At 67.4% G+C, this 50,811-nt stretch carries 49 protein-coding genes, 1 tRNA gene and 1 pseudogene (1 of these 51 running past the window's edge); 25 read left to right on the top strand and 26 right to left on the bottom strand.

Annotated elements, in window-relative coordinates:
- Positions 1–836, bottom strand: an 836-nt coding sequence (locus ACWDRB_RS51995) for an arabinofuranosidase catalytic domain-containing protein (protein ID WP_449907716.1), incomplete at its 3' end; no start/stop codon positions are given.
- 604 nt (positions 837–1,440) lie between these two features.
- Between ACWDRB_RS51995 and ACWDRB_RS51990 the strand changes: the two genes are divergently transcribed.
- Together ACWDRB_RS51990 and ACWDRB_RS51985 are read left to right on the top strand one after the other, a co-directional pair.
- Positions 1,441–1,689 (top strand): hypothetical protein, encoded by a 249-nt coding sequence (locus tag ACWDRB_RS51990; protein WP_449907714.1) that lies wholly within the window; start codon positions 1,441–1,443, stop codon positions 1,687–1,689.
- A 147-nt stretch (positions 1,690–1,836) separates the two neighbouring features.
- Positions 1,837–2,826 (top strand): S66 family peptidase, encoded by a 990-nt coding sequence (locus tag ACWDRB_RS51985; RefSeq protein ID WP_449907712.1) that lies wholly within the window; start codon positions 1,837–1,839, stop codon positions 2,824–2,826.
- A gap of 9 nt (positions 2,827–2,835) precedes the next feature.
- On the opposite strand, the gene ACWDRB_RS51980 is transcribed toward ACWDRB_RS51985, so the two are convergent.
- Positions 2,836–4,221: an MFS transporter gene (locus ACWDRB_RS51980; RefSeq protein ID WP_449907710.1), complete on the bottom strand. Its 1,386-nt coding sequence runs from the start codon at positions 4,219–4,221 to the stop codon at positions 2,836–2,838.
- Between the two features lie 64 nt (positions 4,222–4,285).
- Between ACWDRB_RS51980 and ACWDRB_RS51975 the strand changes: the two genes are divergently transcribed.
- Positions 4,286–5,008 (top strand): ArsR/SmtB family transcription factor, encoded by a 723-nt coding sequence (locus ACWDRB_RS51975; protein ID WP_449907708.1) that lies wholly within the window; start codon positions 4,286–4,288, stop codon positions 5,006–5,008.
- Between the two features lie 71 nt (positions 5,009–5,079).
- Positions 5,080–5,721 carry a class I SAM-dependent methyltransferase gene (locus ACWDRB_RS51970; protein WP_449907707.1) on the top strand — a complete coding sequence of 214 codons (642 nt, stop codon included), beginning with the start codon at positions 5,080–5,082 and terminating at the stop codon, positions 5,719–5,721.
- Positions 5,722–5,826: 105 nt separating this feature from the next.
- On the opposite strand, the gene ACWDRB_RS51965 is transcribed toward ACWDRB_RS51970, so the two are convergent.
- The 3 genes from ACWDRB_RS51965 to ACWDRB_RS51955 form a co-directional block, all read right to left on the bottom strand.
- A complete protein-coding gene (locus tag ACWDRB_RS51965) occupies positions 5,827–6,228 on the bottom strand; it encodes a hypothetical protein (RefSeq protein ID WP_449907705.1) in 402 nt (133 codons plus the stop codon).
- Between the two features lie 136 nt (positions 6,229–6,364).
- Positions 6,365–7,159: a carbon-nitrogen hydrolase family protein gene (locus ACWDRB_RS51960; RefSeq protein ID WP_449907703.1), complete on the bottom strand. Its 795-nt coding sequence runs from the start codon at positions 7,157–7,159 to the stop codon at positions 6,365–6,367.
- Between the two features lie 10 nt (positions 7,160–7,169).
- Complete coding sequence (locus ACWDRB_RS51955) at positions 7,170–7,901, bottom strand: HpcH/HpaI aldolase family protein (RefSeq protein WP_350742205.1); 732 nt, start codon at positions 7,899–7,901, stop codon at positions 7,170–7,172.
- 58 nt (positions 7,902–7,959) lie between these two features.
- Between ACWDRB_RS51955 and ACWDRB_RS51950 the strand changes: the two genes are divergently transcribed.
- Positions 7,960–8,640 carry a GntR family transcriptional regulator gene (locus ACWDRB_RS51950; RefSeq protein WP_364749200.1) on the top strand — a complete coding sequence of 227 codons (681 nt, stop codon included), beginning with the start codon at positions 7,960–7,962 and terminating at the stop codon, positions 8,638–8,640.
- On the opposite strand, the gene ACWDRB_RS51945 is transcribed toward ACWDRB_RS51950, so the two are convergent.
- Genes ACWDRB_RS51945 through ACWDRB_RS51925 form a run of 5 tightly spaced genes read right to left on the bottom strand, consistent with a single transcriptional unit; the run spans position 8,641 to position 14,371 of the window.
- Positions 8,641–10,302, bottom strand: a complete 1,662-nt coding sequence (locus ACWDRB_RS51945; RefSeq protein WP_449907701.1) for an ABC transporter ATP-binding protein — start codon at positions 10,300–10,302, stop codon at positions 8,641–8,643. It lies immediately after the preceding gene.
- A complete protein-coding gene (locus ACWDRB_RS51940; RefSeq protein WP_449907699.1) occupies positions 10,299–11,099 on the bottom strand; it encodes a creatininase family protein in 801 nt (266 codons plus the stop codon). The genes ACWDRB_RS51945 and ACWDRB_RS51940 overlap by 4 nt, the downstream gene beginning before the upstream one ends.
- A gap of 13 nt (positions 11,100–11,112) precedes the next feature.
- Entirely contained in the window at positions 11,113–11,982 is an 870-nt protein-coding gene (locus tag ACWDRB_RS51935; RefSeq protein WP_350742199.1) for an ABC transporter permease, read from the bottom strand.
- Positions 11,983–11,984: 2 nt separating this feature from the next.
- The gene (locus ACWDRB_RS51930; protein ID WP_350742198.1) at positions 11,985–12,929 is read right to left on the bottom strand and encodes an ABC transporter permease; all 945 of its coding nucleotides are present in this window, start codon (positions 12,927–12,929) and stop codon (positions 11,985–11,987) included.
- Positions 12,926–14,371 (bottom strand): ABC transporter substrate-binding protein, encoded by a 1,446-nt coding sequence (locus ACWDRB_RS51925; protein WP_449907696.1) that lies wholly within the window; start codon positions 14,369–14,371, stop codon positions 12,926–12,928. Before ACWDRB_RS51925 ends, ACWDRB_RS51930 begins: the two co-directional genes overlap by 4 nt.
- A gap of 376 nt (positions 14,372–14,747) precedes the next feature.
- On the opposite strand from ACWDRB_RS51925, the gene ACWDRB_RS51920 reads away from it, so the two are divergent.
- Entirely contained in the window at positions 14,748–15,392 is a 645-nt protein-coding gene (locus tag ACWDRB_RS51920; RefSeq protein ID WP_449907720.1) for a DNA alkylation repair protein, read from the top strand.
- On the opposite strand, the gene ACWDRB_RS51915 is transcribed toward ACWDRB_RS51920, so the two are convergent.
- Entirely contained in the window at positions 15,386–16,885 is a 1,500-nt protein-coding gene (locus tag ACWDRB_RS51915) for a serine/threonine-protein kinase (protein WP_449907694.1), read from the bottom strand. The two genes, ACWDRB_RS51920 and ACWDRB_RS51915, sit on opposite strands and share 7 nt — an antisense overlap.
- Before the next feature lie 164 nt (positions 16,886–17,049).
- Here ACWDRB_RS51915 and ACWDRB_RS51910 point away from each other — a divergent pair, with 164 nt between their 5' ends.
- Together ACWDRB_RS51910 and ACWDRB_RS51905 are read left to right on the top strand one after the other, a co-directional pair.
- Positions 17,050–17,811, top strand: a complete 762-nt coding sequence (locus tag ACWDRB_RS51910; protein ID WP_449907693.1) for a class I SAM-dependent methyltransferase — start codon at positions 17,050–17,052, stop codon at positions 17,809–17,811.
- Positions 17,812–17,981: 170 nt separating this feature from the next.
- Entirely contained in the window at positions 17,982–18,725 is a 744-nt protein-coding gene (locus ACWDRB_RS51905; protein WP_449907692.1) for a hypothetical protein, read from the top strand.
- A gap of 123 nt (positions 18,726–18,848) precedes the next feature.
- On the opposite strand, the gene ACWDRB_RS51900 is transcribed toward ACWDRB_RS51905, so the two are convergent.
- Positions 18,849–19,187, bottom strand: coding sequence for a MiAMP1 family antimicrobial peptide (locus tag ACWDRB_RS51900; protein ID WP_449907690.1), 339 nt, complete (start codon positions 19,185–19,187; stop codon positions 18,849–18,851).
- Positions 19,188–19,412: 225 nt separating this feature from the next.
- Between ACWDRB_RS51900 and ACWDRB_RS51895 the strand changes: the two genes are divergently transcribed.
- Together ACWDRB_RS51895 and ACWDRB_RS51890 are read left to right on the top strand one after the other, a co-directional pair.
- Positions 19,413–20,438: an ATP-binding cassette domain-containing protein gene (locus tag ACWDRB_RS51895; protein WP_449907688.1), complete on the top strand. Its 1,026-nt coding sequence runs from the start codon at positions 19,413–19,415 to the stop codon at positions 20,436–20,438.
- Positions 20,435–21,271 carry an ABC transporter permease gene (locus ACWDRB_RS51890; RefSeq protein ID WP_449907686.1) on the top strand — a complete coding sequence of 279 codons (837 nt, stop codon included), beginning with the start codon at positions 20,435–20,437 and terminating at the stop codon, positions 21,269–21,271. The genes ACWDRB_RS51895 and ACWDRB_RS51890 overlap by 4 nt, the downstream gene beginning before the upstream one ends.
- A gap of 1,686 nt (positions 21,272–22,957) precedes the next feature.
- On the opposite strand, the pseudogene ACWDRB_RS51885 reads toward ACWDRB_RS51890, so the two are convergent.
- From ACWDRB_RS51885 to ACWDRB_RS51865, 5 genes and pseudogenes are all read right to left on the bottom strand, one after another.
- Positions 22,958–24,151, bottom strand: a pseudogene (locus ACWDRB_RS51885) (ATP-binding protein); the annotation flags it as partial.
- A gap of 316 nt (positions 24,152–24,467) precedes the next feature.
- Positions 24,468–25,091, bottom strand: a complete 624-nt coding sequence (locus tag ACWDRB_RS51880) for a hypothetical protein (protein ID WP_449907684.1) — start codon at positions 25,089–25,091, stop codon at positions 24,468–24,470.
- 105 nt (positions 25,092–25,196) lie between these two features.
- Positions 25,197–26,300, bottom strand: a complete 1,104-nt coding sequence (locus tag ACWDRB_RS51875; protein ID WP_449907682.1) for a CU044_5270 family protein — start codon at positions 26,298–26,300, stop codon at positions 25,197–25,199.
- A complete protein-coding gene (locus tag ACWDRB_RS51870) occupies positions 26,300–26,887 on the bottom strand; it encodes an RNA polymerase sigma factor (RefSeq protein WP_449907680.1) in 588 nt (195 codons plus the stop codon). The genes ACWDRB_RS51875 and ACWDRB_RS51870 overlap by 1 nt, the downstream gene beginning before the upstream one ends.
- 139 nt (positions 26,888–27,026) lie before the next feature.
- The gene (locus tag ACWDRB_RS51865) at positions 27,027–27,452 is read right to left on the bottom strand and encodes a hypothetical protein (protein WP_449907678.1); all 426 of its coding nucleotides are present in this window, start codon (positions 27,450–27,452) and stop codon (positions 27,027–27,029) included.
- A gap of 72 nt (positions 27,453–27,524) precedes the next feature.
- On the opposite strand from ACWDRB_RS51865, the gene ACWDRB_RS51860 reads away from it, so the two are divergent.
- The 3 genes from ACWDRB_RS51860 to ACWDRB_RS51850 are packed head-to-tail and all read left to right on the top strand — an operon-like array spanning position 27,525 to position 29,464.
- On the top strand, positions 27,525–27,983 hold the full coding sequence (locus ACWDRB_RS51860; protein WP_397375247.1) for a hypothetical protein: 459 nt from the start codon (positions 27,525–27,527) through the stop codon (positions 27,981–27,983).
- A complete protein-coding gene (locus tag ACWDRB_RS51855; RefSeq protein ID WP_449907675.1) occupies positions 27,980–28,462 on the top strand; it encodes an RNA polymerase sigma factor in 483 nt (160 codons plus the stop codon). Before ACWDRB_RS51860 ends, ACWDRB_RS51855 begins: the two co-directional genes overlap by 4 nt.
- A gap of 60 nt (positions 28,463–28,522) precedes the next feature.
- Entirely contained in the window at positions 28,523–29,464 is a 942-nt protein-coding gene (locus ACWDRB_RS51850; RefSeq protein ID WP_449907673.1) for an alpha/beta fold hydrolase, read from the top strand.
- A gap of 488 nt (positions 29,465–29,952) precedes the next feature.
- On the opposite strand, the gene ACWDRB_RS51845 is transcribed toward ACWDRB_RS51850, so the two are convergent.
- Complete coding sequence (locus tag ACWDRB_RS51845; RefSeq protein ID WP_449907671.1) at positions 29,953–30,303, bottom strand: hypothetical protein; 351 nt, start codon at positions 30,301–30,303, stop codon at positions 29,953–29,955.
- A 246-nt stretch (positions 30,304–30,549) separates the two neighbouring features.
- Here ACWDRB_RS51845 and ACWDRB_RS51840 point away from each other — a divergent pair, with 246 nt between their 5' ends.
- A complete protein-coding gene (locus ACWDRB_RS51840; RefSeq protein ID WP_449907669.1) occupies positions 30,550–30,870 on the top strand; it encodes a hypothetical protein in 321 nt (106 codons plus the stop codon).
- A 110-nt stretch (positions 30,871–30,980) separates the two neighbouring features.
- Here ACWDRB_RS51840 and ACWDRB_RS51835 read toward each other — a convergent pair whose 3' ends face one another.
- The gene (locus ACWDRB_RS51835; protein WP_449907667.1) at positions 30,981–31,166 is read right to left on the bottom strand and encodes a hypothetical protein; all 186 of its coding nucleotides are present in this window, start codon (positions 31,164–31,166) and stop codon (positions 30,981–30,983) included.
- 640 nt (positions 31,167–31,806) lie between these two features.
- Here ACWDRB_RS51835 and ACWDRB_RS51830 point away from each other — a divergent pair.
- The gene (locus tag ACWDRB_RS51830; RefSeq protein ID WP_449907665.1) at positions 31,807–33,780 is read left to right on the top strand and encodes a WD40 repeat domain-containing protein; all 1,974 of its coding nucleotides are present in this window, start codon (positions 31,807–31,809) and stop codon (positions 33,778–33,780) included.
- Between the two features lie 272 nt (positions 33,781–34,052).
- Here the strand turns inward: ACWDRB_RS51830 and ACWDRB_RS51825 are convergent, their stop codons facing one another.
- On the bottom strand, positions 34,053–34,556 hold the full coding sequence (locus tag ACWDRB_RS51825; RefSeq protein ID WP_449907663.1) for a hypothetical protein: 504 nt from the start codon (positions 34,554–34,556) through the stop codon (positions 34,053–34,055).
- Positions 34,557–34,782: 226 nt separating this feature from the next.
- Between ACWDRB_RS51825 and ACWDRB_RS51820 the strand changes: the two genes are divergently transcribed.
- The 3 genes from ACWDRB_RS51820 to ACWDRB_RS51810 all read left to right on the top strand — a co-directional run bounded on the left by ACWDRB_RS51820 (position 34,783) and on the right by ACWDRB_RS51810 (position 37,125).
- On the top strand, positions 34,783–35,103 hold the full coding sequence (locus ACWDRB_RS51820; RefSeq protein WP_449907661.1) for a hypothetical protein: 321 nt from the start codon (positions 34,783–34,785) through the stop codon (positions 35,101–35,103).
- 357 nt (positions 35,104–35,460) lie between these two features.
- Positions 35,461–36,075 (top strand): site-specific integrase, encoded by a 615-nt coding sequence (locus tag ACWDRB_RS51815; RefSeq protein ID WP_449907660.1) that lies wholly within the window; start codon positions 35,461–35,463, stop codon positions 36,073–36,075.
- Between the two features lie 159 nt (positions 36,076–36,234).
- On the top strand, positions 36,235–37,125 hold the full coding sequence (locus ACWDRB_RS51810; protein ID WP_449907719.1) for an aminoglycoside phosphotransferase family protein: 891 nt from the start codon (positions 36,235–36,237) through the stop codon (positions 37,123–37,125).
- Positions 37,126–38,409: 1,284 nt separating this feature from the next.
- On the opposite strand, the gene ACWDRB_RS51805 is transcribed toward ACWDRB_RS51810, so the two are convergent.
- Positions 38,410–38,844 (bottom strand): nitroreductase/quinone reductase family protein, encoded by a 435-nt coding sequence (locus ACWDRB_RS51805; protein WP_350742227.1) that lies wholly within the window; start codon positions 38,842–38,844, stop codon positions 38,410–38,412.
- A gap of 1,499 nt (positions 38,845–40,343) precedes the next feature.
- On the opposite strand from ACWDRB_RS51805, the gene ACWDRB_RS51800 reads away from it, so the two are divergent.
- Complete coding sequence (locus ACWDRB_RS51800; RefSeq protein ID WP_449907658.1) at positions 40,344–41,318, top strand: DUF4360 domain-containing protein; 975 nt, start codon at positions 40,344–40,346, stop codon at positions 41,316–41,318.
- 991 nt (positions 41,319–42,309) lie between these two features.
- Here the strand turns inward: ACWDRB_RS51800 and ACWDRB_RS51795 are convergent.
- Positions 42,310–43,197: a hypothetical protein gene (locus tag ACWDRB_RS51795; RefSeq protein ID WP_449907656.1), complete on the bottom strand. Its 888-nt coding sequence runs from the start codon at positions 43,195–43,197 to the stop codon at positions 42,310–42,312.
- A gap of 434 nt (positions 43,198–43,631) precedes the next feature.
- Complete coding sequence (locus ACWDRB_RS51790) at positions 43,632–44,105, bottom strand: NUDIX hydrolase (RefSeq protein ID WP_449907654.1); 474 nt, start codon at positions 44,103–44,105, stop codon at positions 43,632–43,634.
- Here ACWDRB_RS51790 and ACWDRB_RS51785 point away from each other — a divergent pair.
- Entirely contained in the window at positions 44,098–44,403 is a 306-nt protein-coding gene (locus ACWDRB_RS51785) for a tyrosine-type recombinase/integrase (RefSeq protein WP_449907652.1), read from the top strand. The two genes, ACWDRB_RS51790 and ACWDRB_RS51785, sit on opposite strands and share 8 nt — an antisense overlap.
- Before the next feature lie 98 nt (positions 44,404–44,501).
- Complete coding sequence (locus ACWDRB_RS51780; RefSeq protein ID WP_449907650.1) at positions 44,502–44,942, top strand: hypothetical protein; 441 nt, start codon at positions 44,502–44,504, stop codon at positions 44,940–44,942.
- 93 nt (positions 44,943–45,035) lie between these two features.
- On the opposite strand, the gene ACWDRB_RS51775 is transcribed toward ACWDRB_RS51780, so the two are convergent.
- From ACWDRB_RS51775 to ACWDRB_RS51765, 3 genes are all read right to left on the bottom strand, one after another.
- Positions 45,036–45,108, bottom strand: a tRNA-Ala gene (locus ACWDRB_RS51775).
- 15 nt (positions 45,109–45,123) lie between these two features.
- A complete protein-coding gene (locus ACWDRB_RS51770) occupies positions 45,124–45,852 on the bottom strand; it encodes an HAD-IA family hydrolase (protein ID WP_357752501.1) in 729 nt (242 codons plus the stop codon).
- Positions 45,853–45,867: 15 nt separating this feature from the next.
- Positions 45,868–45,987: a DLW-39 family protein gene (locus ACWDRB_RS51765; RefSeq protein ID WP_020542320.1), complete on the bottom strand. Its 120-nt coding sequence runs from the start codon at positions 45,985–45,987 to the stop codon at positions 45,868–45,870.
- A gap of 368 nt (positions 45,988–46,355) precedes the next feature.
- On the opposite strand from ACWDRB_RS51765, the gene ACWDRB_RS51760 reads away from it, so the two are divergent.
- The 4 genes from ACWDRB_RS51760 to ACWDRB_RS51745 form a co-directional block, all read left to right on the top strand.
- Positions 46,356–47,690, top strand: coding sequence for an MFS transporter (locus ACWDRB_RS51760; protein WP_449907648.1), 1,335 nt, complete (start codon positions 46,356–46,358; stop codon positions 47,688–47,690).
- Positions 47,691–47,755: 65 nt separating this feature from the next.
- Positions 47,756–47,968: a heavy-metal-associated domain-containing protein gene (locus ACWDRB_RS51755; protein WP_363985829.1), complete on the top strand. Its 213-nt coding sequence runs from the start codon at positions 47,756–47,758 to the stop codon at positions 47,966–47,968.
- Positions 47,965–48,891, top strand: a complete 927-nt coding sequence (locus ACWDRB_RS51750; RefSeq protein ID WP_449907645.1) for a hypothetical protein — start codon at positions 47,965–47,967, stop codon at positions 48,889–48,891. Before ACWDRB_RS51755 ends, ACWDRB_RS51750 begins: the two co-directional genes overlap by 4 nt.
- 19 nt (positions 48,892–48,910) lie before the next feature.
- Positions 48,911–50,811, top strand: the 5' portion of a protein-coding gene (locus ACWDRB_RS51745) for a heavy metal translocating P-type ATPase (RefSeq protein WP_449907643.1). Its footprint extends 292 nt past the window's final position; the window shows 1,901 of its 2,193 coding nt (coding positions 1–1,901); it begins with the start codon at positions 48,911–48,913; its stop codon lies beyond the right edge, outside the window.

Genomic DNA, 50,811 nt, shown 5'->3' with positions numbered 1-50,811 from the left:
TACATGCCTTCCGGCTGGTCTCCCCTGGCGACGCCGTTGGTGTTGTTGTTGCGGTAGCCGGTGCCGGGGGCCACGTAGACGCCGTACGCCTTGTGGCCGTTGACCGTGGTCGGTGCCGCGGTCGCGTTCGCGAGGTTGTCGTACCCGCCCGGAGCCGGGCCCGGGAACCCGCCGGGAGGCGCCTGGGTGAGGTGGTTACCGCGGCCGGACTGGTCGTAAATGACGGTGATGAGGCAGGTCGTGCCAGCGCAGAACGAATCCTGCGTGGCGGCGTTGGCGTACCCGCCCGCGCTGAGCAGGCCGATGTTCTGGGTGGCGTTGTCCGAGGAGCGCCGTACCTGGTAGAGCGAGCCGTTGTAGGCGGCGTACAGGGCGCGGGTCGTGCTGTGCGCCGCCACGCACGGCGTGCCGCCCGCGGCGTAGATGTCGCACGGCTGGTTCGACGACGGCGGGGGCGTGACGGTGGGGGTGGGAGTGGGGGTGGAGACGCCGCCGGTGCAGGTGACGCCATTGAGGGCGAAGCTCGTCGGCACCGGGTTGGAGCCGCTGTACGCCCCGTTGAACCCGAAGCCGGTGCTGCCGCCGCTGGGGATGCCGGCGTTGTAGCTGACGTTGGACACCGTGACCTGGGAGCCGGACTGGGTGTAGGTGCCGTTCCACAGCTGGGTGATGGTCTGTCCGGCGGGGAACGCCCAGGTGAGCTTCCAGCCGTTGATCGGGTCCCCCAGGTTGTTAACGCTAACATTTGCGCCGAAACCTCCGGGCCACTGGTTGGTCACCGTGTAGGTGACCTGGCAACCGGCTGCGACGGCCGACGCGACGTGCGTTCCGGCCAAACCAACACCGGCCGTCAACAGCGCGGCGACGGCCGCGGCCGACAGTTTCCACCGTCGGCGGAAAGAGCTGACATGTCGCACTGGTGTTTTCCCATTCTCCGAGATGTGGTCGAGCCGACGGTCCTCGGCGGGGAGCGATTAGTCAACTAGCCCGGCTCCCCTCAATTCCGGATCCCCGCTGACCTGGGGCTCGGTAACTCGGGGAACCCGTCGGAGGCGAAACTTTCATCCGTTTCTTCGGCAACGATCGGTAGATCTCTCGGGGCTGCTGTGGCGGATGAGCTCAAACACAAAAATCGTGATTACATACGACGCTTGGGCTTTGACGTGCTATTTGCGATTAACGAGGTAACTGAGAATATCTGTATGGGTATGTCCGGTTCCATCTGAGTGTCCGCTGAATCGGCGGATGCCAGGTTCCGGACCGATCTATCCATGAACGGAAACGAGACACGTGAACACCAACAGTCGGCGGACGCAAGGGCGGCTCGCAGCACTAGCTATCACCGGCGCGGTCGCCGGTGTCATGCTCCTTCCACTGGGTCAGGGGGTGGCCTCCGCGAGCGCGGCCGGCGGCCCGCCGGCACCGCGTAAGGTGACCCGCGTGGTGCAGCAGGCCGCGCCGAGAGTCGTCAGCCACGAGAAGCCCGTCTTCATTCCTCGGCCCATCCGGCAGGGGCGCGAGCGCGTCTTCGTCGACGTGGAGAACCGCAACCGCAACCTCAACAGGCACGAGCGCCGGCGCGAGCACCGCCACCACGAGCACCAGGACAATCACAAGAACGACGGCAGCTGGACCGACAACTCCGCCACCGAGACCCCGGAGTGGTCGGAAGACACCTCGGCGGAGTGAGGGTTCCTTCCGCTGACACCGCGGCCGGCGCCAGGTGAGAATCGCTCGCGCCTGCTCGGTGACGGTGGACGATATCGGCGTCGAGGAACAATGGAGTGGTTTATTCCATTGTTCCCGACGCCGAACTCGGCGTTAGGCTTCGGTCGTATGGATGTGATCTCTCCTCCCAAGCTGAACGCAGGCGACGTCGTACGAGTGGTGGCCCCGGCCATGTCCCGCGCGATGGTCATGGAGCACGATCACACCGACCTCATCAGGTCCCGGTTCGCCGAGCTCGGCCTGACGCTCTCCTACGGCGCCCATGTCGATGAGCGGGACGCGTTCGACTCGTCCAGCGTCGCCTCGCGGGTCGCCGATCTGCACGAGGCCTTCGCGGACCCGTCGGTGGCGGCGATCCTGACGGTCATCGGCGGCTTCAACTGCAACGAACTCCTGCCGTACCTGGACTGGGAGCTGATCCGCGCCAACCCGAAGATCTTGTGCGGCTACTCCGACATCACCGCCCTGCAGAACGCCATCCTCGCTCGCGCCGGGCTGGTCACCTACTCCGGTCCGCACTGGTCGACGTTCGGGATGCGGGATCACTTCGAGGAGACGCTGCGCTGGTTCACCTCGGTCATGTTCGACACCGCTCCGGTCGCCCTGACCCCGGCGGCGCGGTGGACCGACGATCTCTGGTTCCTCGACCAGGACAAGCGCGCACCGATCCCCAACGAGGGATGGTGGCCGCTGCGGCCCGGCACCGCCGAGGGACGCATCGTCGGCGGCAATCTGTGCACACTGAACCTGCTGGCGGGCACCCCGTACATGCCATCCCTCGACGGCGCGATCCTGATCGTCGAGGACGACTTCGAGTCGCACCCGGCGACGTTCGCCCGTGACCTGACCTCACTGCTGCAGCTTCCCGACGCCCCGAAGATCCGAGGACTGGCCGTCGGACGGTTCCAGCACGCCAGCCGCATGTCCCGCCCGCTGCTGGAACAGATCATCGCCACCCAACCGGCGCTGAGCCGCGTCCCCGTCCTGGCCAACATCGACGTCGGCCACACCAACCCCCTGGCCACCTTCCCGATCGGCGGCCAGGCCCGGCTCGCCGTCACCGACGCCGAGTCGAGCCTGACGCTGCTCCGCCACTGAACGCCCGGATCAATGTGCGGGGCGGAGGGCGAAGACGGCCAGCGCGGCGGCGATCAGGAAACCGAGGCCGCCGACGGCGACGTCGGCGTGCAGGCCCGCCACGAGACCGCCGCCCGCGACCAGCGTGCCGACCAGCGCCACCCCGATCGCGCTGCCGGTCTGACGGGCGGCGTTGAACACCGCGGAGGCCGCCCCGCCGAGCTCGGGCGGCGCCGCCTCCATGATCGCCGCGGTGGCGGCCGGCATCGTGAAACCGGTCCCGAAGCCGGTGAGCATCAGCGGGACGACCAGCGCCCAGTAGCTCGTGCCGGCGTCGGCTGGCAGCCAGCTCAGCAGGCCGATCCCGCCGATGACCAGCCCGTACGCCATCGGCGGGCGCGGCCCGGTGCGCGCGGCGACCCAGCCGCTCAGCGGCGAGGCGATCGGCGGCATCAGGGCCATCGGCAGCATCGCCAGCCCGGTCGCCATCGCGTCGAGGTGCCGTACCTGCTGGAAGTACAGCGGCACGACGAACAGCAGGCCGTAGAAGCCGAGGTTGAGCAGCACGCCGATGGCGGCCGAGGCGGAGAAGCGGCGGCTCGCGAACAGCTCCAGCGGCAGCATCGGCGCGCTCGCCCGGCGTTCGAGCAGCAGGAACGCCGGCAGCGCGAGCACGAACAGAGCCAGCCCGCCCAGCACCACCGGCGAGGTCCAGCCGCTGGCCCCGGCCTCGATCAACGCCGCGGTCAGCCCGGCCAGGCACAACGCCCCGGCCACCTGCGCCGGCACGTCCAGCCCCCTGCGCCCCGTACCCCGCCCTGCCCGGCCGGGGACGTGCCGGACGGTGAGCAGGACGCCGAGCAGGCCGAACGGGATGTTCACGAAGAACACCGCCCGCCAGCCGATCGCGGACACCAGCACGCCGCCGAGCACCGGCCCCGTGCAGGCGGCGATCCCCGCGACCATGCCCCACACGCCGAACGCCCGCGCCCGCGCCTCCCGCTCCGGGTACGCGTCACGCAGCAGCGCCAGCGAGGCCGGCACCATGGCCGCGGCACCGGCGCCCTGCACCAGCCGGGCCCCGATCAGCGCACCGGCCGACGTCGCCAGCCCGCACCAGGCCGAGGCCACGGTGAACACCGCCAGCCCGGCCAGGAAAACCGGCCTCCCGCCGAGCCGGTCGTTGAGCCCGCCACAGAACAGCAGCAGCCCGGCGAACGCCAGCGTGTAGCCGTCGACGACCCACTGCAGCTCGGTCAGCCCGGCGGGCAACCTGGCGCCGATCACCGGGATCGCCACGGTGACCACGGTGACGTCCAGGATGACCAGGAAATATCCGAGACAGAGCGCGATCAGCGGTGACCAGCCCGCGGTCCGCGAGAGGGACGCGGTCGGCTCTCTCGTTGTACGCGTCATGCCTTCAGTCTGGAACGGAACTACTACGGCGAACGCCGAACTGTCGTCGTCCTAGACTGGCCCCATGTGGAAGACCGCCACGGAGGCCGACATCGCGCACGTCGCGGCGGCCATCGGCGATCCGACCCGGACCAAGGTGCTGCGCGCCCTCGCCGACGGCGGCGTGCTGCCCGCCAGCGCGCTGGCCGCCGAGGCCGGGGTGAGCATGTCCACGATCAGCGGCCACCTGACCAAGCTGCGCGAGGCCAAGCTGCTCACCGTCGAGCACGACGGCCGGCACCGCTATTACCGCCTGGCCAGCACCGACGTGGCGCGGGCGCTGGAGGAGCTGGCCAGGATCGCCCGGCCGCTGCCGGTCACGTCGCTGCGGGAGGACGTCCGCAACCAGGCGCTGCTGCGCGCCCGGCTCTGCTACGACCACCTCGCCGGGCGGCTCGGGGTGGTGCTGCTGGCCGCGCTGGTGGACGGCCGCGTGCTCGCCACCGCCGCGAACGGCTACCGGATCACCCCGACGGGCCTCGGCAGGCTGGGGGAGTTCGGGATCGACGTCGAGGAGTTCTCCCGGCGGCGACCGGCGATCCGCTACTGCGTCGACTGGGGCGAGGGCCGCCACCATCTTGCGGGCGCGCTCGGCGCGGCCATCGCGACCCGGTTGTTCGCGCTGGACTGGCTGCGCCGCGGCCGGGCCCGCCGGGTCGTCCAGCTCACCGACGCGGGCCGCACCGGCCTGCACGAGACCTTCGGCGTCCCTCTCGACTGGGACACCCCGCAAGCCGCACCCCGCTGATCCGGGCCGGCCGGGGTGCCGAGGATCGGGTGCGTACGACGGCGCCGGTCAGGCGGCTAGAGTCGTCCACCGTGACCGAAACCCCCTCCTATCTGACCACGACGGCGGAGGCCTACGACGCCGTCGCCGTCCTCTACGCCGAGCTCGCCCGGGACGCACTCGACCGCCAGCCCCTGGACCGCGCAGCACTCGCCGCGTTCGCGGACTACGTGCGGACCGGCGAGGCCGGACCCTTGGTCGTCGAGGTGGGATGCGGCCCCGGCCAGACGACGGCGCACCTCCGGGATCTGGGGCTGGACGCCTTCGGCATCGACCTGTCCCCTGCGATGATCAAGCTTGCCCGCGAGGCCCAGCCCGACCTGCGCTTCGAGGTGGGTTCCATGGACGCCCTCGACCTGGCCGACGGTGAACTGGGCGGCATCCTGTCCTGGTACTCCGTCATCCACATTCCGCCGCAGGAGCTGCCGCCGTACTTCGCCGAGTTCCACCGGGTGCTGGCCACGGGCGGCCACCTGCTGCTCGGCTTCTTCGAATCCGAGGGCGGGCCGCTGGTGTCGTTCGATCACAAGGTCACGCTCGCCTACCGCTGGCCGATCGACGACCTCGCCGAATTGGCGCGCGCGGCAGGGTTCGTCGAAGTGGGACGAATGCTGCGTGAGCCCCAGGAGGACGAGCGATTCCGCCGAGGCTGTCTGCTGATGCAGAGACGGTAGATCCGGGTCGATTCTCCTGACCTGCCCCTGCGGCACAAGCCCGAAGGCCACTTCCTGACCTCAGGAAGTGGCCTTCGACGTGCAAGCGCTAGATGCGCCTCCGGCTCAGCTGCAGCGCGCGACCCGGCTCACGGAGTACGGCTTGTAGGCGGCGGCGTAGAACTTCTTCTTGCCCTTGGTGTGGGCGTTGACGGTCATGCAGCGGTACTTGGAGGCCTTGTCACCGACCGAGCCCTTCCTGACGAACATGATCTTGACACTGACCTTGTGGCTGCAGTGGTTGTTGAAGTAGATGGTCGCGGTCGTGTTGCCCTCACCCCAGGAGTAGTTGGCCCACTTGCCCCTGGGCTTGGAGCAACTGACGCTGTCGCGCTCGATCCCGGCTCGGGCCGACGCCGTACCAGCCTTGGTCGCGGTGGAGGCCGCGCTTGCCGGTGCCGAGGACAGCAGCAGAGCGGCCGTGGCGGCGGAGCCGAGGAGAACGGATACGAGCTTCTTGCGAGTCATGCTTCAACCTCATGAAGGTAAATAGATCTTGACAAATCCACCATACCGGTTGTCCGAATCATGGGTAAAGCCACTCCCTCACCATCCGTAGAACAGCCGGTTACGCAGCGAAGGGCTCAGGCCGTCTCGGCGGAGCTCAGGCGGGGAGCACCTTGAAGCGACGGTTGACCAGGCTCGGGTTCTTGGCGCGTACGGCGCGCAGCCGCTCCGCGCCGATGACGGCCGACGCGACCCCGGGGGCCTCGCCCGCCGACGCCACCACCGTGCCCATCGGGTCCACGACCGCGCTCTGCCCGGTGCAGACGGGGCCGGTCTGGCCGCTGGCCAGGACGTACGCGGTGTTCTCGATCGCGCGGGCGCGGACCAACGTGATCCAGTGGTCCTCCTTGGCGGGCCCGGCGACCCACGCGGCGGGTACGACGAAGGCCTCGGCCCCGGCGTCGACCAGGAACCGGGCCATCTCCGGGAAACGGAGGTCGTAGCAGGTCAGGACGCCGAAAGTGAGGTCGTCCAGGGTGAAGACGAGCGGTTCCGGCGCGTGCGCCTGCACCCGGTCGGACTCGCGGTAGCCGAAGGCGTCGTAGAGGTGCACCTTGCGGTAGACGCCGAGCAGGTCGCCGCCCGCGTCCACGGCGAGCACGGTGTTGCTGGGCTTGCCGCGCTCCCCGGCGGGCGCCTCGGTCATGCCGGCGACGACGGCGATGCCGTGCTTCTTCGCCAGCGCGCCGATGGCGGTCGCGAAGGGCCCGTCGAGGGGCTCCGAGTCGGGGACGATGTCGGCCGTCACGTCCGGGTTGGAGTACATGGCGTTCTCCGGCAGGACGACGAGCCGCGCCCCTTGGGCCGCCGCCTGCTCGATCAGCCCCGTGGCGGCGTCGAGGTTGGCGGACTTGTCGGTGGTGGCGGTGAACTGTCCGACGGTGACGAGCATGCAGGGTCTCCTAGTGGGTGAGTTCGTGGGTCTGGTCGAGCGCGGCCTTGAAACCGGCCATGATGGCGCCGTGCTCCATGGTCAGGACGAGCTGGTCGGCGCCGTTCTCCAGGGCGAACGCCTTCTCCTCCGGCGACCACGCGGGCAGCACCCAGGGTTTGCCCGCGGCGCGGGCCGCGTCCGCCACGATCTTGAGGTCGGCGAAGTCCCCCTCCGAGCGGGAGTAGGCGCCCCGGCCGCGGCGGATGGACAGGTCGCTGGGGCCGATGAAGACGCCGTCGACCGTGTCGAGCGCGAGGATGTCGTCGATCTGCTCGATGGCGCCCGCGTCCTCGATCATCGGGTAGACGCGGGTCTCGCGATCTTGGCGTACGATCCACTCGTCGTCGAACCCGCCGTACCGCGCCGTTCGTCCGCCCGCGAAGCTTCTGTCGCCCCGAGGGGGGAACTTCCCGAAGGCGCAGACGGCGGCCGCGTGCGCGGCGCCCTCGATGTGGGGGACGACGACGGCGGTGGCGCCGAAGTCGAGGGCCTGCTGGATCGGCCCTCGCTCGGGACCGAGCACCTTGGCCAGCACCTCCAGGCCGAGACCACGGAGGAACGGGATGAAGCGTTCGAGATCGGCCAGGTCGAAAGAGCCGTGTTCGATATCGAGGACCACCGCGCCGTAGCCCAGGTCGGCCACGATCTCGGCCGCGGCGAAACTCGGACCGGACAGCCAGGCGGCGTATCTCCGCTGCAACGGATACTCCTTCTCGCGTTTAATATACGCTGTGTATACACATGAGCGTGGGGGTGGCATGAACTGGGAACCGGACATCGCGCCGGCGGCTACCGCGGGCGAGCGCGCCTATCGATGGACGCGCGAGGCGATTCTCGGGGGCCGGTTTCCCGAGGGGTCCTTCCTGGAGGAGAAGCTGGTCTGCGACGAGGCCGGCGTGTCGCGCACTCCCGTCCGTGAGGCGTTCCACCGCCTGGCGGCCGAGAAGTACATCGACCTCCTGCCCAGGCGCGGCGCGCAGGTGCGCAGCGTGACGGCCGCCGAATTGTTCGAGACGTACGAGATGCGGCTGGTGCTCGAGATCCACGGCTTCCGGATCCTGTGCGACAAGAAGACCGACATCCCGCAGGAGCTGTCCGCGCACCTGGACCTGATGGAAGACCCGGACATGATGGCGCGGTGCAGAGCGGGCGAGCGCGACGCGATCGCCGAGCACGCCAAGATGGACTTCTTCTTCCACTTCGCGTTCGTCAGGGCGACGGGCAACACCGTGCTGACCGACCTGTTCAGCAGCCTCCAGCCACGGCACCAGCGGATCGGGGTCAGCGCCGTGGCGGCGCGCCCCGACCGGCTGGCGGTCATCAACCCCGAGCACCGCACCCTGCTCGCGGCCCTGACTATGCACGACTTCGACACCGCCGAACGCACCCTGCGCAACCACCTGCGGCCCGACGAGCGGGTGGTCTCCCACCTGAGGTGATCACCTGGCGATCGCTCGCCACAGCTCGCGGCGCTCGGCCTGCTCAGCGGGGTCGGGCACCGGCGCCGCCGCGACCAGCCTCCTGGTGTAATCCGTCTGGGGATCGTTCAGCACCTCGCGGGCCGGGCCGTGTTCGACCATCCGCCCCTGCTGCAGCACGGCGACGTCGTGCGAGAGCAGCTCGACCACGCCCAGGTCGTGGCTGATGAACAGGCAGGAGAAACCGAGCCTGTCCTGCAGCTCCTGGAACAACCGCAGCACCGTGGCCTGCACGGAGACGTCCAGCGCCGAGGTGGGCTCATCGGCGATGAGCAGCTCGGGCTCCAGCGCCAGCGCGCGGGCGATCCCGACGCGCTGCCGCTGGCCGCCCGACAGCTCGTGCGGGAACCTGCCGGCCCAGTTCCTGGGCAGCTCCACCTGGTCGAGCAGCTCCAGCACCCGCTCGTGGACGGCGGCGCGGCCCGCGTACCGGTTGATGATCATCGGGGCCGCGATGGAGTCGCCGATCGACCGGCGCGGGTCGAGCGAGGACCCCGGGTCCTGGAAGACCATCGAGTACTTCCTGCGGAACCCGCGCAGCTCCCTGGCGCCGAGCCCGGTCACGTCACGTCCGCAGATCTCGATCGTGCCGGACGTGGCGCGGACCAGCCCGACGATGGCCCGGCCGATCGTGGACTTGCCCGAGCCCGACTCGCCCACCAGGCCGAGGACCTTCCCCTTCCCGATCTCGAAGCTGATGTCGTGCACCGCTTTGAACCCTTTGCGGCCCAGCCGCCCCGGATACTCGACCTGGAGGCCGGCGACCCGCAGCGTGGCGCCCTCCGGCGTGTCGCCGCCGGACGGCGCCGGCTCGGCCTGGCCGCGCCGGGGCACCGCGGACAGCAGCTTGGTGGTGTACTCGTGCCGGGGTTCGGCGAACAACCGGGCGACCGGGGCCTCCTCCACGACCTCGCCCTGCTTCATCACCACCACCCGGTCGGCCAGGTCGGCGACCACGCCCATGTCATGGGTGATGACCACCACCGCCGAGCCGAGGTCCTTCTGCAGGCGGCGCAGCAGCTCCAGGATCTCCGCCTGCACCGTGACGTCGAGGGCCGTGGTCGGCTCGTCGGCGATGATGACCTCGGGTGACCAGGCGATCGCCATCGCGATCATCGCGCGCTGCCGCTGGCCGCCGGAGAGCTGGTGCGGATAGCTGTCGATCCGCGACTCCGGCTCCGGGATGCCGACCTTCCTCAGCAGCTCCAACGTACGTGAGCGGGCCTCGGCGGCCGGTACGCGCTCGTGGCACTGGATCGCCTCGATGATCTGCTCGCCGATGGTGTAGACCGGGTTCAGCGCGGTCATCGGCTCCTGGAAGATCATCGCGATCCGCTTGCCCCGGATGTCGCGCAGGGCCTCCTCGCCGAGGTCGAGCAGCTCGGTGTCGCCGTACCGGATGCTGCCGCGACGGCGCGCGTTCTTGGCCAGCAGCCCGAGCACCGACATCGAGCTGACGGACTTGCCCGAGCCGGACTCCCCGACGAGCGCCACCACCTCGCCCTTGGCGACCGTGAAGCTGACGTTCTTGACGGCGGGCACCCACGTGCCCGCGATCTGGAAGTCCACCGAGAGCCCCTCGACTGAGAGGATCGGCTCCGCGGGATTCGTGCCGGTTGTCATGCGTCCCTCGAGGTGTTCCGGTCGTATTCCTGTATGTAGGCGGAGCAGAAACCGATCACCCGCTCGATCCAGATCTCGCCCGTCTTCGCGTTGCCGAGACTCACGTCGCCGGTGCAGCCGGTCGCGCTCACCTCGGAGAAGTCCCACAGGACGGTCCCGCGCACGTCGTGCCCCGGGATCGCCGCCTCCGTGTAGCTCGTCGGGGTCCAGCCGCTGCCCGACGCCAGGCTGCCCGAGACGGCCAGCTCGCTCTGGACCTGGTCGGGGAACATCGCGAGCATCGCGGAGTGCTCGGGCTCCGCGCCGTGCCCGTACGCCGTGGCCGGGTCGTCGTAGACGTCCCGCATGAGCGCGTAGCCGAGCTGCCACGGGTACAGGTGGCCGATGAGAACGCCCAGGTCATGACGTGCCTGGAGGCCGGCGTCGATGACGGGCCCGACGTTGCCGCCGTTGTTGTTGATGATGATCACGCGACGGAAGCCGGACTGCACCAGAGCCTCGATGATCTCGTACGTGACGGCGCGCAGCGTCGCCGGGCTCAGCGAGAGGTTGCCGTTGAAACCGCGGAAGACCCCGGAGTGCCCGTAGTGGAGGGCGGGCGCGACATAGCACCCGTTCTCCTTCGCCAGCTTGTCGGCCACCCATTCCGCCACGATGGAGTCCTCGTGGATCGGCAGGTGCGGGCCGTGCTGCTCGACCGCGCCGATCGGCAGCAGGATGATCGGGTCCCGTTCCGCCAGCTCCTTGACCTGGGTCCAGGACAGCTCGCCGAGCCTGTGGGTGGAAGGGAGGGTCATGAATGCGTTCCTTTCAGTTGGTGCCACGGCGCCGCGGGTCGAGCAGGTCGCGGATGCCGTCCCCGAACACGTTGAGCGCGAGGACGACGAGGATGATGAGCACGGACGGATAGAGCAGCAGCGTCGGCTGGACCTCCAGGAAGTCGCGGCCCGAGCCGACCATGGTCCCGAGCGAGGGCAGCGGCGGCTGCGCGCCGAGGCCGAGGAAGCTCAGCCCGGCCTCCATCTGGATGGCGAAGCTCACCGACAGGCTCAGCTGGACGATGATGGGCGCCGCCACGTTCGGCAGGATCGTCCCGACGAGGATTCCCGCGGGCCGCGCGCCCATGATCTTCGAGGCTTCGACGTACTCCAGGTTCCGGATGGCCAGAACCTGGGTGTAGACGATCCTGGTGAACCTCGGGATGTACAGGACGCCGATCACCAGGACGACGTTCACCAGGGCCGGGCCCATGATCGCCACCACCGCGATGGCCAGCACGATCGGGGGGAAGCTCAGCAGGACGTCGATGCCGCGCATGATGATCGTCGAGGCCCAGCGGCCGACGTACCCGGCCACGAGCCCGAGCGCGACCCCGATGACCGCCGCCACCAGCACCGCCGACAGCGCCACCCCGAGCGACACCTGGAGCCCGACCAGCAGGCGCGACAGGACGTCGCGCCCGAAGTCGTCGATGCCGAGCACGGAGGCCGAGGTCAACGGCTTGCCGACGATGTCTCGGTAGTCGTACGGCGCGATCAGCCTGGCGAACAGCGTGACGATCGCGATCAGCAGCAGGAAAGCGCCCGCGACGGACGTCCTGCGGTTGGACAGCATGCGCCGGAGGAAGGTCCTCCTGCCGGCGCTCTCGATCGCAGGCGCGCCTGACAGCACGGTGGCCATGATCAGTTATCCTCCGCCCGGGGGTCGAGTGCCCTGGCGACCAGGTCTCCGACCAGGTTGACCAGGATGACGATGGTGGCCGCGGCGAGGACGACGGCCTGGATGACGGGATAGTCGCGCTGTCCCACGGCGTTCATGAGCAGGGAGCTCATCCCCGGCCACCCGAAGATGGTCTCGACCAGGACCGTGCTCCCGATCAGCGTCGTCAGCTCGACCGTCGTCGCGGAGACGACGGCGAGCAGCGCCGTACGCAGCGCGTGCCGGTTGATGACGTGCTTCTCGACCAGGCCCTTCGCCCGGGCCGTGCGGACGTAGTCGGCGTTGAGCGTCTCCAGCATCGACGCCCTGGTCATCCTCGTCACCACCGCGCACGAGGCCGCCGTCAACGTGGCCACGGGCAGGATGAGGATCTGCAGGTGGGCGAGCGGATCGTCGAACGGCGAGGCGAACCGGCGCGGCGGCAGGATCGGGATGAAGAACGCGAACACCAGCAGCAACAAGGTGCCGATCACGAACACGGGCAGCGAGATCCCGAAGATCGACCCGGCGACCAGCGCGTGGTCGGCCGGTTTGTCGGCGCGCGTGGCGGCGATCCGGCCCAGCGCGATGCCGACCACCAGCGAGATCGCCAGCGCGATGAGGACGAGCTCCAGCGAGTTGCCGATCCGGGACGGCAGGTCCTGCATCACCGGGCGGCCGCTGATCAGCGAGGTGCCGAGGTCGCCCTGGAACAACCGGGTCCAGAACCCGACGAACTGGCTGAAGAACGGCTCTTCGAGGTGCATCGCGGCCCGGGTGGCGGCGACCTGCTCGTCGGTGGCCGCGTCGCCGAGCACCGCCCGGGCCGGATCGCCGGGGATGAGCCGTACGAGGAAGAACACGATGGTTCCGACGAGGAGCAACTGCAGGATCGCCTGGGCGAACCGCTTGGCCAGGAAACGCCTCACGCCGTCTTCTCCATCCAGGTCCGGCGCAGGGCCGTGGCGGTCCAGGCGCCCTTCGGGGGGTGCTCGTAGCCCTTGACGTGGTTGTAGTGGGCCTCGCCCTGCTCGCGGCGGATCGTGTACGTCATCGGGACCAGCTCCAGGGCCCGTTTCTCGACGTCCAGGTAGATCTCGTTGCGCAGGCTCTGGTCGGAGCTCCTGCGTGCCTGGGTCAGCAGCTCGTCGATCTTGTCGTCGGCGAAGTCGAGGTACTTGGCGAAGGCGCCGGTGCTGCCGATGAAGTCGCCGAGCGAGGCGGGATCACCGAACTTCGGCGCCGTCCCCCAGGAATGGACGGGGAAGACCTTGGTCGACACGCTGGAGCGGAAGGTCAGCCACTCCTGCTGGGTGAGGTTCACGTTCAGTCCCGCGGCGCGCAGGCCGGGCAGCATCGCCTGCGCGGGCCTGGCGATGACCGAGTACGAACTGGTGGTCACCACCGGCAGCGTCAGGCCCTCCTGCCCGGCCTGTTTGAGCAGGAATCTGGCCTGTTCCGGGTCGTAGGGCATGGAGCCGGCGAGCTGGGGCGCGTACGGGGCGAAGGTCTCCGACATCAGGGCGCCGTCCATCGGCTTGCCGTGCCCCAGCAGCGCGGTGTCCAGGACGGACGGCCTGTTGATCGACATCGCGATGGCCTTGCGGACGCGTACGTCGTCGAAGGGACGCCGGCTGGTCACGAAGCCCACGAAGCCGAACCCGAAGGTCTTGTCCGAGACGAACCGCAGCCGCGGGTTCTCGGAGATGACGCCGACGTGGGTGGCGGGGACGTAGTCGATCATGTCCACGGTCGCCGTGCGCAGCGCCGTCACGCGGGCGTAGTCGTCGCCCATCGGCTGGAAGACGATCCCGTTGAGGTACGGCAGGCCGTCCTCGAAGTAGTTCTCGAACCGGACGTATGTGGTGCTCACCCCCGGGATGCGCTCCACGAACCGGAACGGTCCTGTGCCCATGACCTGTGTCTTGGTGTTCGCTCCCGACTCGATCCACTTCCTGGAGACGATGTTGGTCGTGGGCGCGGCCAGGGCGAACGGGAAGGCCACGTCGGGCTGCTTGAACCGGAACACCACGGTGGTGGCGTCGGGCGCCTCGACGGAGGCCACCTGGTCGAGCAGCGGGGCCGACGCCGCCGCGGTCGCCTTGTCCATCATGCGGCGGAAGGAGAAGACCACGTCGTCGGCGGTCATCGTGGACCCGTCGTGGAAGCCGACCCCGGGGCGCAGCCTGACCTTGTAGGTCAGCTCGTCGGCCCAGCCGAACTCGCTCGCGAGATCACCGACGATCTCTCCGGCCCCGTTGTACTGGACCAGCCCGTTGTAGGCGAGCTGGCGCAGGTAGTCGGAGGCGCTGCCGCTGGTGAGGTGGGGGTCGAGGTTGGCCGGGTCGGTGGAGAGACCGAAATACAGCACCCCGCCGCGGTTCGGTCCACCGCCACCCTGGCCCGGGCGGATTTCCTGCATCGATAGGGGCAAGGTCTCTGGGCTGCCGCAGGCCGTCAGGGCAGATGCCCCCAGCGTGGCTACGCTTCCGGCGAGAAATCCTCGCCTGCTGATCACTGCCATGACATCTCCGCCTCGTCAGGGCCTGGCGCTGAGTCGTTGGGTTGGGGATCCATCAGGTATTGCGTATGTATACATGGCGTTCACACCAGGGTCAACGGGTTGCAGCCTGGCGGAATTTGAGATACCGGCCAGGACAAAACGCTTGCCGATGACCCGTCGTAGGCTGAGTCCCGCACGTAACGGACAGGAGGCTGAGGTGACCGAGACGACGGTGGCCGAGGTGATGGCCGAGCTGGCCGAACTCGAGGACCCGAAGGCACGCGCGGTGAACGAGAGACACGGTGACGATCACGGTGTGAACCTCGGCAAGCTGCGCGCGCTCGCGAAGCGGCTGAAGACGCAGCAGGAACTCGCGGGCCGGCTCTGGAAGACGGATGACACGGCGGCGAGACTGTTGGCGATCCTGATCTGCCGGCCGAAGGCGTTCGAGCGGGACGAGTTGGACGTCATGGTGCGCGAGGCGCGCGCACCCAAGGTGCACGACTGGCTCGTGAACTACGTGGTGAAGAAGAATCCGCACGCCGAAGAGCTGCGCCTGGCCTGGTCCGCCGATCCGGATCCAGCGGTCGCGAGTGCCGGCTGGGCGCTGACCACCGAACGGGTGGCGAAGAAGCCCGAGGTCCTTGACCTCTCAGGGCTGCTCGACGTCATCGAGGTGGAGATGAAGGACGCCCCGGATCGCCTGCAGTGGGCGATGAACCACTGCCTGGCCCAGATCGGGATCGAGCACGCCGAGCACCGCGCCCGTGCGATCGACATCGGTGAGCGCCTGGAGGTGCTCAAGGACTACCCGACCTCCCCGGGCTGCACGTCTCCGTTCGCGCCCACCTGGATCGCCGAGATGGTGCGCCGGCAGGACGATCAGTAGTGGCCTGATGTGTTTCTGCTCTGTACGGCCCGCAGCACGAGCATGAAGCCCAGCAGCGCGCACCAGGCGCCGAGCGTGAACCTGGTGAGCAGGATGACCACGATCAGCAGGACCCTGAAGGTGTGCCCCGACGGCCCCGGCATCAGGTCCACGAAGTGACCGACGGCCTCCACCGACATCAGCAGGCCGCCGATCCCGCCGAGCACCGCGATGAGGGCGTTCAGCCGCCACAGCAGGAGTGCGGCCGCCGCGGTCACCACGCCCAGCAGGACGGCAGGGACGATCGCGAGCAGCACCTCGGGCAGGTCGTCCTCGGTCTTCAGGACGAGCCCCCAGAACAGGAAGACCAGGGCCAGCGGGATCACGAGCGCCATGCTGATCGCCGAGGCAACGCTGTGGCGCCACACCGCCACGCAGAAGGCGGGAACCACCAGGATCAGGCAGCCCATGCTGATCATGATCCAGGCCGGCATGCTCAAGATGTACCTGTGGTGTTCGAGGGCCCGCCCCGCGAGGAGGTCCAGACCCTGGGCGAACAGGGTCAGCGCGAGCAGGGCCATCAAGGCCAGCGTCACCGCGGAGGCGACCAACCGCGGGGCAGGGGAGCGAGGCCGGCTGCCTGGCGCCTGCGACCCCGGGTTGGGCAGGAACAACGTCCCGGACGGCGGAGGCGCCGGGCGGTCCGGCACGGGCGCAGTCTGCGGCAGCTGCCCCGTCAGCAGGCCCAGCAGCTCCTCGGCGCTGGGGCGTGCCTCCGGGTTCTTGGCCAGGCAGCGCGCGAGCAGCGGCCGCAACCCCTCCGGCACCTCGGACAGATCCGGCTCGGTGGTCAGGATGGCGTGCATCAGGGCGGGCATCGTGTCCCCTTTGAACGCCTGCTGCCCGGTAGCCGCGAACACCATCGTGCTGGCCCAGCTGAACAGGTCCACCGCCGGCCCGACCACCCCGCCCGCGAACTGCTCGGGTGCCATGAACGCGGGCGTCCCCATCACACTGCTGGTGGCGGTCTGATCCAGCGCCCGGGCGATCCCGAAGTCGATCACGACCGGCCCCTCGGGCCCCATGATCACGTTGCTCGGCTTGAAGTCCCGGTGCACGATCCCGGCCCGGTGGACGGCGGCCAGCGCGGTCAAGGTGGTCACCGCCAGCCGTTCCAGCCCGCTGCCGAACCGTACCCCCTCGCCTCTCACCAGCCGTTCCAGCGAGGGCCCGGTGATGAACTCGCTCACGATGTACGGCCGGCCGTCGGCGACCCCGACCTCCAGCACCCGAGCCGTGCAGAACGGCGCCACCCGCCGCGCCGCCTCCGCCTCCCGCAGGAACCGCCGGTGCGTCTCCGCATCCCCCATGTACGCGTGCAGCACCTTCACCGCCACCTTCGCCCCGGTGGCGTCCTCCCCTGAATACACCGACCCCTGCCCACCCCGGCCGAGTACGCCGCTCAGCCGGAAGGCGCTGATCTGGCCCGGATCCGCAGACGAGAGAGGCAGCACGAAATGACCTTAGTGCGCCCTCCATCTCCCCACCACCGCCGTGCAGGTATGCCCGACCCCCATGCCCTCTTGCGGCATGACGCGACACTACGTATCGTGCCGATGTATCAAGTCGATATATCGGGCTGACGGTTCGCCGTAGCCCGGCTGACGCGGGAGCTGCGATGAGGCGGATCGACTACGACACAGAGCAGTACCAGGACTACGCGCGTGGCCGTGCGCTCTCCGAGCAGCAGTTGCGGACATGGATCAGCGCCTTCGAAGCGGCGCTGCCCGAGCGGCGTCCGCTGGCGGGGCTGGACGTCGGCTCGGGGACCGGCAGGTACACCCCCGCGCTGGCGCGAACATTCGGGCCGGTGACAGGCGTCGAGCCGTCGGTCCGCATGCGGGAAGTGGCGCAGGCGCAGTCCCGGCATCCCGAGGCGCGGTATCTGGCAGGCTCCGCCGAGGACATACCAGTGCCGTCCGGCAGCGCCGACTACGCTCTCATGTTCCTGTCCTGGCACCACGTCCAGGACAAGCCGCAGGCGGTCCGAGAGCTGGCCAGGGTGCTCAAGCCCTCTGGGCGGCTACTGTTGCGCGCGAATTTCAGCGACCACCACCCCAGGCCGTGGTGGCTGGAGCACTTCCCCCGCGGCTTCGAGGCGGACGCCTCGCTGTTTCAGCCGCTGCACGAGGTCATCGCGATGTTCACGTCGGCCGGCTGGCGCGTTGCCGGCTTCGGCACGGTCACCGAGCCGTCCGTCGGCACCCGCGCTGACATGCTCGAACGGCTGCGCCTGCGCACCCTCTCGTTCTTCGCCCAGCTCAGTCCCGACGAGCTGGAGTCCGGCTTCCGCCGCCTGGAGCAGGCCGTCGCCGCAGATCCCGACGCACCGGCGCCCGTATTCTCCGAGCCGCTCCTCACGCTCGAACGGTGCCAGTAAGGCCCCGCCACGAGCCGGGCGCTCTACCACTGAGCTACGGCGAAAGACCTCAGGTGGCCTGTGGAGAAGCGGTTGGCCCGGGGGTGACACAACCCCGGCGCCTTTGCGATGCAGATCCAATATAGAGCTCGTGCTCCGGATGTGATCCGGCTGCGGCATGATCGCCTGCCATGAAGAAGATGATCACTGTTGTGTTGGTGTGCGGGGCCTTCCTGGTGGCTGCGGCGCCTGCTCAGGCAGCTCCCCAAGATCCCGTACGTGCGCTGAAGGCCAAGCTGGTTGCCGGGCACGGCGTGCGTTTCACCGAGAAGGCCGACTGGTCCGACGGCACCGACACGGAGCAGGCGTACATCAACAAGGGCGTCTTGCAGTTCGACACGAAGGGGCTGGCCGCCTACGACATCGCGAGCACCGCCTGGGACGAGGAGAAGGATCGCGTCATCTACCTCGACAAGACCACATACCTCTCCGGGGCCCTCGCGGGGAGGCTGCCCAAGGGCAAGGCCTGGTTCAAGTACAAGGGCGGCGGCGGGATGCCGTACCTGTACGGGCAGATCCTCAATCCCGCCGAGTCGGCGACGCTGTCCGCGCTGCTCAAGAAGGGCACGACGGCCGGGAACAAGGTCACCGGAAAGATCACCTTCAAGGAGCTGGCCAAGGTCTCGCCATGGTTCTCCCGCTCGGAGGTCAGCTCCTGGCCCGGCGGTACGCAGGTCGAATACACGCTGACGCTGACCTCGGCCGGCCTGGTCAGTAAGCTGTGGAGTTCGTTCACGGCCAAGGGCGTCCCGGACGACTACTCCGATTACGAGGGCAGTAGCTTCATCGTCGACACCCGCTACACCGGCTGGGGAAGCAAGGTGTCGGTCAAGGCGCCGAATCCCAAGACCGTGACCGACAAGCAGACCAGCTGAACGACACCAGGCCCGGCTCTTATCGCCTTGGTCCCCGCAGGTTGACCGCTGGATGGCGGGAACTCCGGCCGCTCTGGCTCGCTCCCGCCTCCTCCTCATAGCTGCTGTGTCAAGGGGCGGGCGTCAGCACTCCACGAAGATGCTCTTCCAACCGACGCCCGTCCCCTGCTTCGCGTTGCCCATGGCGGGCAGCGTGAAGTGCACCGGCCCTCTGGTGTTGATCTGGTTGTGCATCCGGCCGGCCTGGCCGGAGCCGTACCACTTGTACGACCCGCGGTAGCGGAGGTTGGTCACGCCGCACTTGTCGATGACCTGCGTCTGGCCGGTGAAGCCCGGCCCCTCGTAGGCCACGTACGTCGAGCCGGCGTCCTCGGACGTCGAGGCGTTGGCGGCACCGCCCATGATTGCGACCAGGGAGGCAGAGACGGCGCAGACAAGGGCGATTCTCTTGATGCTCTTCACGTCGATTCTCCAGGTGCGTCTTGGGTTGTAGGCGAAAGCATTTTTCCTGACGAAAGGAACATATGGATCAACCCTTGACCGTCACTTGCGCCTCACTTACACCACACGTGACAACGGCAACGATCAGGAGTGGACGTCCCCGATCGGCAGGGTCCGGTTCGCTCGCGGCGACCGGTGAAACCCGGTCGAGGGCGCCGTGAAACCGGCACCGCCGAAAGTGAAGCCATGAGCATCACAGAACTCGGACGTACCGAGGGCCGCTCCGTCCTCGGCGGGGGCGCCGATCTGGCCGTACGCGCGCAAGGGCTGGTGAAGACGTTCGGCGAGCACCGCGCCGTCGACGGGATCGACCTGGAGGTACGCCCCGGTGAGATCTTCGGAGTCCTCGGCCCGAACGGCGCCGGCAAGACCACCACGATACGGATGCTGGCCACCCTGCTGACGATCGACGCGGGCCGCGCCGAGATCTTCGGGGTCGACGTGGCCGGCAACCCGCACATGATCCGCCAGTTGGTCGGCGTCACCGGACAATACGCGTCGGTCGACGAGAACCTGACGGCCCGCGAGAACCTCTGGCTCTTCGGCCGCCTGCAGGGCATCGCCGCGCCGCGCGCCCGGCGCATCGCCGCCGAACTGCTGGGCCAGTTCGGCCTGGAAGAGGCCGCCGACAAGGCGATCGCGCATTTCTCCGGGGGCATGCGCCGGCGCCTCGACCTGGCGGCCAGCCTGATCACCAGGCCACCGCTGATCTTCCTCGACGAGCCGACCACCGGTCTCGATCCGCGCACCCGCGGCCAGATGTGGGACACCATCCGCGGTCTGGTCGCCGACGGCTGCACGGTGCTGCTGACCACGCAATATCTGGACGAGGCCGATCAGCTCGCCGATCGTGTCGCCGTCATCGACCATGGCCGCAAAGTCGCCGAGGGCACGCCCGACGAGCTGAAGACCGAGGTCGGCAACTCCACACTCCAGCTGCTGCTCGCCGACCCGGGCGAGGTACCCGCCGCTGTGGAGGTCGTACGGCGCGTCCTCGGCGACGACCCGGTACTCAGCCCGGAGCAGGGCCGCCTCAACGTCGCCCTCGACCAGGCCGACCTGGCCGCGGACGTACTGATCGCGCTGCGCACCGCCGGGGTGTCGATCTCCTCGGTGAGCGTGGCCAAGCCCAGCCTGGACGAGGTGTTCCTCGCCCTCACCGGTCACGAGACGAATGGGTCCGATGGGGCCGGCACGAAGGAGAACCGATGAGCACCGTGATCGCACCCGCCCGCGAGGCCGTACGGGCCGCCGACCGTGTGGAGGCCGCCCGGCGTCGCGTCTCCATGGGGGAGACGATCGGTCAGACCCTGACGATGGCATGGCGGGCGCTCAAGAAGATGCGCCGCAACCCGGAGCAGTTCTTCGACGTGACGCTGCAGCCCATCCTGTTCACCGCGATGTTCGCCTTCATCTTCGGCGGCGCCATCGCCGGTGACGTGGAGAGCTACCTCCCTCTGATGATCCCCGGCATCCTCGCCCAGACCGTGCTGACGACGTGCATGGCCACGGGCACGCAACTGCGCGAGGACATGGAGAAGGGCGTCTTCGACCGGTTCAAGTCGTTGCCGATCGCCCGGATCGCGCCGCTCGCCGGCCCTATGGTGGCCGACCTGGTGCGCTACACGATCGCGGCCACGCTGACCTTCGGCATGGGCCTGGTGATGGGCTACCGCCCGGGTGGTGGAGCGGGCGGCGTGCTCGCTGCGATCCTGCTGGCGATCTTCACGGGCTGGTCGCTGGCGTGGGTTTTCACCTGGGTCGGCACCATAGCCCGCAGTGCCCAGGCGGTGCAGGGCATCTCCATGATGATCCTGTTCCCGCTGACGTTCCTGTCGAACGCGTTCGTCCCCGTCGAGACCCTGCCCGGCTGGCTGGCCGCGTTCGTCCGCTTCAACCCGGTCTCACACCTGGTCACGGCCACCCGCGACCTCGCCAACAGCGGCCTCGTCAGCGGAGAGGTGGCCTGGACGCTGCTGGCGTGCCTGATCGTCATCGCGATCTTCGCGCCGCTGTCGGTACGCAGCTACAAGCGGCACATGTGACGTGCGCCCGTCACGGCCGGAGACCCGCTCGACGAGACTGCGCGCCTCGTCGAGCAGGTCGGAGCCGCGGCGATCGCCGTACTCGGCCCGCATGGCGGCGATCATCCCGGGCGCGGCCCGCTCCGCGTGCGGTTCGATCCGCTCGAAGGCCATGCTGGGCATGCTGGTGTTGTACGCGAACCGTTCGGCCAGCACCAGCAACCCGATCGCGTCGCGCGGGGCCATGGCTCCGCGCAGCACCCCCCACGCGCCGAGCGCGAAGAGCATCGAGCCGCACAGCGGATAGTCGAGGATCGGGCTGTCCGTGGCCAGCAGGTCGTAGCCCCGGACGATGGAGAACAGTTCCTCGCCGTACCGGGAGTCTTCCGGCGGCGCGTGGTACGCGTACGCCGTCAGAGTGACCGACTCCGCCATGATCGTCCACGGCGTGACCTCCGCGCGCAGCACCCCGGGCAGACGCAGGTTGTGGGCCCGCTGGACGGCCAGGCGGTATTCCGCGAGCGCGGCGGCCGTCCTGCCGCGGGCGAGGGCGAGCTCGGCCGCGCACAACGAGGCCATCGCCACCCCGCCGAGCACGGTCTCGTTGTCGTTGATCCGGATGATCCCGGCGAGTTCGGCCTCCGCGGCGTCGAGGTCGCCGTCGGCGAGAGCGGAGATCAGCAGCAGCGCGCGGAGCTGAACCTCGTCGTCGGCGGCGCCGATCCGGCTCAGCACCGGGATGGCGGTACGCGCGTGTCCGACCGCCCGCCGTCGGTCGCCGTGCTGCATGACCAGGTGGGCCAGCATGGCGTGCATGATCGCGGCGAACCACGGCCCCTCGTCCTCGCGGACCATCGTCAGGGTGAGCTCGGCGGCCTCGATCGCCCCGGTGACGTCTCCCGTGTTCTCCAGGACTTGGGCGCTCATCTGCGTCGCCGCCCAGACCACGTCACGGTCGGTGCTCCGGGACAGCTCCTCCAGCCGACGGCGCACGTCGGCGCCGTCGTCCGCGTCGCACGCGAGCAGCACCGTGGCCATCGCCGCCATTCGGTGATCCGTCGCGTCACCGGTGGGCAGCCTACGGAGGAGGTCGCGCATCGGACCGCTGCCGCGGTCGGTGAAGTTCAGGCTGTTCATGAGCGTGATCAGCATGGCGCCCCTGGTCACCTCGAAGAGCTGCGGCGGCGGCAGCCAGCCGCTGACCACCTGGGCGATCGCGTCCCGGTGAACGAGAATCCGGGAGTGGTCGCCGCGGATCGACCACAGCGCGCCGACACCGGCCAGCAACTGGACCATCGTGACGGGATCGGGCTCGCCCAGAGCCTGCCGGAGCAGATCGGCGAGGTTGCTCTCTTCCGCGTGCAACGCGTCGGCCGCCGCGAACTGCCCCGGGCCGAACAGCTTGGAGCCGTGTTCGAGGGTGTACGCCGTCGCCCAGGCCCGCTGCGCCGCCCGAGCGGACGCCTCTTCGCCGGCCTCCTTCAGCCGCATCCGCCCGAACTCCCTGACGGTCTCCAGCATCCGGTAGCGCAGGCCGTACGTCATCTCGCGGACGCTCAGCATCGACTGCTCGGTCAGCGCGTTCACCACGTGCAGGGCGTCCGAGCCCAGTACGTCCTCGGCCGCGGTCAGCGTGAAACCGTCGCCGAACAGCGACATCCACCGCAACGCCAGCCGTTCCGGCTCGTCCAGCAGATTCCACGACCACTCGATGACCGCGAGCAGCGTCTGGTGCCGATCGGGGGCCGTACGGTTCCCGCCGCGCAGCAGGGCGAACCGGTCCGCCAGGCGCCGGGCGATCTCCTCCACCGACATCGCCCGTACCTTGGCCGCCGCCAGCTCGATCGCGAGCGGCAGCCCGTCAAGGCGGGCGACGATCTCCTCGACCACTCCCTCGTCGATCCGCACACCCGGGCGAGCGGCCGTGGCGCGCTGGCGGAACAACTCCACCGCGTCGCCCGTGGGCAGCTCGCCGAGCGGGTAGACGCGTTCGGCGGGGATCGACAAGGGGGCGCGCGAGGTCGTGAGCACCCGCAGGTCGCGGGTCGTCACGGTCAGGAACGCCACCAGGTCGGCGACGGCCTCGATCACGTGCTCGCAGTTGTCCAGGATCAGCAGCGCCGGAGCCTGATCGAGATGCTGGGCGATCCGGGCGCGAACGTCCGAGCGCTGCTCGGCGGTCAGGCCCCGACGCCCGCTGACCGAATCCCGAACCCCGAGTGCCGAGCCCACCTCGCCCACCACGCCCTCGGGCGAGGACACGCCGACGAGCTCGACGAAGTGAGCGACGGGCTGCGCGACGTCTCTGCCGACGACATGCGCCAGCCGCGTCTTGCCCAGCCCGCCAGGGCCGATGACGGAGACCACCCGGTTGGTCCGCAACAGGGCGTGCACCGCGCGGATGTCGTCATCGCGGCCGAGCAACGAGGAGCCGTCGAACAGGATGCCCGCACGCACCGGCCGGTCCGCGACGAGGAGTTCGGCGTACACGCGGGCGAGCTCGGGCCCCGGTTCGGTGCCGAGCCGGGCCACCAGGCCCGCGCGATACCGTTCGTAGCGCTCCAGAGCGGCGGCGGCACCTCGTACGGCGGCCTCGCTCCGCAGCAGGCAGGCCAGCAGCTCCTCGTCGTGCGGCCCGTCGGCCGCGGCCTCCTCCAGCAGCGGCAGCGCGGCCTCGTGAGCGCCGCTCCGGCCCCGCGCGATCGCCGCCACCCGCCGGGCCTCGGCCACCCACTTCGCCGCCATGCCCCTCAGCTCGGCCAGCGCGCCCGTGGCACCGTCCGAGCCGCCGGCCACGAGACCCATGGCCTCTTCGGCGCGGCGACGCGCGAGCGCCACGTCGTCCTCGCCCAGTGCGGCCCGCGCCTCCTTCACCAGCGCGCCGACCAGCAGCGCGTCCACCTGATCGGCGGCCAGCCCGAGCCGGTAACCACGCGGGATCCGCACCACGACATCAGCACCGGTCGCCGCCCTGGTCCGCGAGACGACCACCTGCAGCGCCTTCGTCGGATTGGCCGGCGCCTCATCGGGCCACAGCTCCTCGACCAGGTGCTCGTCACTGACCCCTGCACGCCCGTGCAGGGCGAGCACGGACAGCAGGGTCTGCGCACGATCGCCGACCACGGGCACACCCTGCCAGCGGACGCCGTCGAGCAGGACCAGAGCGGGGGACACACCCTCAGCTTACGGACGAGTCAGACGAGAGCGGCGTGACCGCTCAGTTTGAAGCGGTCGAGTCGCGGAAGAGGAAGCTGTTGGAGAGATCCGTGTGCAGGTAGTGGTGGAACCGCGTGGCCTTCGCCTGGGCCGTCCTGTCGGCGGTGACGATCGTGAGAAGGACGTACCTCTTGGTCACGGCCACCCGCTGCTTGGCGTAGACGTACCTGTCGAGCATCTTGTCCCGGTGCCACTTCACCGCCCGGGAGGAGCCCGCCAGGTGGACGGCCGTGGCCTTGGCCGCCTTCACGGTGGGGAAGGACATGATGACCTGGACCGCCGTGAGATGCCCACGGTAGGCCTTGTAGGCCAGTTGAACGACGCGCTCGCACTTGTTCCTGGCCAGCACGCCGCTCCTGTCCACCGGCGCACAGGAGTCGTACGTCCAGCCGCCCACCTTCTCGGCCTTGAACGTGACGCCGCCCAGACGGAAGTTCCAGTCGCCGTACGCGTCGGCGTCGATCGGAGAGTCCGGGCGGCGCTCGTTCTCGCTGGGGCTCGGCTCCTTGGGCTCGGGTGTGGGATCCGTGGTCGGCGAGGCCACGGCGGTGCTCGGGTCGGGGGCGCTGAGGTACTTGTACACGCTGAACGTGAAGCCGCCCGGCAGAAGCACTGCCAGGATCACGACCAGAGCAGAAACAACACCGGGGTATTCCCGCGGACCGGGTTGCCGAGGGTGTCCCATGCGTCAATTGTGCTGTACTTCATCACCTTCTGCCCCAAAACACCGTCAGCAGAACATCGGCTTGCCGGCATCCTTCGGAACCTCCGGCATGGAGTCGACGACCTTCACGGTCATCACCGCCGTACTGGCGCCCGGAGTCTCCCTGACCTGTCCGCCCTCCTGCCGCCCGATCCAGCTCCGGTAGCCGAGGAACCGGTAGGTGGCCGGCTCGAAGATGAGCTCCCCGCGTTCCCAGCCGTAGGGGTTCTCAAGCTTGAGCGAGGCGCCAACCCCATGTCGTCCGGCGGGGTCGGTGAGGTCCGGGACGATGGTCACGGTCGGCAGCTTCGACAACGCGCCGAAGACCGTGGCCCTGGTCTGGGACGAGGTGAGCGGGTCCTGCGCCAGCCCGAGCAACGAGCTCGCGACGACCTTCTCGACCCGCATGCCGATCTCGTCCTGGCCGAGGTCCGTCTCCCCTCGTCTGCGCTGGTCCGACCGGACGAACGTCTCCGCGCCCTGGCGGATCTTCGCCAGAACCCGATCAGGATCGGCGGGAAGATCGGCGGCCTGGAACGGCAGGCTCAGGGAGTGCTCGGGGCACTGCCCCGCGCGCTGATACTCCACCGTTCCGGGGGATTGCACGTGCTCAGGGCGCCCGCTGGTGGCGTGTGTCTGACCGTACGTCGAGCGCGTCAGGGCCTTGCCGGGATCCCCGGCGGGCATCCATACCTCTCGGCGCACGTCCTGCGTGTACTCGCCCTCGGAACCGCTGGCGAATGTGACGTTCTTCTGGTCGACGTAGACGAACTGTCCCGGTCCGGGCCGTACGTCCTCCCGCGCCGCGACCGAGGCCGCATGCCGGAGCAACTCGGCGGCGCTGGCCGGAGGGGCCCCGAACGGAGCGGAGTCGTGACCGCCACGCACCACGACCAGTCCCGCGGTCACCGCCGCCGCGAGCCCCACGGCCACGCCGGCCCTCATCGCCCACCAGCCGGCCGGGAAACCGCGAAGAGACCGCCGACGTGGCCGCGCCGGCCGGCGGTGGCCGTTCCCGGTCCGCTCGGCCTCGATCTCTTCGGCCACCAGCACCCATGCGCGCGCGGTCACCTCGGGCGCGGGTCCGGGCAGGCTGTCACGGTGGGCCTTGATCGCTTCGAGTTCGTTCATCACAGTGCCTCCCCGGCGGGACCGATGATCTTGCGGAGCTTCTTGCGGGCGCGGTTGAGACGTGATCCCACCGTTCCCTGAGGTATGCCGAGAGCCTCGGCCACCTCCTCGTAGCTGAGTTGAGCGCAGGCGACCAGCAGCAGGACGTCCCTGTCCCCGGATGAGAGCCGGGCGAGACCGGCGGCCAGCCGCGGTTGCATGACCGCAGCGGAGACCCGCTGCACCACGCGCTCGTCGTGACTGGCGATCTCCGCGGCATCGGCGCTCCTGGCCAGCGCCCGATACCTGCGCGCCTCACCGCGACGGTGCTCGGCGACCAGGTTGGAGGCGATGCCGTACAGCCAGGGCCGGGCGCTGGTGCAGGTGAGGTCGAAACGGTCCCGGCTACGGAAGGCGCGCAGAAAGGTTTCCGCCGCGAGGTCATCCGCGGCCGCCTCACCCAGGCGCAGGTGAACATAGCGGTGGATGGATGCGAAATAGCGATCGAAGACGGCGCCGAAGCGATCAGGGTGACGCCACGACGCCTCTATCACTTGCGCGTCGGTGCCCTCGCTGGGAGGCGCCGAATCTTGGGGGGGAGCTGTCATGCATGCCGGCCTTTCAGGCGATTACCTCGGAACACCCCTAGTTCGGCGAACCCCCCATTCCTCTTCACGGTCCATCACGCCGGCTACGAAGTGCACCGCCGGTCATCGATCTCCGGCATACCGGCAACACTGTCCCGGCTCAAACCCCCGGGGAGAAGGCACGCATCAGCACGGCGCCGGTCGCGAACGCCAGCGCCACGCACAACGGGGTGTAGAGCAGCAGGTTGAGCCAGTAGAACGGGGTGCCGGTGTCCGTGCCCAGCCCGAAGGCCCAGGCGAGGCCTAGCTCCGCACGCGCGAGCAGCCCGCCGCCCAGAGCGAGAGCGACCGCCTTGGCGAGCCGACCGCCCCGCCCTCGGGAGACGGCGAGCACCGCGAGGGCGGTGACGGTGAGCACGACGATCAAGGGTACGAGGATGCGCGCCGTGAAGGGCGTGTCGAAGTTGAGCAACGCCAGGGAGAGCGCTCGCGGGTCCGCGGCCGGCCGTACCAGCCAGGAAAGGTGAAGGAACGCGTCGAGCAGCAGGACGGCGGCGACGAAGGCCGCTGGGAGTGAGATTCTCATGCCCGGCAGGAGGCGCGGAAATCGCCGGTGGTTCCATGGAACCTTCTCCACGGTCGACGCCTCTGGATGGATATGACTTGGCCTGTTGCTGATCTGGACCCGGTACGGAGGCTGCGGGTGCTCGCCTCCGCCATCCCCGGGGCGTACATGGCGGAACGCGTCATCCCCGCCCCGTTCGAGGACGTTTGGTCCGTGGTGAGTGCCCTGGAAGAGGAGTTCGGCACCTTCGAGCCGGACATGCGCCGCTTGACCATCGTGTCCGGGCACGGGAGCGAGCGCCTGGTGGCCAAGGCGCGAAGCAGGTACGGCATGCGTGCGAGGTTCGACGTCGAGCTGCGGCCCGGCTGGTGCTGGATGCAGAGCAGGTTCCTGATCATCGGCGTCGCGGCGGCGGCCGTACCGGGAGGAACCCTGGTCGCCCAGACGGGAGGAATCCGCGTCCCCGGCCGGGCGGCGCTGGTGCCCCTGGGTGTGCGGGTCGCGGGAGAGAAGGCGCTGGCCAGGCTCGAGGCGAGGGTCGTGCGTCGATGAGCGCCGACCTGGTGCGCGCCGCGCAGGGCGGCGACACGATGGCCATGAACGACCTGCTGAGCGAGCTGACGCCCTACCTCGGCCGGATCTGCGGGCCCATCGCGCTCGACAACGGGCCCGACGCCGTCCAGGAGTCGCTGATCGCGATCTTCCGGAACCTGGGGAGCCTGCGCGATCCGCAGGCGCTCCACGGCTGGGCCCGGGCGATAGCCGTACGGGAAGCAGTCAGGATCGCGAAACGGCGGCACCACGTGGTGGAGCTCGCCGAACTCCCGTCGAGGCAGGACGTCGAGAGCGCGGTGGACATCCGCGACGTGCTCGAGCGCCTGTCACCCGAACACCGGGCGGTGCTGGTCCTGCGTGACCTGGAGGGGTTGCCGGAGGATGAGGCCGCACGGCTCCTGCACGTACCGGAGGGGACGGTCAAATCACGCCTGCACCGCGCCCGCCGGAGCTTCCGCAAAGCATGGCAGTCGTGAGGAACCTCGTGAGGCTCGGACGCCTCCTTCTGGTGGAATCCCACAGATCGGAGAGCATCCATGAGACCTCGTACGCTCGCGGTCCTGAGCCTGATCCTCACCCTTGCCGTCGGCGCCGTTCTTTACGGCGCGTACGGCTACCGCCCAGCGGTGGCCGCCTACCGGCCGCCGGCGAACGCGCGGTTCCTCGACACGCCACTCGCTCGCTTCCACTACGTCAAGGAGGGCTCCGGCACCCCCGTCGTGCTGCTGTCGCCCGGGGCTTCATGGACGTACGGCTGGCGCCGTCAGGTGCCGGAGCTCGCCCGCGACCACACGGTCTACGTCGTGGACCTCCCCGGTCAGGGATTCACCCGGCTGAAGGACCGCGCCTTCACCTGGGACCTGAAGGGGATGACCACGGCGATCGGCGTGTTCCTGAACGCGGCGGGCATCGACCGTCCCGCGCTCGGCGGGCTGTCGTGGAGCGGAGGCTGGGCGCTGGCCTACGCCCAGCGCCACCCCGAACGCGTCAGCAGCCTGCTCCTGCTGTCCCCCTCCGGCGCCGCCACCCGCGATACCTGGGTGTATGAACTCATGAAGTACCCGGTCATCGGGGAGTTGTGGAACAACTGGTACTACGCCGACAGGTCCAGCTCCCGCGCCGCGCTCGACCGCATCCACGTCAACCGAAGCAGGATCCTCGAGCAGGACGTCGACGCCTTCTGGGCACCCGGCACCTTCCCCGACAACCTGGAGAGCCAGGTCCTGCTCGAACGCGGCCTGGACTGGCGTGAAACCCTGGCCGCCATGCCGTCCACCACCACTCCCACCTTGGTGATCTGGGGGCGCCAGGACACCGTCAACCGGGTGCGGCAGGCCCAGGAGTACGCTCGCCGGATGCCCGCCGTGCAGGTGCGCGAACTCGACGGCTGCGGCCACGCGCTGACCACCGACTGTCCAGAGGAGATCGGGCGGCTGATGGCGGACTACCTGGCTGCTTCAGGGCTCGCATCTCCATGATTACCGGCACATTGGGGACACGCTCGCGGCCCAGCCCGGCGGACCTCGAGGCCATGACAGCGACCGAACAGCATTGATCTACCAGCACGCCCCGCGCCGGCGAATTGTCGACGCCCCTGAGCGCTCGCGTGGAGAAGATCGAAGACTGGTGGCAGGAACGCCCCGCAGAGACGCATATCGATCTTGCTTTATCAGCGGAAAACGCGGTTCAGCGTGCTGATCGCTTTCGCTGTGACTCCCCGCTGTCCCCGTCGCTTCCTGCCCGGTCCGGGCACGCGACGGGCAGGGCGGTATCGTCGCTGGGACGGTCTTCGGCATTGCACCGCGCCCCTCCGCATGGGTACAGCTTGGCAAGCCAACCAGTAGGCGATCGGGCACGGCGCCGGGGACGCTGGACAGCACCGGAGGCTGTCACCCTGCACGCCGGGGAGCGAGTTGACGCAGGAACCTGCGGATTAAAGGCCCGGCCGGTCATGGTCTCAGGCAGTTCAATGTAGGTGAGAGGGTGTGCGCGATCCGTCCTGAACACCCTCGGACAGCTCTGTATTGCAACCCGAATGGCAACTCTGAGGCAAGTCATCTGCGGCGTCCGAGGAAGCCAGGACGATGGCGACGATCAGCCGTATCGCGGTGACGAGCGCGGCTGGAAGAACGAAGAAGAGCCAGAACCCCCATGCATCCCGCCCCGATGTCCAGGCGATCACGAGCACGAGGATCATGGCAGCGAGAGTGAAGACCAAATCGAGGATCTTGCGGCGCGGGCTACGGGACATCACAAAGAGCGATACCGCCACGATAACGACCGGTATTGCGTACACAAGGATCATGGCGAGTAACACGCCGGACTCCTCGGCTTCCACGAGCGTTCGCAGTGGTTCCCTGCTCGGATCGTCTCACAGAGCTTGAGGTCGGATTCACTTGGACTCCCGAGGCCCGGAACCGGAACTTACGGATTGAAAGTGGAAGATGTCTTCGGTCTTCTCGGACTGCTCACCCGGCCCTTCGTGCGTCTTGTCCTCCTGGCTGGGCGAGGATGATCCGTATCTTGATGGCGGCCCGGTAACCAGGCTGGGAGACTCGACGGTGTGAGCAAGAAGGAGCAGCCGCTCGTACGAGAGTTGTTTCCCGGCCTCGTGACGGAGCTGATCGCGTGCCTGAGAGAAGAGGGGGAGGAGTACCTCGCCATCTCTGCCTGGGACATCCGGTGGTACGAGGACTGCGGATGTGGTGACGACTTCTGCCAGAGCTTCTATACGGCTGAACGTCCACCTGGGGCATATGGTCCTGGGCACAGGAATGTGATGCTGGCTCCGGCAGAAGGTTATCTCATCCTTGATGTTGTCGAGGAGAGAATCGTGTTCGTAGAAGTGCTGTACTATCCCAGGCTGCAACGCTCGGCGCATTGAAGACCGTCAGCTTGGGAATTGCAGCCATCACGGCCCGCTGGGTGCTGAGCTGGGCAACGAACCGGTCCTGAGTGATGGTGATTGACCGCCCTTAATGGCACGGCTTCGTATCAGCTCGTCCAGAGAACGATCCTTCCCACAAGGATCGCGTCGAACCAGAAGGTAAACATCATGGCTACTATCGTGCGAGCCTGCTTGCGCTCCTGATCGTTCCGACCTGGTCGCCGTACTCTTGCGATCAGCGTGATGGCCACGGCTACAAGAGCAAGGGTCATCGAGATCTCGACAGAGGTCATGAGGTGAAGGTACTACGGCCATAATCCCCTCTGTATCCCAGAGCCGAGCCTCCGCCGGAGGCATCGAAGAACTCTCGCCAGTGAGCACCGAGGACGTGAGCCCGGACAAAGCTGAGACGTTCGTCAACTCCCGGACCCGGGGCCGCAGTACAAGATCGAAAAGGCTACTTCTCGATCACGGGGAGTGGCCTTCGACCTGTAGTAGAGCCTAGGAGATTCGAACTCCAGACTTCCTGCTTGCAAATCGGTTTGATCTTGAAGGATGTAGCCCTCGACGTGCTTGAACGGGCGCCCGCAAGTGAGCGTGATTGACCGCCGCTAATAGCACGTTAATGGCACGGCGATCACGCCAAAAATACGCCTCCTCCAATGGCCCTGGGCCCGACACCGCCCAGTGGGCGGAGGCTGAAGAGCAGAGCCATGGACCATCGATCGCCCCAGGCCAGGTACAGGCGACCGTGAGGGGCGTATCAATGCGGTGCATACCACTCACCAAACCGTATAAGCAGCTCAGGAAGGGCCATCCCACGTTGTCCATGTGGGCCCCGCCAGCTCCGGCCACGCGCCGCCACCCGGGTTGAGACGGCCGCTCCAGGTTTCTTGGAGACGCGTCCCGGTGTCGGCAACTAATATGCGCGGCATGTCGTCTCCGTCCCGCCATGAGGTACCGGCCATTCGTCCTGCTGCCTGGCGTGTGCAGCCAACTTGGACCAGTCTGCTGCCGAAGGGCGTGAGGTCATGCCCGCCGCTGGGCACCACCGGCGGCCACACCAATTGGGTGGCGGCGGTGACGACCGCGGTCTTCGACGGCCGTGCCGTAGCGGTCACCGGGGGCGGCGACGACACAATACGGGTTTGGGATCTGTCAACCGGCGAGCGGGTCGGCGCCCCGTGGACTGGTCACACGAACGCGGTGCGGGCGCTGGCGATGTCCGTTCTGGACGGTCGCCCCGTTGTGGTCAGCGGCGGTGACGACGACACCGTACGGGTGTGGGAACTCGCGTCCGGTAGGCCGGTGGGCGAGCCGTTCCACCTTCAGGCTGACAGCGTGCAGGCCCTCGCGATCGCGGAACGCCATGGCCGCCAGGTGGTGGTCACCGGTTGCTACGACACGACGGTACGGGTATGGGACCTGGAAACGCGCCAGGAGGTGATGGCACCGATCCGCGGCCACACCGGCCCGGTGTACGCCGTGGCGACCGCGATGCTGGACGGCCGCTGGGTGGCCGTCACGGGCGGCGACCGAACGGTCCGGGTATGGGACCTGGATACCGGTGATCCGGTGGGCAGCCCGTTCACCGGCCACAGTGGATACGTGAGCGCGGTTGCGGTCACGGAGCTGACTGGCGGCCATCTGGTGGTTGTTTCTGGTGGCTACCAGACGACCACACGCGTGTCGGACCTGGCCACCGGACTGCCGGTCGGTGACCTCCCCCGATCTGCGGACTTGGAGGCCGTGACGACCACGGTCGTACACGGCCGGCTGGTGACGATCACCTGCAACTCCAATGAGCCGACCATCCAGGTGTGGGACCTGAAAACGGCTGAGCTGGTCGGGGAGCTGTTCCCTCAGCATCGCCGCACGGTGCATGCGGTGGCGACGGCAGTGGTGAACGGTCGGCAGGTGGTGGTGTCGAGTTGCGACGGTGGGTCGGTCCGGGTGTCCGATCTGGTCGTCGGTCAACCGGCCGAGAAGCCAGTTCGCCACGACGCCGCGATCACGGCGGTGGCCACCACGTCAGTGGCCGGCCGACCGGTGGCGGTCACCGGCAGCGATGACGAAACCGTACGAGTATGGGATCTGGACACCGGCGATCAGGTGTGCCGGCCACTCACGGACCACACCGGCGCCGTCACTGCCGTGGCCGCGACCCAAGTGGACGGCCGCGCGGTGGCGATCACCGGAGGCAAGGACAGCAAAGTCCACCTCTGGGACCTCGCACTGGGGAAAGCGGCGAGAGCACCGTTGACCACCCACCGCCGCCCGATAACCGCGGTCGCGGCCGACAACACGGACGACCCACCCCGGGCCATCACCGCCAGCGACGACAAGACCATCCGGGTATGGGATCTCCGCACCGGCGAAGAGACCGGAAACCCCCGCAAGAGCGACCATCGATGGGTACAAGGCCTCACCACCACCACGCTCGACGACCAGCCCGTCGCCGTCCTCGGACGGTGGGGCGGCGGCTTCCGGGTCCGTGACCTCACCGTAAACCGCGACACCGGACTCCAGACCACCGGTAGCAACGGCAAACCGGTACGCCTCGTGGCCGCCACCATCGTGGACGGACGACCCATCGCCATCACCACGAACGACGACTGGCGCGACCCACCGATGAAGGTATGGGACGTCGCCACCGCTCAGCAGATCGGCCAGCTTTCCATGGGAACCGTGGTCGCACTCGCCGCCACCACGATCGACGGCCACCCCATCGCAGTCGCCGCCAGCCACAGAACGGTAGCGGCATGGAGCCTCACCACCTTTGACAGGATCAGCCCCGACATCGAATTCCTCGACTCGGTCAACGCCGTCGCTGCCACCCCACAAGGCCACATCATCGTCTGCTTCGACCGTGACATCGCCGTACTCACCGCAACCCGATCGAGCTGACCGTGGCATGGTTCGACAGGACCCCCTGCGCCAGGCCCTCGACCTCCTCGCCGAGCATGGCCCTCAAGCCTGATCACGCAGGTCCGTCCAGCCGAACACTCCGACCCCGAAGGCAGGCGCTGGCCGCGAGGCAAGGTGTATGCCGACGTCACAGCGGTTATATAGCGACGTCTCGTCCGCAGAGACGCGCCGAGCGCTCAAGAAGCTCGGTGATCAGTTGGAGTCGTAGCAGCGTCCAGCACCGGCGAAGGCCAACGAGGCCATTCCCTCGATCATGGGGAATGGCCTTCCGAGTGGGGCAGACGCCGACGTCTCGTCCTGCCGTATCTACGTGGACCCCGTTGACGCGCTGTGGTGGCTTGCGGTTCGTAGCCAGACCATCGAATCAAGACGATGGAGAGGCCGACGAGGATTGTGACCACACCAGAAGCGAAGGTCAGAAACGCTATGCCGGACTCGCCGTCTGGATCGCCGAGTCCGGACGGTCGTCCGTCGATCCAGGTCATCACGGGCCAGGCCTGGGTGGCGACGATCGCTCCGAACGCGGTCGTGATCGCACCCAGGACATGGCTAGGAGGACGCGTCCACAAGCCCATGGCGGCCAGCACGAACCCGACCGCCAACCCGACGGGAACCGTCAGGAATTGGCCCATGCCCAGGGCCGTGAGTACGGCGAACCGCGCGTGCTCGAAACCGTCGCCACGTGGCACGGACCAGAACGGCACCGCTACGACACCGCTGAGAAGGCCGATCGCCAGTAACCGGAGCATCGCCACGTACACATGATTGTGGACTGGTTGGTTGCTGTGCTACCTCACCAGAGCGTGTGGCTGTACGAGATCGAAAACGCCGCTTCCTGACCATAGGAAGTGGCTGCCCAGGATCTTCTTCTCAGACTGGGGATCCTGCCCCCAGGCGGCGACCGTCGGAACTTTCACCCGAGCTGTCTCGTTACCCAGCATGATGAAGTGAAGATCCAGAAGGGGTCGGATGGTGGAGAGGGTGCAGATCTGGTGGGACGCGCAAGGCGTGGCGCGGGGCATCAAGGTCACCAGTACGCTCGGGAGCTACCCCTACTCGATCCACTACGACCAGCGTGGCGCCCAGGTGCATATCAACGGCAAGAAGCTGGTTGCGACTGCCGGATATGTCGCTGAGCTGGGGTGTTATCGGTTCACAGCCGTGGGATTTCTGCCCGACCGCAAGCTGAGCGAAGCGCGGTGGCCAGCCCTGGCCGATGCGGCGGCCGGAGCCGCCCACGCGTACACGAAGTGGATCAACGAGCAGACGCCATTGGTATGTACCCCAATCGTTGTGATGTGACGCCATCCTCCCCTCTGCCCCCGCGGGCTGCCCACCTCCGGGACTGTCAGGCGGGTTCTGTCAAGGACGGCTTCGCGTGTTACCTCATCCGGTGACCTTCCGTGGTGAGCGGTTGTCCTACGTGCACAGCCATCCTTGACAGGTTCGGCCTGCCCCGGACCCATCATGGCCCTCTTGCCTCGTGAGAGCTTGCCTTCATTTGATGATCGGGGTCAGGCGGGGTTGCGCAGGCGGAGCCTGCGCCTGGATAGGGCGTCTTCGCGAAGCGAAGGCCTCCAGGGGTCGGGACCGGGCCCGACTGGAAGCAACGCCTGAGCCCCTTGCGCGAAGCGCGCTTAGGGAAGTCCTTCGACCCGGGTGGGCTCCAGTAGGCCCACTGTTCAGCAGGGCAACGGGTGGGTTGCCCGGGCCCACCTACACACACCGCGGAAGGAGTGGAGCCTAGGAGATTCGAACTCTGTACAGCAGTCGCCTCGTCAAGGCTCTCAAGCCTGGCCCTCATGCCGTCCTCGATCAACACGAGGCGGCGATAGCCGCCGTATTGGCCGGAAGCTGCTGCACCGCCAGACCAAAACGGACGCGTCCGACGCCTCTCTGTCCTTTCCCGAGATCGTCACGACGGCCCTCCGCACCCGTCAACGGGTACGTGACACCGTCCGCGAAGCGGCGGGAGACGACTGGCAGGAGGCCGGGCTCGTCTTCACCACCGCCAGTGGCCGGCCGATCGAACCGTCCAACTTCCGGCGCAGCTTCGCGAACGCCTGTGCCAAGGCCGGAGTGCGGAGAGTCCACGTCCACGCCACCCGCAAGACTTGCGCGTCCTTGCTCGTCGCCCTCGACGTCCACCCGCGGGTGGCCATGCGGATCCTTCGCCACTCACGGATCGCGGTGACCATGAACATCTACAGCGAAGTCTCCTCAGAGGAGACACGCAAGGCGCTCAAACGCTTGGGGCAGCACCTCGGTTTCTAAGCCCCACGCACCTCCAAGGCCACTTCCATGGAAAGCGGCCTTTGCGGCCAGCCAGTCCGGCCGGGGGAAATCCGGTCGACAGGCAAGCCATAGTGCACTGTGATAGTCCAGCCCCCGCCGCACGGAGCGGGCCGATCGCAGGAGGTGCTCTTGGCAACCGTGAGAACCGCGGACACCCGCCCCACGATCGATGCCTCACTGGTCAGGAGGCTGGTCGATACGCAGTTCCCGCAGTGGGCCGCGTTGCCTCTGGAGCTGCTCGATCCGGCCGGCTCCGACCATGTGATCTACCGGCTGGGCGAGCAGCTGTCCGTCCGGCTGCCCCGCCACGACGGCGCCATCGGACAGGCCGAGAAGGAACTTGAGTGGCTGCCTCGGCTCGCCCCGCGACTGCCCCTGGCCATCCCGGTACCGGTGGGAGTGGGTGAGCCCGACTTCGGCTATCCGTGGCGGTGGGCGGTGTCCCGCTGGCTGGAGGGCGAGGTGGCGACCGTCGAGGCGCTGGCCGACTCGTCCGCGGCCGCCGTCCAACTGGCGGAGTTCCTGGTCGCCCTGCAGCAGTTCAGGTCCGAGGACGTTCAGGCCATGGAGGCCCGCGAGGACCTCGCTGACCAGCCGTTGGCGGGCCGGGATCGCGCGACGCGGGCCGCCATCGCAAAGGCCGACGGCGTGTTCGACACCACCGCCATGACCGAACTGTGGAACGCGGCCCTGAGCGCCCCCGGATGGGATCGCCCTCCGATCTGGTTCCACGGCGACTTCCACACCGGCAACCTGCTGACCGTCGGCGGCCGTCTCAGCGCTGTCATCGACTTCGGCGGGCTCGGCATCGGCGATCCGGCCTGTGACCTGACCATCGCCTACACGCTGATGTCGGCCGACAGCCGTGCCGCCTTCCGCGCCGCGCTCGATGTAGACGACGCCACCTGGACCCGGGGTCGCGGCTGGGCCCTTGCCACCGGTCTGAACGCCTACACCGCCTATGCCGCCGTCAACCCGAGGGTCGCCGCGCAGACCACCCGTCAGATCACCGAGGCCCTCATCGGCTAGATCAGACTTCGGCGAAAAGCGGAGCCGTAGCTGTACTCTGCAGTTGTACAAGATCGAAAAGGCTACTTCCCGATCACGAGTAGTGGCCTTTGACCTCCTGTGGAGCCTAGGAGATTCGAACTCCTGACTTCCTGCTTGCAAATAGCTACGACGATCTTGAGTGATCTGCGTAGACACTGCTCAGGGGGCTGATCGTGTCCCCCGTGACTCCCCGTTGTTCCCTCTGGTTTCCCGTCCGATCGGGCACGCGACGGGCACGCCGTAGGCCCTCATTGTGGTCGTTTCGGGCGCTCAACTACTCTCATTCCACCTTGAAGCAGGGAGGCGGCAAGTGACCGTAAGGCGGGCGCGATTCGTTCTGATGTGGATCGGCTGCCTGGTTCTCGTTCCAAGCATCCTTCTCGAACGATACGCACAGGATGCCAGAGAGAGGGCCAGATCTAGCGAACTCTGGACGCTGATGCGAGAGAACCAGTATTTCGGAAGCACACCGCACGCTGATGCGTCCTATGAGTCCTTGATCATTAGTGGATGGATGGGCATCGGCCTTGGCGCTCTCTGGATTCTGGCCTCTATAACGTGTTTCGTCCTCGCTCGGCCCCCGTTGGACCTCACGCCATCTCCAAGGAAACCGAGGAAGTCCGGTACAGGCATACCTATCATTCGGCCCTTTCCCTGATCTTCCCATCGCCGTCGTCCCACCCGTCAGGGGAGCGGGCCAGAGGGCAGGGGTGAAGGTGGAGCCCCCCGCTGGAAGAACGACCTTCGCCCCTGCTCCCTGGTCTGCTCGGGCTTGTCCTGGGCGATGGTGACGGGAAGATCAGGCTTCCCCCTCAGCCACTGATGTACCTGGGCTCCCGGCGATCATCTCGGAGCCTGAGGCGGTCTTGTTAGGGGTGCTGTGCTCGTGGGACAGTTCGCGGCGTGGAGGCATATCGCCGATCTGTCTGGTATAGGGCTGGCCGAACGCTCATGCTGATCAGCTTGGGCTGGATTGCTGCGGGCGTCTTCTTCGTCTTCGCCGTGAATGGCGGGCAGGTGTGGCCGAATGCCTACCGGTTCCTATTCGTATACGCCGGGCTGCAACTGATTGGGGTGCTATGTGCAGTCATCGGCCGGACGCGGTACCGAGCGTGGTCGGAGCTTGCTGGTCGCCCATTGGGGAGCGGAGTGGCCGGCGCTGATCCGAAGGACGCCAAAGGCGCCGCGTAGCGGTGGTGCGGCGCTTCACCGCCAAGACCGGCCTGGACATCAACCCGCCCTGACCTCAGCCATCAAGTCTCTCTAGTTGATCCGGAAGACGGGAAAGCCCGGAGCGATCGCCTGCACCTGTTCCTCGGACGCGCTCGCGTTGACTCCCTCGAAGAACCTTCCGACCTCCCAGCCCCAGCGCTTCAGGTACGCCCGGAGAATGGCCGGCTTTTCGTCGTCGGACAGTTCGGTGGCGGTGAACGTTTCGATGCGGCGACCCACGTGCAGCTCGCCGTTTCCAGCGACACGCAAGTTGCGGACCCACTGGGTGATACCTCGGGGCGCGACCAGGTAGCGGGAGCCGTTCAGGGTCAGCATGTTCACCGGCGTGGTGCGCCATTCGCCACTGGACCGGCCGCGGACGTACAGGATCCGGGAGCCCCAGAGGCTGATCCCGAGCCGGGTCAGCCCTGCAACCATACGGTTGAACAGGTGATCCATGTGGGTCGGTTCGATGTAGCGGGACATCGCCAGCTCCTCAGCAGATGGTTCCGAGAGCATTGCTCTCGCTTGAGAACAAGCATGCTCCGGAGATACGCTCACGGTCAAGAGCGGCGCTCTCTGATTTGTGCGCCGATCTCGCCGGAAACGGACTCGGATGGCTCCCACGGACGCGGAAGAGACCGGACGATCCCCGAAAACCCAGGCCCGTGGTGGTGTTTCGCCTTCTCACGGGCCTTCGAGCATGTGCGCGGCCGAGAGGACTCGAACTCCAAGCCTTCCGACGCTGATCCGAAAATCGGAGGTTCAGTGGGCAGGCGGCAGCGAACGTCAGCTGGGTCGGGCGTGTCGAGGTGAGGTGTGGTCAGTTGGCGGGTTCGAGCCGCTTGGGTGGTCACGCAAACTCCTCAGGTTGCGTGAAGTCCCTGACGATCGGGCGGGTTGCTGCACTCTGATGCTGCACGTAGCAACGCGGCTTGCTCCAGGTCAGCTGGCCACTTCATCGCGTGTACCGACAGTTCTTGTCGTAGCCTCCTAGGGCGAGCAAGAAGTCTCGATGATTCCCCGCTTTACGAATTTATGGCACGCCTGATGGGGCACTTGCTCAATTCTGTCTTAGCACCAGAAAATATTGCGATTCACTATGGCTATGGAACTGCTATGAGCCTGCCTAAGACGCCTGGCGCGACCCTCATGCCTGACCCTAAGTTGCTGAGATCACTGGAGCAGTCTTGTGTCGGGCAAGATCGTACGACAGATTCTGCATATCACCGGCACTCGTGAAGACATCGGTCAGGCCAGCTTGCCAGAAAGACGCAGTGATCATCTCCTCGTCGGGCAGGCACAGCCATACCGGGCCGGACGCACCAGGGTAAGCCGCCGATCGCGTGTACTTATGTCCCGGTGGACTTCCTCGCGCGCTGATTGCCCTGCCTGAAGTCGGCGGCTCACAAGGTTCGGGGAGTGCCGCTTGCCGACACGCGCGCCGCCGCTGGGGGACCGGCCGGAGAGCTGCCCCATGCCACGCTGTTGCCTTTTCGTCCCGAAATCTCGGCAGCGAGATCGCTCTAGGTCGTTTGCGCTGCTCGCAGGGTCATTGACGGCCGCTCAAGGTCGCCCGAATATGGCGCGGTTGCTGCTGCGGTTGCTGCCCCCGGCCCACCGCCGCGCCAGGGGCCAGATTCTCGGAATCATGGCATATCTGCGCGAATCGGATCCTTCGGGAGCCACACGTCGGGATAATGTCCATTTTAATGCGGATATTCGGACATCAAGGACACTCCCTCTTTTCTCTCCTTGCTGATTATTTGCCCGCTTATAAACGTGCGTGCGTCTTTCATGATTGATGCTGGGGTATCTCACTTATCGCACTATCGCAGCGGTGCGGGCGTATACGAAAAAGGAACAACTCCGGCATCCGCGCTACCGCGACACCATTCACGAGCTCGATCTGACACAGGTCAACGAGCCTCGGGAAATTGCTTGACGTTCTCGCTGGGAATGCTCACCACGGAAAGGAATGCCCTATGCCATTCATCATGCGCAAAACACTCCCCATGCTGGCCGCACGTACACTCGCCGCCGCCGCCCTCACCGCAGCAGTCATGACGCCCGCGGTCGCGGCATCCTCTGCCCCCAACCCGGCCGAGGCATACATCTCGAGCGTCAGTGCGAACGGAAACGGGTGCCCGCCCGGGACATGGGAGGCGGCGATCAGCCCCGACGGGAAGTCGTTCACCGTTACATTCAGCTCATACGAGACGCTCATCGAATCTGGTGGTGATGCTTCGGATAAGGAATGCACGCTCTCGCTGAACGTGCATACGCCGCCGGGGACTTCGCTTTCCACCGCCAAGCTCTCCTACCAGGGCTACGCGCTCATGGACCAAGCAGGGATGAGCGCGACGCAGAGCGCAAGCTACGACTTCCGCGGTGCTCCCGTCCCGGCTCAGTCGGTTCGCTCGCAGATCTCGGGGCCACACGACGACACGTACCTCTTCTCCGACCGGATCTTGCTTCACGACGACGTGGCGTCGGCGCAGGGCGCAACCCGCGCGCTGAACGGGGTAACGGGCCTAGTCCTCACCAACAACCCCGCAGAGACCGGCAGCGGCTACTTCAACACCACCAGTGTCGACGGGACGCTCCAAAACGGACCGGGCTGCACCATCGACCGGCGCACCGCCACCTCGGGGCAGACCATCGTCGGCACCTCGGGCGCCGATGTCATCTGCGGGTCACCGTTCGCCGACCGTATCGCCGCGCTGGGCGGCGACGACGTCATCCTCTCCTTCGCGGGCAACGACCGGGTCGCCGCCGGTGCCGGCAACGACACCGTCTTCGGCGGCAACGGCGACGACGACATCAGCGGCGACGACGGCAACGACACCCTCGACGGCGAAGCCGGCAACGACCGGATCCTGGGCGGGCCGGGCACCGACACCGCTAACGGCGGGCCGGGCACCGATTCCTGCATAGCCGAGACGACCACCTCCTGCTGAGTCAGGTCGACGCTCCGGTGATGTGGCTTCGGGACGAAGCAGTCGAGGTCGGAGCCGGGCGACCTGCTTTACCCACCTTGGCCGAGCCGGGTCCCGAAGCGAGGGGACCCAGGTCGGACAGTTGCGGGCAGGAAGGAACCTGCGCGACCCGCCGGGCCAGCGTACGGGCCCCCTCGCTCCCGGCCCGACCAAGGACGCCGGGCGAAAGCTGGCCGCCCTTCACCATCGCCCGGGAGCCGATCCGGCGCAGGAGTGCCAACCGTGTGCGACCAGCGTGCGATCCGCCGCGGTCAGCTTCGGCGAGCAGTGGCGACCCAGAGTCCAACTTCTGAGCGGGGGCAAGGCCCCGATCAGGGCACAAAATCGGGTTCCCAAGCTGACATACCCATCACCCAGGTAGGGGGTTGTTCGCTTGCTGCACTTCGCGTGTCATGGCTAGGCCATCGAGCACGCGACCATGGGGACGGTGAGCGGCTCGCGGAGGACGATCGCTTCAGGACGCGGTCACCACAGGCGACGGATGCGTGACCACGGACGCGGTGGTCACGCAGTTTGTCACTCTCCCTCGCCTCACAGTGATCGGCGAGGGAGAGTCTTCCCAGGTGGAGCCTAGGAGATTCGAACTCCTGACTTCCTGCTTGCAAACGGGAGCCGGACCCACGGTCCTGCCTCCGCGCCCCAGCTCACACGTACGTTGACGTCCGCCTCCGTACAACCGCGTAAGCCCCTGTTGCTGTACTTCTCTGCTGTACAGCAGGAAACGCTATTCGCCGCTCCTCCTGCACATGCTCCCCCTCATCCCATTGCTGCATGGCCCCAACCTCAACCACTGGGGCACGCAATCAGATGCCGCAGGATCGCGACCAGCTCAGCCCTGGACGGCAACCCGACGGACACCACCAACCACCTTTTCCGGTGGCAAGCCGACCCGGACCGCAGGGCCGTCAGGCCCGAGGACCGGAAGCGGCGCGGCAGCACCCCATTTTCGTTTCTAGTTCGTTTCATCGAACGCCGGCAGGGCACGGATCAGATGACCGATCCTCATCTGATCCGGCATTGGCCAGTATGCGTAACGTGGTTCGAGCATGCACTGAAACGCTCCACAACCGATCAACCCCTCAAGAAGATCAAGCGGCGATGCCAGAAGCAACCCAAATCTTTTGAACGCTTCGCGTTGCTTCAAAATGCCCTTGTCAAGGGTCATAAAGACATGCACCTTCATTCGAGCCGCAGATCCAACAAGCCATCGATCATAGCCTGCAGGAATAGCCGTTAATGCATCCTCCAGCATCGAGTCCGGCAGGATCAGCAAGCCCTCCGTGAAAGGAGGCACCTCTTCTGGGAAATTACCATCGACCAGACTCAATGCCGACGTAAACTCTCTGAATGCCCTCGTTCTATCGGCTTGACGTTCAGCCGAGAGGCGTCTTTTTGCATCCTTAATCGACCCAGGAAGCACGATAAATCGAATATCGCGCAGGACCCACAGAGCCAACAGCATCTGGAGTCCTTCTAGTTCAGCTGCATAGTTGCCGTCAGCTTGGGTCGGTAACCCGTCACCCTCCCACAGCGCTCGCCCATATTTGAAGTAGTCAATGAGTATATTCGTGTCCCATGCAATGAACAGCGGACCACGACCTTGACGCGTGTGAAATAGCCATGGAGCGCTCTCGTAGACGAAGTGAGGGCCCTCGGGGATTATTCCAATAGACGGCAGAGGGCCGGAAATTCCTCTCTCTATTTCTCTTAGTGCCGCCCGCAACCGCGCGGCCATCGAGTTGAAGAGGTGAATTCCCCATGCCTCAAGACTGCTGTACTCAGCAGTGAGATCGAAATAGACAATCTGAGGGTTAAGCGGCCGCCCACCACGCGCTTCCACGAGTCCTATCATCGCATCTGCGTCAACTGATTATCGCGCTGATGGCCCATTCCCTAGCTGGTCTTCAGCACTTATTGTAGCCAGTCTTCGGGGCGAGTGGCGGCCGGCGTGAGGTCGGATGGCCTCCTGGGGCGTGGTCTATCCATTCCCGACTGAGGCACGAGTACCACACTGCCAAAGCCGTGCACCGTGATGATCTGCATGTGACCTGGTCAATGATGGGGGCAGCGTGCGGGCGGCGGTGGCCGCGACCGGCCGAAGAGCCGCAGTGCGGCCAGCGACCGTCCGGCGCGCGTGGGCCGCCGCAGGCGGCACGCGCCTTGAAACCGTGGAGAAAAGTCTCATCCAGTCGATCAATCGGGCCCTTGGCCTGCAGATTTGATGCCTCGTTGGCTGCGATCATGGTTGATGCATGAGGGGTAACTGCGCATGGCTCAGCCGATGTGAGGGCCATGCCCTTGGAGGAAATGCCCGATCCTCAGCTTCATCGAGCTGTGCATGGCGTAGTCGTCGAGCTCGTGCCGAGGCACCCACCGCACCTCCTTGGATTCTGCGCTGGGTGTCGGCTGGCCGCTCGTCGCCCTGGCCGTGAGGACGAGAGAGAACTCCTGCCGAACCTCGTCGTTGCTGGTGTGGTGGATCACGTGTCGAGGATCGCTATAGGTGCCGACCAGGCCGGTGATCTCGCAGGTGATCCCGGTCTCTTCGAGCGTCTCTCTGATGGCTGCCTGGGGGATGGACTCGCCGAGGTCGATAGCGCCGCCGGGTAGCGCCCAGTTGTCGTTGTCTGAGCGGCGGATGAGCAGTAGCTTGCCGGCCTCGTTGGTGACCACGACGTTCACGGACGGGACGAGGCTGTTGGCAGCTGGCACGTTCGGGTCGTCGTAGTAGTCGATCCGCTTGCTCACGTCCCCGGAGCCTACTGGCCTCGTCTTCACCACCGCCAGCGGCCGGCCGATCGAACCGTCCAACTTCCGGCGCAGCTTCGCGAACGCCTGCACCAAGGCCGGAGTGCGGAAAGTCCACGTCCACGTGACCCGCAAGACCTGCGCATCCTTGCTCGTCGCCCTTGACGTCCATCCGCGGGTGGCCATGCAGATCCTTCGTCACTCGCAGATCGCGGTGACCATGAATATCTACAGCGAAGTCTCGTCAGAGGAGACGCGCAAGGCGCTGAAGCGCTTGGGGCAGCACCTCGGCTCCTGAGCCGTCCACCATGCTAAAGGGCCGCTTCCCCAGGGGAGCGGCCCTTTAGCATGACGCGGGAACTCTAACCTGTCGGTACCCCTCACTACGATCACCGCATGTTTGGCTTAGACGCGGTGGAGTCGATTCTCCTTGTCCTGCTGCTGGTGATCATCGGGATCGGGATCAGCAGGTGGATGGGACGGCGCAAGGTGGTGCGCATCTACGTCGGCCTGGACCACATCACTCCTGTCGGCGTTCAGGTCCGAGCCCACGACCTCATCGAGGCAGACAGGTTCCGCGACGCCGTAGAGCTGATCCGTAAGGAATCCCAGGTATCCCGGCAAACCGCGGTGGAAGTCGCAGAGGTTCTGCGCGCTGGTGGGGTCCTGCCGGGCTTCCCGGTGTTCGATGAGGGAGATCTGTCCACCAGGGTTCGCAAGCTGATCGAAGCCGGTAGCCGGAAGGAGGCCGTCTTCCTTGTGCGAAGCACCGAGGACATGAGCCAGCCAGAAGCCGAGGCGTTCGTCGACTCCCTCTCGCGAGAGCCGAACGCCTAACTCAGGGTGAGTTGTCGCCGTAGCTGTACTTTGCAGCTTTAAAAGATCGAAAAGGCCACTCCCCGATCACGGGAAGTGGCCTTTGACCTGGGGTGGAGCCTAGGAGATTCGAACTCCTGACTTCCTGCTTGCAAAGCAGGCGCTCTGCCAACTGAGCTAAGGCCCCTTCGACGAAGATAGCTTACCGGGCGGACGAAGCTACCTGCGTCGTACCAAGGTCATCGCTCAGTACCAAACTAGGGAAGTCGGCGATCGAGTCAAGGATGTGGGTCGCGCCGCCCTTCAGAAGGCGCTCCCGGCTGTGGACCCCGGTCATCACCCCCGCCACGATCGACGCCCCCGCCCGCCTGCCGCAGAGCATGTCGCTTTCGGAGTCGCCGATGACGGCCACCTGGCGGACGTCCTCCGCCCCGAGGCGCAGCACCGCGTGCAGGACCATGTCCGGCCAGGGGCGGCCGCGGCCGCCGGCGTCTTCGGGGGAGATGGCCAGGTCGATCTTGTCGTGCCAGCCGAGGACGCTCAGGATGCGGCTCAGGGTGGTGCGGCTGAAGCCGGTGATCAGGGCGAGCTTGATGCCGGTGCCGCGGAGTTTGTCGAGGACCTCCAGAACTCCGGGCATGGGGACGAGACCCGCCCGCTCCAGAGTGCCCTCGTAGGAGCGCTCGAACGTCAGGTTCGCCGCTTGCGCCTGGGCCTCGTTCCCGGGGAAGATCCCACGGAAGACATCGATCTTGGGGCAGCCCCGGGACCGGTGCACGTGAACCATGGCACGCGCGTATGCTCCGGTCCCGGGCACTATGCCCTGGGTCGCGATCGCCTCGGCAAAGGCGCGCTCGACCATGGCGATGTCACCGACTGTGGTGCCTGCCAGGTCCAGGCACACCAGCTTGATGGGGACGACGTCACTCATCGCCTCGCCGGTCGGTTAGTTCTCGCTGCCGGTCGCCTCGGTCCAGAGATCGAGCTCTGCGCGGTCGGCCTGCACCTTACGCCAGATCAGCAACCCCCCAAGGGCGATCAGCGCCAGAACGAGCAGCTTCTTCACGGTGTGACCCCACTTCTTCGACGGCCTCACCTGCCGGGGTGAGACCCAACGGTTGACATGCAGCCTAGCAAGGGATGGCTGCGCTCCCTGTGTTGCGCACAGACCAGATGCGCGGAATGCGCGGAGAACGAGTGGTCAGCCCCAGGTGAGGCGCGTTAACCCCATCCCCCACGACATCTCGGATTCCTCTCCGTGTCCATCCCCCTCCACTCAGGGGGCCACCCGTCAGGCAACAGCTCGATCATGCCAAATATCGCGCCCGGGCGCGCATGACTTCGAACTGGACATACCCCAGGGGGGTGTGTTACGTTCCTCGCCGTTCCCAGATATACCCCCCGGGGGTAGCAAAGAAAGGAAGGGGTCACGTCATGGCTGACGAAAGACGCTGGTGGGCGCTCATCGTGCTCGCGGCGGCACAGTTCATGGTGATCATGGATACCTCCATCATCGGCGTCGCGCTCCCCGACATGCAGCGCGACTTAGGCTTCTCCGACGGCGGGTTGCAGTGGGTGTTCAACGCCTACGTGGTCGCCTTCGGCGGGTTGTTGCTGCTCGGCGGGCGGCTGGCCGACCTGTTCGGGGCGCGCAGGGTGTTCGTCACGGGATGGGCGGTCCTGATCGCCGGATCCGTGGTCGCCGCCGCTGCCACCACCGCCTGGGTCGAGGTGGCCGGGCGTGCCGTGCAGGGCATCGGCGGGGCGCTGATCGCGCCCGCCGCCATGGCGCTGCTCATGATGCTCTTCGGCCACAACGCCCGCGAGCTGGGCAAGGCCATGGCGCTGTACGGCGCCGCCGCCCCGGCGGGTGGCACCGCGGGCGTGTTCCTCGGTGGCGTGATCACCGAGTATCTGAGCTGGCCCTGGGTCTTCATCATCTACGTCCCGATCGGCCTGGCCACGCTGGCAGCCACCAGGCTGCTGCCCGCCGTGCGAGGCAAGCGCGGATCCGTCGACCTCGTGGGCGCCGCGTCCGTCACCGCGGGCATCGCGCTCGTCGTGTACGCCATCGTCGCCGCGAACTGGCCGGCCGGACTCGGTGGCGCGGCGCTGCTCGCCTTGTTCCTGTTCGTGCAGCGTACGGTCAGAGAGCCGCTCATGCCCCTGGCCATCTGGCGCACGCCCGGCCTGGCCACCTCCAACCTGGCCATGGCCCTGCTCGGCGCGGCCTGGATTCCCATGTGGTACTTCCTCAACCTCTACCTGCAGCAGGTCCTCGGGTACGGCGCGTTCGCCAGTGGCGCGGCGCTGCTGCCGATGACCGTGGCGATCATGATCTTCATGATCGGCATCACCGCAAGGCTGCTGGGCAGGTTCGGGGCCAAGCCGCTCATCGTGGTCGGGCTGGCGGTGCTGGCGGCCGGGGTGGCCGGGCTCGGGTTCACCGGCGGGTTCGCCACGAACGTGCTCCCCGCGAGCCTGATCGCGGCGGTCGGGATGTCCCTGGCGTACATCCCGGCGATGATGTCGGCCATGTCGGGCGCCCGCCCGGAGGAGGCGGGCCTCGCCTCCGGCATCGTCAACACCACCTACCAGGTCGGCTCCGCGCTGGGCCTGGCCGTCATGACCGCGCTGGCCACCTCCCAGGAGCAGTTCGGCTTCCAGGCCGCCTTCACGGGCGCCGCGGTGGTGGCCGTCCTGGGCGCGGCGCTCACGGCCGCTCTCATGCGCAGGCCGGCCGTACGCGAGAGCGATCCTGTCGGCTGAATCCCCAAAAACCCTTCTAGATACCCTAGGGGGGTAGGGTGTTAGACTACGAAGAAGGAGACGTCATGAGCACCACCACCTACATCGTCAAGGGCATGACCTGCGGCCACTGCGTGAGCTCGGTGAAGGAAGAGGTCAGCGGCGTCGCGGGGATCACCTCCGTGGAGGTGGACCTGGCCGGCGGCCTGCTGACGGTCAACAGCGAAGGCCCCGTCGACCGGGCGGAGATCGCCGCCGCGGTCGAGGAGGCCGGATACGAGCTGGCGGGCCAGGCATGAACGCCGCCGCCAAGCTCGGCGCCTACGTCCTGGGGCTGACCGTCGTCTTCGGCGGCGCCCTGGGTGTGGGCCAGATGGCCGGCCCGACGGCGGCCCCGGCGCAGGTCGAGGATCACGCCGCAATGGCTCCGCAAGAGGACCACGCCGCGATGGCCCCGCAAGGCGAGCACGAACAGACGAAGAGCGATACCCCTAGGGGGCTTCAAGTGTCCGAGAACGGTTACACCCTGAACCCGTTGACCACCGTCAAGGCCGGCGAGCCGACCGACTTCCGCTTCACGGTGACCGGCCCTGATGGCAGGCCGGTGACCGATTACCAGGTCGAGCATGACAAGAAGCTGCATTTCATCGTGGTGTCGCGGGATCTGGCGAGCTTCCAGCACCTGCACCCGGTCCAGGACGGGGACGGGGCGTGGTCGGTGCGGCTGACGCTGGCGGATCCGGGCGTGTACCGGGCGTTCGCGGACTTCGCTCCGGTGGGCGGAGGTAACCTGACGCTGGGTGCGGATCTGCTGGTCGCGGGGGACTACAAGCCGCAGCCTCTTGCCCCGGTGGCTCGTACGGCTGAGGTGGACGGCTACACGATCTCCCTGACGGGTGATCTCGTGCCCGGCCAGGCGAGCAAGCTGACGCTGAGCGTGAGCAAGGACGGTAAGCCGGTGATGGATCTGCAGCCGTATCTGGGGGCGTACGGGCATCTGGTGGCGTTGCGGGCCGGTGATCTGGCCTACCTGCACGTGCATCCGGAGGAGAGCGTGAAGGCGGGGCCGGAGATCACCTTCTACGCCGAAGTTCCCAGCGGTGGCGATTACCGGTTGTTCCTGGATTTCCAGCATGACGGCAAGGTCCGTACCGCGGACTTCACCGCCCGGGCGAGTGGTGCGGGACCGGCTCAGCCGGGCACCAGCGGTCACGGGCACTGAATCAGGAAAAGGAGGGGTGATGACTTCCCTGGCCCAGGACAGATCCGTCGAGCTGTCGATCGGTGGCATGACCTGCGCGTCCTGCGCGAACCGGATCGAGCGCAAGCTGAACAAGCTCGAGGGTGTGAGCGCGACGGTGAACTACGCGACGGAGAAGGCGAAGGTCACCTTCCCGGATGGTGTGGACCCGAAGGACCTGATCAGCGAGGTGGAGAAGGCCGGGTACACGGCCGCGCTACCGGCGGCCCCGGCCCCGAGCGAAGCACCCCCGCAGGACGAGCTGCGGCAGCGGTTGATCACCGCGGTGGTGTTGAGTGTGCCGGTGGTCGCGATGGCGATGGTCCCGGCGCTGCAGTTCACGAACTGGCAGTGGCTGTCGCTGGTGCTGGCGGCGCCGGTGGTGGTGTACGCGGGCTGGCCGTTCCACAAGGCGGCCTGGACGAACCTGCGGCACGGCGCCGCGACGATGGACACGCTGATCTCGGTCGGCACGCTGGCCGCCTTCGGCTGGTCGCTGTGGGCGCTGTTCTTCGGCAGCGCGGGCACGCCGGGCATGACCCATCCGTTCGCCTTCACGATCGAGCGCACCGACGGCTCGGGCAACATCTATCTGGAGACGGCGGCGGCGGTGACCGCGTTCATCCTGGCCGGCCGGTATTTCGAGTCCCGTTCCAAGCGGCGGGCGGGGGCGGCGTTGCGGGCGTTGCTGGAGTTGGGTGCCAAGGAGGTGGAGCTGGCCGACGGCCGGCGCATCCCCACCGACCAGCTCAAGGCCGGTGACACGTTCGTGGTGCGGCCCGGCGAGAAGGTCGCCACCGACGGCGTCATCCTCGAAGGCTCCTCGGCGGTGGACGCCTCGATGCTGACCGGCGAGTCCGTGCCGGTGGAGGTGCGGCCGGGGGATGCGGTCACCGGGGCGACGGTGAATGCGGGCGGCAGGCTGATCGTCCGGGCCACCCGGGTGGGTGCGGACACGCAGTTGGCGCAGATGGCCAAGCTGGTGGAGGAGGCGCAGACCGGTAAGGCGGCGGTGCAGCGGCTGGCCGACCGGATCTCGGGGATCTTCGTGCCGATCGTGATCGCGTTGGCGGTCGGGACGCTGGGGTTCTGGCTCGGCACTGGGAACGGGGTGGCGGCGGCGTTCACGGCGGCGGTGGCGGTGTTGATCATCGCGTGCCCGTGCGCGCTGGGCCTGGCCACGCCGACCGCGCTTCTGGTCGGGACCGGCCGAGGCGCCCAGCTGGGCATTCTGATCAAGGGTCCGGAGGTGCTGGAGTCCACCCGCAAGGTCGACACGGTTGTGCTGGACAAGACCGGCACGGTCACCGAGGGCAAGATGACCTTGGTCGCGGTGCATCTGGCCGAGGGGGAGGACCGCGAGGAGGTGCTCAGGCTGGCGGGTGCGCTGGAGCACGCCTCGGAGCATCCGATCGCCCAGGCCATCGCCCGCGCGGCCCAGTCAAAGACGACGGTGGAGGACTTCGCCAACGTCGAAGGGCTGGGCGTGCAGGGGATCGTGGACGGTCACGCAGTGCTGGTCGGCCGCCCCCGGCTCCTGACGGAATGGTCCCAGCACCTGCCCGACAGCCTGAACAGCGCGCTGGAAACCGAGCAGGCCAAGGGCCGCACCGCAGTGGCGGTCGGCTGGGACGGCCAGGCGCGTGCCGTCCTCGTGGTGGCCGACGTCATCAAGTCCACCAGCCGCCAGGCGATCGAGCAGCTCAGGGCGCTCGGCCTGCGGCCGGTGCTGTTGACCGGGGACAACGAGGCGGTGGCCAGGACCGTGGCGGCCGAGGTGGGCATCGACGAGGTGATCGCCGAGGTGCTGCCCGCCGACAAGGTCGAGGTGGTCAAGAAGCTGCAGGCCGAGGGCAGGGTCGTGGCCATGGTGGGCGACGGGGTCAACGACGCCGCCGCGCT

The sequence above is a fragment of the Nonomuraea sp. NPDC003707 genome, assembly GCF_053587055.1.
This window is presented reverse-complemented; position numbering and strand designations above follow the sequence as displayed.

What these genes read in the sequence shown, in the direction of transcription:
- ACWDRB_RS51985 (WP_449907712.1), top strand. Translation starts at nt 1,837, where the DNA reads ATGGATGTGATCTCTCCTCCCAAGCTGAACGCAGGCGACGTCGTACGA.
- ACWDRB_RS51980 (WP_449907710.1), bottom strand. Translation starts at nt 4,221, where the DNA reads ATGACGCGTACAACGAGAGAGCCGACCGCGTCCCTCTCGCGGACCGCG.
- ACWDRB_RS51975 (WP_449907708.1), top strand. Translation starts at nt 4,286, where the DNA reads ATGTGGAAGACCGCCACGGAGGCCGACATCGCGCACGTCGCGGCGGCC.
- ACWDRB_RS51965 (WP_449907705.1), bottom strand. Translation starts at nt 6,228, where the DNA reads ATGACTCGCAAGAAGCTCGTATCCGTTCTCCTCGGCTCCGCCGCCACG.
- ACWDRB_RS51960 (WP_449907703.1), bottom strand. Translation starts at nt 7,159, where the DNA reads ATGCTCGTCACCGTCGGACAGTTCACCGCCACCACCGACAAGTCCGCC.
- ACWDRB_RS51950 (WP_364749200.1), top strand. Translation starts at nt 7,960, where the DNA reads ATGAACTGGGAACCGGACATCGCGCCGGCGGCTACCGCGGGCGAGCGC.
- ACWDRB_RS51945 (WP_449907701.1), bottom strand. Translation starts at nt 10,302, where the DNA reads ATGACAACCGGCACGAATCCCGCGGAGCCGATCCTCTCAGTCGAGGGG.
- ACWDRB_RS51940 (WP_449907699.1), bottom strand. Translation starts at nt 11,099, where the DNA reads ATGACCCTCCCTTCCACCCACAGGCTCGGCGAGCTGTCCTGGACCCAG.
- ACWDRB_RS51935 (WP_350742199.1), bottom strand. Translation starts at nt 11,982, where the DNA reads ATGGCCACCGTGCTGTCAGGCGCGCCTGCGATCGAGAGCGCCGGCAGG.
- ACWDRB_RS51920 (WP_449907720.1), top strand. Translation starts at nt 14,748, where the DNA reads ATGGCCGAGCTGGCCGAACTCGAGGACCCGAAGGCACGCGCGGTGAAC.
- ACWDRB_RS51910 (WP_449907693.1), top strand. Translation starts at nt 17,050, where the DNA reads ATGAGGCGGATCGACTACGACACAGAGCAGTACCAGGACTACGCGCGT.
- ACWDRB_RS51905 (WP_449907692.1), top strand. Translation starts at nt 17,982, where the DNA reads ATGAAGAAGATGATCACTGTTGTGTTGGTGTGCGGGGCCTTCCTGGTG.
- ACWDRB_RS51895 (WP_449907688.1), top strand. Translation starts at nt 19,413, where the DNA reads ATGAGCATCACAGAACTCGGACGTACCGAGGGCCGCTCCGTCCTCGGC.
- ACWDRB_RS51890 (WP_449907686.1), top strand. Translation starts at nt 20,435, where the DNA reads ATGAGCACCGTGATCGCACCCGCCCGCGAGGCCGTACGGGCCGCCGAC.
- ACWDRB_RS51875 (WP_449907682.1), bottom strand. Translation starts at nt 26,300, where the DNA reads ATGAACGAACTCGAAGCGATCAAGGCCCACCGTGACAGCCTGCCCGGA.
- ACWDRB_RS51870 (WP_449907680.1), bottom strand. Translation starts at nt 26,887, where the DNA reads ATGACAGCTCCCCCCCAAGATTCGGCGCCTCCCAGCGAGGGCACCGAC.
- ACWDRB_RS51865 (WP_449907678.1), bottom strand. Translation starts at nt 27,452, where the DNA reads ATGAGAATCTCACTCCCAGCGGCCTTCGTCGCCGCCGTCCTGCTGCTC.
- ACWDRB_RS51860 (WP_397375247.1), top strand. Translation starts at nt 27,525, where the DNA reads ATGACTTGGCCTGTTGCTGATCTGGACCCGGTACGGAGGCTGCGGGTG.
- ACWDRB_RS51855 (WP_449907675.1), top strand. Translation starts at nt 27,980, where the DNA reads ATGAGCGCCGACCTGGTGCGCGCCGCGCAGGGCGGCGACACGATGGCC.
- ACWDRB_RS51850 (WP_449907673.1), top strand. Translation starts at nt 28,523, where the DNA reads ATGAGACCTCGTACGCTCGCGGTCCTGAGCCTGATCCTCACCCTTGCC.
- ACWDRB_RS51835 (WP_449907667.1), bottom strand. Translation starts at nt 31,166, where the DNA reads ATGACCTCTGTCGAGATCTCGATGACCCTTGCTCTTGTAGCCGTGGCC.
- ACWDRB_RS51830 (WP_449907665.1), top strand. Translation starts at nt 31,807, where the DNA reads ATGTCGTCTCCGTCCCGCCATGAGGTACCGGCCATTCGTCCTGCTGCC.
- ACWDRB_RS51805 (WP_350742227.1), bottom strand. Translation starts at nt 38,844, where the DNA reads ATGTCCCGCTACATCGAACCGACCCACATGGATCACCTGTTCAACCGT.
- ACWDRB_RS51800 (WP_449907658.1), top strand. Translation starts at nt 40,344, where the DNA reads ATGCCATTCATCATGCGCAAAACACTCCCCATGCTGGCCGCACGTACA.
- ACWDRB_RS51780 (WP_449907650.1), top strand. Translation starts at nt 44,502, where the DNA reads ATGTTTGGCTTAGACGCGGTGGAGTCGATTCTCCTTGTCCTGCTGCTG.
- ACWDRB_RS51770 (WP_357752501.1), bottom strand. Translation starts at nt 45,852, where the DNA reads ATGAGTGACGTCGTCCCCATCAAGCTGGTGTGCCTGGACCTGGCAGGC.
- ACWDRB_RS51760 (WP_449907648.1), top strand. Translation starts at nt 46,356, where the DNA reads ATGGCTGACGAAAGACGCTGGTGGGCGCTCATCGTGCTCGCGGCGGCA.
- ACWDRB_RS51755 (WP_363985829.1), top strand. Translation starts at nt 47,756, where the DNA reads ATGAGCACCACCACCTACATCGTCAAGGGCATGACCTGCGGCCACTGC.
- ACWDRB_RS51750 (WP_449907645.1), top strand. Translation starts at nt 47,965, where the DNA reads ATGAACGCCGCCGCCAAGCTCGGCGCCTACGTCCTGGGGCTGACCGTC.